Below are 40913 nucleotides of genomic sequence, written 5' to 3'. Positions count from 1 at the left end.
TGCGCACGACAATCTGCGCGGCAATCATTACTTCGCCGCGACACTGACTCGCCATCCAGATTGCCGCGCCTTCCCATCCAGATCGACGCGCTACACTATGGTATTGCGATGCCTTCCAGGCTGGTCGATTTGAGTGGGCCGAGACCGCCTTCATGGTCTCGCCTTTGCTGGGCAGAAACACGACGATGCGGCCTTTCATGGCCGATCCGGGTATTGAGGCTGCAAAGGCGCTCTGGAACGGAATGTCTGAATTTCAGTTGGCTTGGCCAATCGAGGAAATAGATCCCGAGTCGCTCATAGATCGCTGGGCCAATTGGCTCGCCGATGCCGCAGAAGGGCGGTTGCACGCTCCCTCCACCATGCCTGAGAAGCCGACACCTCGGAATTGGCGTCAGAAATAAGCTGGGCCGCACTTGTGGGTGGAGGGTGGAGGCAGCGAGAACCCGCGTTCAGGTCAAAGAAAAGCCCCGCTATGAGCGAGGCCTCTTTTGCATTCTGCCCTACGTTGGGTTCAGGCGCAGTAGTCATCTTGGATTTGGTCAAAGACGGCCGCGGCGGAGTGCTGATCCTACCCCCATAGGGGGAGGCGAGATCATAACCTTCACCAGGCATTCCTGAAGCAGCAAGCTTCTCTAGGGCTCTCAGGGCAGCAACGATAGTCTTAGATCATCGAGGGGCGGTCCGATACCGTGGATGCAGGTAATCACGTCGCAGTCGAGGGGTTCTCTCGATATGCTGGAGCCGGCGGCTTAGCTCGGCCTCCACATACTTGCGCGTGGCTGTTGTCAGATCGCCGCCATCCGCTTTGGCCATTCAGATGCCCCATTCCCCTGGACACGCTGTAGCTGAATCGGCACTTATCCGCAACGCCTCACAACAAGTCGTGCGCCCAATGTTGCCCCCGGCCGGTCGTCCCTCTTGGCGAGGTGCCGGAAGCGCCTTCCCAGATTGCTGGTTCAGTCGCCGTCCATCTGAAGCGTAGTGCTCTCGCCGGTTGAGGTGTCGGTAGCCTCGATCTCGACCGTTCGGCCAAATCGCCGGATGCTGTCTACGTCATATTCCTTGTAGCCATGATCGCTGTCATACACCTCAATCGTTCGTTCAGATCGAACAAGTTGGCCTCGCTTAATCTCGACGCTCGAGCCGGTTACTGCATTGGTGCCGTCCCATGCGAATGCTTCAGTGAGATTGGTGGACGCGGTCAGGACCGCGAGCAAGAAGCTTAGGCGTATCACGAGGGCAATTCTCCTGCTTACCGGTGCTTACCCAGTGGGCGGCGCACGGATCGAAGAATTCAATAAGTAATTGATTTAACTGGCACACCCGGGAGGATGAAACTGGGCACTCCTATGTCATTGTTTGTGCGATATAATTTTACCGTCGATGGCTGCTAAGCGGCTTTCATTGCCGCTCGCTTTCAAGAGAATGGGACATGCCCGATCGCATCGCTTCGCGCGGCGGATCATGTCGGACTTGCGGCCTAGAGGCGGCTCCAGGCGGATCGCTTGCGTCCAGCGCCGGACCGGCAGAGCCGCGCGCACTGGAGTTGCGCGACGCTTCGCTTGAAATGGGTTAGATTTGTTGGATGAGCTTGACAGACTTAGTAGTGGATTGGGGCGGCTTCGAGCGGTTGGTCGCTTCGCTCCATGAGACCGGAGAAGTGCGTGTTGAACGAGACGTCGTCGTGACGGGACGTTCGGGTGCCCCGCGTCAAATCGACGTTTTACTCCGACACAAGCAAGGCCTTTATGAGCATTTGGTCATTGCTGAATGTAAATTCTGGAACTCCAAAGTTGAGCGGCAGCAGGTTGATTCGCTTGCAACTGCCGTGCACGATCTCGGGGCGTCTCGCGGCGTGATATTCTCAACCAGAGGATTTCAATCGGGTGCAATTACCCAAGCTCAGCACGAGAATATAGACCTGTTCGTCGTTCGCGACCTGACCAGCGAGGAATGGGGGCTTCCCGGCCGTGTCGTCGATGTCTTTCTCCACGTGACACAGATGTCCATCGGCAACGTCAGATCCGACGATGTTACAGCCGTCGGCTACCCTGCCGATGCAACACCCCTTGCGATGAATTTGGAGTTTGGCCTTGAAGGTCCGATAAGCTCAACGCCCACAATTGCGCGCGACGGCGTTTCGATTGGCAAGCCGCTTGAGGAATATATTTTTGACGCAGCGCGACAGAGCTTCTCAACAGCCTTTGAGAAGAGCTTCATCATAAATGGAGGAGCGACATGTACGCGATATTTTCGACGCCCGGTTAACTTGCTGCCGGACCGTCCATTTGTAATACCGAAAGCCTTGGCGCGCATCTTCGTCCCAAAGCTTTCTTTCGACCTCGGAATAAAGATCGATCAGAGTCGGATTACGGTCGACCGCGCGGAACAATATCTTTTTGCTCTTGCCGTCGAGAATTGCGTCAACGGAACAGTGTCATCTGCAGCCCGGCCCCGTGATGCGAAATATACTGTTCTGGCCAAGCTCCGTGCTGAGGACGGCAAACCCAGCGGGCAAGAGCCAGTTAAGAACGGGTCAGTCATAACGGTGGCTGTGAACGGGTTCTTTCCCTTTGAGGAAACCGCAGGCCTGCAGCCGGTTGACTTTAACGCTATACCTCGAAAGCAGCTTCCTACCGGCGAATAGACTGCCTCTTCAGGAAGTCGCGCGGCGACTTGCGAATGGTCCGGTAGCTTTGAAATCTAGTCGAAGCGAAAGCCGAACAAACCGCCTGTCTCGGTCTCATCTGACAGTCTGGTTGGAAGGACAAAATCCTCGCGCTTCACTGTTTCGGGGAGCGGCAGACGGTCAAGTATGTCGGAGTTCATAGTTACAATATTGTCCGCGCTGAGCCGCTACTCCTCCTAGCACTAAGGCGCGCACGGCGGAGCGCATTCGCGTCAACGCTTCCCCGGCAACTGACGGCCGGCGTCAGTTAGCGCGACCATGGCAATGTTTGAACTTCTTACCTGATCCACAGGAACAGTGTTCGTTTCGTCCGATCTTGCGCTTAGATTCCCGCGCCGGTGTCTGCCGAATCCGATCTGGCTTTGCAAAGTGATCCGCCAGTCTTTCAAGTAAGCCCGGAGGCGGCACCCATTTTGGCGGCGGTCCGAACGCCCGAAGACTTGCGATCAGCTCCCGTTGGTTCTCAAGTTCTCCCTGCGCTAGAGGGGGAAGGCCGCTCCTATAGGGCTCAAGACGCTCCATCTCGGCTTCAGCATCGGAATATCGTTCGCAATAAGCGAGAACGACGGCATATTGGGAGCGGACCGAGATCAGATAATCGGCGAGCTTCCACTGGCGAAGCTGAGGCAGAACGATGGTCTCCATCATGTTCAGCGCACCATCGAAGTCACGCTTGCGTACGAACTGATCCACGAGGTCCTGCCCCACACGGAACAGAGAGTCTGGGGCACGTGCTAGATCGTAAAATTTTAAGGCGTGGGTACGAGCGAGCGGAGAAAACTGATCCTGAGCGTCAAGCGCCTTGGCGAGTACGTCAAGGGAATCCGCGAGATGCTTGATATCGTCGACGTTCGCCCCTTTCTTTAGCATCCGCGCCAACTGGGGCGCATTGTTTCCCATCACCTTGTCTGGCGTTAGGCCAATCAGCTCATAATAGTCCCGGATTAGAGGCTGAACGCGCTTCTCTGCAGCTTCCGCGTCTCCCAATGCGAGCTCTGCGCATGCGACGTTATACCAAAATACACGTTGATGACCGGGAGGGAGAGTTTTCACGACCGGCGTAAGGTCCGTCACCAGACGCATAGCGCCGCGCCGATCGCCTACGCCGGCAAGGAAGTTCATTCGTTTCATGCCGACGCGCAGTTGTTCCTCGGCCCCCAGATTGTGGGCTATGATCAGAGCGTCCATTTGGTCGAGCCACAGACCGGCGCGTTCAGAACCAGATTTTAGGGCAGCAAACGCCAGTCCATCTAGCGCCTTTATTCGTTGATCAGGGGGAACAGCCTCATCCTGTGCGCCGTGTTCGAGGTAAGCTTCAACCTCGGGCCATACACCCATTTCGTGGAAGAGCTCGTCGGTAGCCATTTCGACCAGAACATCGAGGCGACCGACCTCCCCACTCAGCCGGAGGAAGAGCGATAGCTTCGTCGGGTGCCAGTTCTCTACAAGGCTCTTCTGTACGACAGCTCGCAGTGCTTCCCGTCGCGCTTTTACGCTCTCAGTGCCGTGGAGGAGTAGCCGTCCCATGCCTACTGCGCGTGCTGCATCGTGAAGCTTGATTCGGTCGTCGGCAAAAACCTGCAGCAGCCCCTGACTGACCAAGTGGCGAAGGGCCCTGTCGAAGACGGCCTGATCAGACCCGTTCGCTGCCGCAACATACGACTGTACCTCCGTGCGACTCAGTGGTGCATCGCAAAGGCTTAGCAGTTCGGCAACGTCAGCTACTGCCTTTGGCAACCGGTCGAAAACCCGCCCGAGGATGAGGTCTTGTGCGATTTCCCTGGTATGCGCCGATCGTGCAAGATCGGCGCACAGCTGCTTCAGCGAACCATCGTAGTCGGATTCTGCAACGGAGATGGCATTTAGAACGAAAAGCGGAAGGCCGCCAGTGAGTTCGATCAATCGCTGGCAATCGGCAGCACCACTCTGGCATCCTTGATCATGGGCTGCCGCCGCTACTGTGTCTGGTCCCCATCCCAGCAGGGCCTCACGGGTTACGCCAAGAATCGCCTCCAGCGTGGAGACTTCGCCTTCGGGGCGTCCCAAAAGCACAAAGCGCATATCTCTCCCAGACTGGATCACCCCCATCAAATCATCGGCAGGTAACTGGTGAACATTGTCGAGGGCAACAGTGACAATCTCTCCGCGCTCAGCCAGACGGCGGGATAGAAGCTGAAGGATCTCTCGCCCAGACGCGCCAGGCAAAAGAATCTCGCGAAGACCGCCCCCCGTCTGAAACAGCCGACCAGCAACCTCTCGGGCAACGGCGTTGGCGAGGGCGGCACCGGGTGTATCCGCGACGTCCAGGTAAATCATAGCGCCAGAAGCATGTTGCGCAGACTGTGCCAGCCACGAGGTCTTGCCGGCACCTGAATAGCCGACGATCAGCCTGACCCTTTCTCCGGTTAACAGGTCGGGTTCGTGCTCCTGCACGCGGTAGGGAGACGGCGGCAGTGGCAGATCCTGCAACTGCATTACGAGCTGCTCAAAAAGGTTGGGGAGCTCTCCAGCCTGGAAGGTGTGGTCCAGATTCTCGTCTTCCCCGGTGGCTGCAAGAGATACAAGGCCAGCCAGCTTCCAAACGAGAGTTTGTGGCGCGAGTGTTGAGAACGGGAGGTCCCCCGCCAGTTTGCAGGCCGCCTCGGCCGTTTCGATAAGCGACGATTGTGGGGCCGGCAGAATTCGCTGTTCTGGATCGGCCGACGGCCAATCGATCCGCACATCGTCTGGCCAATCCGCCGCGGCAAGCCTAGCGGCGAGAGGACCGTTGGGAGCTGCGTTGCTGACGATGAGGAATGCCGGTTCTCCGTGGCGCTGACCGCTCTTATGAACGGCGCGCAATTCTCCGAAGCGTGCGAGAGCTTCCTCAATGTCGTTCCAGGCGAGCGATTCTTTCCGGTGCTTCACCTGGACGTAGATGCGCCGCCCTTCAAACTGCACCTCGACGTCTTCGTCGCCCTCGACCTCCACGCTCTTCATCGACAACGTGACCGCCGACAGGAGGCACTGTACGGTGTACAAATGCTGGAAAAGGTAGCCGCGATGCACGGCTTCAATCCGAACAAGCTGTGCCGGATCTAGGACATTGACTCCGCGCTGCTCCGCTTGGGTCAAGAACAAATCCTCCGTCCACCAAGACGGTGTGCCACTCGGATTAGATTCCCGATCACTTTTGAGACCCCGATAGAAAAGGCATCAATACGTCGCCCATGCCACGCCGAATCTCGATGCAGTCATCGCAGAGACGCAAGGATGGCACTCCGGGCATGGTCTCCGCCCCGTTGACCAAACGGTATGGGTAGGCCGGGTGATCCCCGCATGAGGAGCAGACATCGGTACTATCCTCGGAGGAGACGGCATGACGGGATAACGCCGCAAGTCTTGGTTCGACGCGGTCGATTACCGACCACCAGTATGGAGTATGAGGCTCGATCTCCTCCATGTGCTGTTTCAGCAGATCAGGGTGATGCCTTTGCAGCCAATCATAAGCCGCCTCCCTGCGGTTCTGATCGTTACTTATCAGCGTTTTATACAATGCAATCACAAGGCGGAACGACTCGCGCGAATGCTGTTGCTGAAGCACCCGAAGCTGCACGAGATTGATCGCAAAACGTATGCCGCCGCTGTAGGCCGCTTTGACGGTATCTATGCAATAGTCGCGTACGGCCTCGGGCGACGCGGAAAGTAGATCCATCAGGCCAGTGGAGTAACGCCATGGATGCCCCTCGACCTCTATCTTCCAAATGTCTAGATAGCCACTGCTCTCAAGTGCGGCAGCAATCACCTGATCAGCTTCTGGGCGCTTTACGAGCAAGCCATACATATCATTGAAATTCTCTACCTCCGGATCAACAGAACGCGCGGCATCCAGTACAGCGTTCTGTGCATCATGCATGGCCTGGATCGGATTCGGTTGGTCGGATCTCCATGCAAGCTCTTCGGCAGATACCGGCTCGAACTCTACCGGCAGCTCTTTCAACAGCGGGGTGAGCCGCAGGTCTTCGGGTGAGCAGTAATCCGCGTCCGAAACAAGCTCTATGCCGGCCATCTTGTATACGCGCGCAACCAGACGCGAGCAGAATTGTCTTCTTGATCTTGGCCTGCGGATTGCAGCGACTGATCGTGCCGCTTCGATTTTGGAATAGCGTGCACCGATTTCAGATCGAGCATAGTCGACAATCTGCTCAAGCACCTTGCGATCAGGTGGAATCTTCAGACGGAAGTGAAACGCCTTTTCATCGTCTTCAAATAGCTCACGCTGCAGATTACGTGCCTGCACCCCGCTCGAAGTCGAGTCGATAAAGGAACCGTGCTGCACGCAGATCATCGCATGAGATACTGCACCATCGGTCGTGAAACGAATGGCCTTACTGATCTTTCCAGGGCGTGCTGTAAAGAGAATGTCTCCTGGTTTTACGCTGTCGATCTTGATGCGTTTCATCCCCACTCCAATTGCGGACCGTACCCTTCAAGGGGCGTGCCGCCGCTGGAAAGAGAGGTTTTTCCTGTCTCCGAACGAGATGCGCTGTCAGTCACTTGCGGTTCTGCTTTGGCCGAATGAGTCCGCGTAAAATTGCTCGATTTTCGTAACTTCATCTTGAGTGAGTTCGGCGAACTCGTTCTCTCGGGCCCGCTTCGACAGCCGCCCATCATTCTGTCGCAGAAAGCCGAACAGGTTGTTGAGCGTTCGTTCCGGCATATCGATCATGTTCTCGATGCCCGCACGGAACGTGTCGAAGTTACGAAGGAAATTGGTTTCGTTCGGAAGATCCTGCTCTATCGTCTGGCGTACGCATTCATACAAAAACTCAGCATGAGGCGTCGCATCGAAGAAACGGTAGAAGTCGGCCGTATCGTTGAGGACCGTTACGTTGCCCTTTTGCGTAGCTTCCCATTGGACACATGGAAGCAATCTGCTGGAGTAGCTTTCCAGCACGCCCTTGTACTCGGTGATCCTGTCAAGGATTGCCGAAGAGACGGGGAAATGCAGTCCCGCAGGATTAAAACCTCGACGCGCTAGAACGTGATGCATCAGGTAACGATGGATGCGTCCGTTGCCGTCCTCGAACGGATGGATGTAGACGAACCCGAATGCCAGTACCGCTGCAGCGATGATGGGATCAAGATCGTTCTCGGCGCTATGGTCGAACGCAATCAAACCCGCCATGAGCGAAGCAATGTCTTCATGCCGGGCGTCAATGTGGTCTGGGATAGGCCGCTGCGTGTCCCGGTCGTGTTCACCAACAAAGCCGCCTTCCTGGCGGAAACCCATCTTCACAAAGCGCTCATCGCCGATGACGATGTTCTGCAAGCGCAGAAATTCCTGCTCGTCGAGCGGCGCACGTCCGGCCTCGCCAATGGCGCGACCCCATCGCTGAATGCGATCCTGTGGCGGTCTTTCTCCCTCGATCACGTAGCTGGACTTCGAATCCTTCAACAGAAGGAACGCAGCCGTCCGCGCAAGCAGGTCCTTCGGAACTGCATTGACGACCGCGCGCGCGCGCTCCTTCCAGTCCTGCGCAATAAACTCATTCAGCGCAGGAGACCTAAACACGAGCGGACAGAATTCCGGCGTTCCGGGAAGGTTGTTGCGAACACGATGCCGAGCCGAATTCTCTCCCGTCCCTGCGAACTGAAGATCGGTATCGACCGCATCCACGTATGAGACCTTGTCGGCGGGCGGCAGCTTCAGCTCACGGCCAAGCAGCCACTCGTACAGGAACCAGATGCGGCGGGTGTAGAGGCCGGTCGGCTTCTGCTTTACGAGTTCTGCGATCTCCCCTTCCTTCACGGCGAGAAAAAGCCGCTTCAGAACGGCAAGGTCCAATCCCTCGTTCTTGAGAGCAAAAGTCAGGTGTCCCTCAAGAGAGTCCTCCGGGGCGTGGCGGGGTGTATAGATGCGCCAGCCACCCTGCTCGATAATCCGGTGCTTGGTACCAATCGCCGAAAGGGTCCGGGGGACAGGAACGGGCAGCTTGTAAGCGTCGATCAGGGCAGCGTAACCCGCCGGGGCGGCCGTCTCCGGCAACCTGCGGTCATGAAAAACACTCACTGGTCCTGAAAATTGTACGCTCAATATAAATCTCCTGAAAAACGCTCTCCGACCCCGATTTTCCTTCTCGCAAACCCCTTCCGGTCGAATTTCTATTGTACCTCATGAAAAACGATTTCTCAAAGTCGATTTCGTGAAAAACATTCTTTTCATTGGAATCCGATCAGTACGCCCCCGCCAACCGTATCGATCCCGGCCGATGACGGGAAATAGCGCAGTCGGGCGGAAGCTTGAGAACTTCAGGTCGCAGGCTCAAATATTGCTGCCCAACCACTCCCTAAAACCTCAGGTCTACAACCTGAGGACGATAGTTATGAAAATACAACAACGACTCGTCCTTTAATATCCGATTGTAGTCTACTTCCACGGCTTATGAGTCGGCCTGTTTGGACGACCGTTTCATAAAACCACAAGCATGCGGGATGAAATGTCAGACGGAGCGGCCGACTATCAACATAAGGACTAGTTTTCCGATACGACGGGGCGTCGATGACGACAACAGCCGCTCCACGCACCGTTCTCGAAACTATTCTCGACTGGTCTGTAGATCGGCCAATGTGGCAACGCGACGCTTTGCGCCGCATCATCGCGGTAGGAACACCAAACGATGCGGCTATCGCCGAACTTCTTGCGCTGTGCAAAAAAGAGCATGGTGCAACGGGCTTCGATCCAGAACCTGTAGCATTGGAAGCCGCACATCTACCGGCCAGTCCCGCAAACGGCGCGTCTGTTACCATCACCAGCCTGTCCGACATTGTCGGCGTGAATCAACTTGCGCCTGGACAAACTCTACCATTTGAAACAGCCGGCCTAACGATAGTTTACGGTCCTAATGGCGCAGGCAAATCCGGTTACGGACGCGTACTAAAACGTGCCTGCCGTGCGCGAAAAGCAGGCGAAATCATGCCTGATGCGTATCAACCGGCCCCGACGGGAAAAGCCACTGCCAGCTTTAGCATTCTCAAGGACGGCGTCGCAGCCTATCCCGTTGCTTGGTCGGATACTGCAGGCCCGCATAACGTGCTGTCTGCGATCAGCGTGTTTGACCGAGACTGTGGCTCGGTCCATGTGCAGGAAAAGAACGAAGTTGCCTTTCGGCCATTTGGTCTGGATATTCCGGACGATCTCGCCGGTGTCTGCCAGAAACTGAAACAGCTTCTCGTCGCCGAGGAAGCCCAGCTTAGCGCAGCGCGCCACCCGGTGTTCGCGACGCCAACTTGGAACCCGACAACCGATGTCGGTAAAATTCTGTCGACGCTCGCGTACAATACGGACCTGGCTACGCTCGAAACCTTGGGCGAAATGACGGCGCAAGAGGGCTTGCGACTGGCAAGACTGCGCGAGGATTTGCAAAAGAATCCAGTGGAAGCTGCCGCCGCCCAAAGACTTGTCGCCGACGACGTACGTAGACTCATTCTTGCCCTCGGCGGATACGCCGTCACATACTCTGATGAAGCACTGCTTAAACTTAAGTCGCTGGCCGACATTGCACGTGAGACACGAGCGGCGGCGACTGCAGCAGCAGATAAAGCGTTCGTAGGACTTTCCGTTTCCGGTGTCGGCGGCACCACATGGCGGGCGCTTTGGGAGGCCGCGCGCCGTTATGCGGAGCATACCGCTTATCCGAGAAAAGCTTTCCCGCATAGCGAACACGAAGTCTGCGTGCTTTGCCATCAACCGCTGACAGCCGAAGCCAAAGGCCGCCTTCAAGATTTTCATCAAGGCTGACGCGGAAGCTCAAGCCACCGCTGCTGAAGCTGCATTCACTTCGGCGTTAAGTTCGTTAAAAAAGTCGAAACTCGACATTCGCGTCATTGGGTCGATGCGCCGCCGTCTCGCCGCTCAAACGCCAGATGTCGCGCGGGCTGTATTGCGCTTTCTCGCTAGCGCCGATTTGCGCCGACGCCAGTGCCTCGCGAGGCTCTCGACGGAAATGCAATTGACTCTCGCTTCGTTCGCCAGCTCCCCGAAAGAGCAATTGCAAGCTATCGAAACGGCTGCCCAGGACTATGCGTCTCAACTCGATGACGCGGCCCAGGAAGTAGGCCGAGCCAAATTGATCAAAGAGCGCGATGGGCTCGCTGACCGAGACGCCGTGTCGGCACTTATGGACAATGTCCGCAAGGAGGTCGCACGGCTTGGCACACTCCGTATTGTAAGACGGTGTGCAGACGACATGACGACAAACGCCATCACGAAGCTAGGGAATGACATCGCGGACAACGTGATTACGCCGAAGATGCGCGATCAGTTCCAATCCGAAATCGTCAGCCTTGCGGCAGAAAAAGTGCGCGTAGAGATAGTCCGGTCAGGCGGCCAATACGGCTCACCTAACTATCAAGTGCGCCTGTTTGCAAACCCGAAAGCCAAAGTCCATAGTGTTCTCAGCGAGGGCGAACAAACCTGTGTAGCTCTCGCAGCGTTCCTGGCAGAGCTTGCCACGGCATCTCATAAGTCGACTCTAGTATTCGATGACCCGGTCACATCCCTCGATCATCGTTGGCGAGACAAGGTGGCCGAACGGCTAGTGAAAGAATGCAAACAGCGACAAATTATCGTGTTTACTCACGACATGGTGTTCGTAAACGACTTGCACGATAAAGCCGCGAGGCACGGCGCTCGGGCAAAGCTCGTCAGCCTCTCACGCGGGCCATCAGGCACGGGCATAGTGACGGACGGTCTCCCATGGCAACATGCTTCGCTGAAGGATCGTATCGATAAACTGGAGAAGGACGGGCGCGCTGCGCGGGCGCTCTACGACGCTAATGACGAAGAGCAATACCGGAATTTATAATCGCTTGCGTGCCTCCTGGGAGCGCGGGCTCGAAGATATTCTCTTCGCCGGAGTGATCTTACGCCATCGGGATTATATCGACGCCAAAGAGCCTTAAACGGGTAACCGCAGTCGAAGCCGCCGACGTCGACGTCTACCGAAACAATTTCAAAAAATGCAGCGATCTTGTCGAGGCCCATGATCCCTCACGCGGCAGGGATGCAGCGGTTCCACCTCCCTATGAGATCATGGCGGACATAAAGACGCTTGCTGATTGGGCCGCCGCCCTGCGCCCGAAACAGAACGCAATCGCTTAGGACGGTAGTCCGGGTCTGCGTGCGCTGCAACGGCTCGGGACAGATGCAGATCGACGCACTGCGTCCCTGAAGGGTTCAAACGGCGGCATCTGCACATGATCCGTGCCCATGCTGTAATACGCCATATTGCCGCCGCTGCGGATATCGGCTGCAGTCGCCGCAAAGAACGCATCCGCACGGGCAATGCGCTCCAAAGTTTCAAGGCGCGGCTGCGCGGGGGCGTGGAATTGCGCCGGCAGGCCTTCGACCTGCTCGACGTTAAAGACCGTGTAGCCCTTCATAAACGGAATATCGCGCGCCGTTTCCTCGCCGGTCGCCTCGTCCGTTTCGCTGCGGGTGATGCTGGACGCATAAACGACCAGGCTGCCTTTCTCGCCTTTGCGGACATGCCCGCCAAGCTCAAGCGCCTGCCTGAACGTCATCCAGATCGGCGCAGCAAATCCCTTTTCCACCGCCTCCGCCCACAGCATCAGAACATTGATGCCCTGGTACGGAATGAGGTTGCTGCGAAGCGGCTTTGTGATCCTGCCTGCCGCATGCTCCGCGTTCCAGGGTTTGAGCCACGGCCTGACGCCGCGCTCCAGTTCCGCAACGATGCTGTCCGTCACGCGCTGATAAACGTCACTCCTCATCACTTCCCTCCTCAATAAAAAATACGGGTGCGCCTGCACCCGGTTGGCCATCGCCGAGAGCGGGAGGGTTTGGGTCGGTGTGCGTTCGCGGCTGGCCGGGGTGCGGACGGGGCGTCCTTCGCAGCTCTTGCGTAGAAGGATGCGCCGGACGCGGCCCTGCCGGTCCGGTAGAAGGCGCGCCAAGGGAGGGAGGGCAGCGCCCGCCCTGACCCCTTATGAGAAAGAGGATGTCAGCCGCAGGCTGCCGTCAAAATCCTGCGCGAGGGATCGTCACCCGCATGGGCCGACTGCTTTTTCCGCGGGTTCGGTGAGCGCAGCGAATAGAGCGCGGTGCGGCGTTCGCCGCACGCGCCCGCCTGATCCCTTGGCGGACGCGGCCAGGCCCTTTGTCTTCGACCTGTGGTTGCGGTTGGATAGCCTGGATAGGCTTGAACCAGGCAGATGCTGCAGGGATCTGAAACATGTCCAATGGCCAGTTGGAGCCGGATCTGAAGTGGGCCCTTGATCTCGCGTATTCTGAGATGAACTATCGCCGCAAGAAGCAATGGGACATCTTTGCCTGGTGGTGACGATCCTCGTGTCGGTCATGGGCGGGGTTATCGTCCTGTCTTCGAAGGGCGAGTTCAAACCCGGCATGGGATCGCGCGCCGCGATGGCCGGAGCTCTAGGTGCCCTCACGGGCTACGCTTACTTCTGGATAGATCAGAACATCACCGCGGAAACGCAGGCGTATAAGGCAATAGTAAAATTGGTTGGTAACGACAAACGGAAAGTGATGCCATCGAACAGCCGAGTGAATTCCGTTTCGGCTACGTTGCAGTCGTCCTACTGATCGGTATCGCAGCCGTAGGTGCGGTCAGTTTTGTCAACTTGTGCCCGGGATTGGGTAGTTTAAGAAGGCACTGAGAGTTTATCCGCAGGTCGCCGGTCTTGGGCGAAAGCGCCATCCCAAAAAGGAAGAGGCTGCCAGCTCAGGCGAACTCAATTCAGCTTACGGAGCAGCTTTTTGATGATTTCCCGCAGGCCGGCCGCGTACTCTTCGATCAGCAAGCGCATCTCCTCCAGGCGCGAAGGCCTGATTGGCTGATCATCTTTACGCGGACGTAGTTCCTCGGGCGGCTTCATGGCGCGAAGCTCGGTCCGGAGCCAAAGGGGGCTGTTGATTTGAATCAATACAAAACCATTCGCCTGCGCGGGCGGATGGAAGGGGAGCAGCGGGCCGCTTCGCGTGCACGGCTCGGTCAACCTCACTTCTCAAAATGAGACCGGCTCAAGGATGCCGCATCGAACGTATTATCCTCCTTTGCCGAACATTGCCTTGGGCATATACCTCCCTTGATATCGACAAAAGGTGCCATTCTTCACCATAGTCTCAATCCACGCATATGCACTGTCTAGTCTCGGCCATGAGGCTTTCTCGCGCAGCCCCGTTTTGGGGTCGACGTACTCGATGGTTGCAATCCCCGGGGGATACGTCCCCCACACCGCGTGCGACAAGTTAATGGGACTATTGTCTTTGCACATCCAAGCGACTGCCCTTGGCCGGAAGCTCTCTGGCGCATCGAACTGCGGATCGGCCGGCGGCTGCCAAACCGGGGGAGGACGAGCTGCTACGTCGCCTATACGCGGGGGCTCGCGAGGAGGGACTGGGCTGGAGCGCCCGAATGGGTCGGGCATCAGCCACGCCAGCAAAGCAACAATCACACTGCTCACCGCGACGACCACACCGATCATCGTAAAAGCTGCGACCCTTTTCTGGAGCGGAGTGTCGAACATGTAGAGGGGCTCCTGCGCGTCGCCGGCCGCCGGAGCGGAACGGTCTATCTTGCGGCCTGCTCCGCTGCGCAGGATAGCGAACTGGCGGGATTAGTCAGCAGGATTCACGACCGTGCGCGACCGCTGAAGAGGCGGTCCGAGGTCCGGTTGGGAGCAAAGTGAAACCTCAACGGCTGATCCTCAGAGCCCGGTGCGGCGTTCGCCGCACGCACCTAATCGCCTCCGAATATTCTGCAACGTGATCCGTGCTCGCTCCTTCACCCGATACGCCGGGCAGTTCGCACGCCCCCGCCGAAGCTCCGTAAAGCGCGGTTTGTCAAACGCCATCCGGAACTGCCCCCTTTGCGTCATGTAGAACTGCCCCCACCATCGGGATTATGATCTCGGTTGAAGGTTGTTTCCGCCGGTGACGGGCCGGAGGGAGGCGGAGCCGACTGGAGGGTCGTCACCGGCGGTCGGCGTTTTGATGAGGCCGCTCCTGCGCTTGGCGCGGAGCCGGTAGCTGTCGCCGCGGATCGTCAGCACATGGCTGTGGTGCAGGAGCCGGTCGAGGATCGCGGTGGCGACCACGGGATCGGCGAACACGGTACCCCATTCGGCAACGCTGCGGTTGGACGTGATCAGCACGGCGCCGGTTTCGTAGCGCCGGCTGACCAGTTGGAAGAACAGATGCGCCGCGTCAGGTTCAAGTGGCAAGTAGCCGAGCTCGTCGACGATGAGCAGCTTTGGCTTCGCCAGCGCGAGCAGTTTCTCGTCCAGGCGTCGCTCGCCGTGGGCCTTGGCAAGACCTGTGACCAGCGTCGTCGCCGTGGTGAACTGCACCGTGTACCCGGCCAGGATCGCCTCTCGCCCCAGCGAGATCGACAAGTGCGTCTTGCCGACTCCGGGTGGCCCGAGCAACAGCACGTTCTCTCCGTTGGCGATCCAACGTGACGCGGCAAGGTCACGGATCTGTTTGGGATCGATCGACGGCTGCGCCTCGAAGTCGAAGCCCGCCAGTTCCTTGACGGCTGGGAAGTGTGCGAGCTTCAGCGCCATCTCGATGCGGCGATGATCCTTGCGTGCGATCTCGCGCTCGCACAGCAGGATCAGCGTCTCACGCGCCGACAGGTTCGCGCGCGCCGCCTCGTCGAGCAGGCTGTCGAGCTGATCGCGGATGCAGGAGAGCTGCAATCGCGCCAGCATGGCATCGAGCGGATCGATCGTTTCTTCCATTATCTTCTTTCCCCACGCCATCAGAAGCCTCTTCCGACCACAGCTTCGTATTCGGCAAGAGAGCGTAACAACGACGGCGGTGGAGACGGATCCAGCACTGCCGCGATCTCCTGGCGGACCGCGCCATTGCGCCCAGCGACACCATCGAGATGGGCGGCGTCGACGATCCGCAGCCGGCGTCCCTCGGACTGCTTGTGCACTGCTACCTGGTGCAATCCATGGCGGATCCGGACTTCGCCGGCCGCGATCGTTACCGCCACGCGCTCGCCAATAAGGCGCCAGGGCACCGAGTAGCTGTTCGTGTCGATTTCGACGGCGCAATCATTGCCGACGACGCGGGTCAGTTCACGCAACGATCCGAACGACGGCTGCCCCCCGAGCGGCTTCAACCGATGTATCTCCTCACGCGCGAAGCGGATGATCGGCGCCTCGCCGGTCGTGCCGTGGATACGAACGTTCGCAACCTCACGCTCCCATCTGTCGAGATGCGCCTCGAATGCTTCCCAACTTGAGAAGGAATGACCGGCGATCGCATTCTTCCTCACGTAGCCGACGCCGTTCTCCGTCTTGCCCTTCGTGCGCGCCCGATATGGCGCGCAGGCGCGAGGACGGAAGCCCCAATGCTTTGCGAAGGCTATAAGCTTGTCGTTGAACTGAACCGACCGGCTCACCGCGTCGTGGCGCACGACAAGCGCGCGTGGATTGTCCATCAGCACTTCCTCCGGCACACCGCTGAAGGTCGTGAATGTGCTCTCGAGCCCGGCGAACCAATGCTCCTGCCTCTCGGCCCGGAACGCACGCACATGGAGCCGTTGCGAGTGCCCGAGCGTCGCCACGAACACGAATGCCTTGACTTTCGCCCCTCCGATCTCGACCAGGCGCTCCCCGAAGTCGATCTGCAGCTGCCGACCCGGTGGCGTCTCAAACCGCGTCGTCGCCAGCGCCTCCGCCTTCAGCGCCTGGCGATAGGGCTGCACGGCGCGTTGCAGCGTCCGCCGGCTGACTGCCACGCCTTTCTCGGCCAACAGGTCTTGGCGCACCACATCGGCATTGCCGCGATGCCGAATGAGCCTCTCGCGCAGCCAACCCTCAAGGCCGTCGAGACGCTTCGGCCGCTTAGGCGACTTGAATGGCTTCACCCCGCCCGCCGCCACGTAGTCCTTTACTGTGTGATGGCTGCAGCCCAGCTGCCGCGCAATCCGCTTCACACCCCACCCGCACGCCCTCAGGCGCATCATCTCCGCCACGTCATCCGGCGTCTTCATCACCTGCCCCCGTGGATCATTCCACGCCGAGCTTTCAGTGATTCGTTCCCGCTTCATTCACTCTCTCCTCAGCTATCCGAGGAGGGGGCAGTTCCTCGTGACGCTGAGGGGGCAGTTTTCCATGGCGCGCGACACGGTTCGGTGATCGCTCCCATTTCACCTTGTCATTACCCGGACGGATTTTCTTCCTTTGCCGTCCGCGTCCGTCGTCCTTCATCCGGCCATTTCGCACCGATGGATCCCTTCGCTGCAAGTTCTGCTGCGCGAGAACTCCTCCTCTGCGTTGCGGTCGCAAGCGATGAAGCGGGTCTCCTTCGGCGCATGGCCTGCGCATGAAGGCCGCGATGGTCGCGGCCGGAAAGCAAAGGAGAAAACCATGCGTGTACTGACCCAAGGCGAACTGATGCGCGCCACCCGGACCGAGCTGTCGGCTCTGCTCCGCCGCATCGCGGGCGAACTGCCGAATCTGCCGGAAGGCTCGGCGGAGCTGCGCGCGGCCCGCGCGAACCTGCAGAATATTCGCAGGGCGCTGGCGCGGCCGGACTTCCGTCCGCCGCTCTAGGCCGCTCGCCTGCTGCCGATCCCTCCGTCCTTCCGGGAAGAATGGCTTTCTTCCCGGAAGGAATGTGAGGATGAACTATCGAGGCGCGGCAACCCCGTTCTTATCGTAGACACGTTTCTGTATCGACTGAGTACCTTCCCGCAATCTCTGCTCGATTCCGAGTTCCTCGGTGTACGATGCGACCCGCAGCTGTTGTTCGGTAATGTTTGATTGCTTGGTGATTTCGAAACTTTGATAAGCCAACCCTGCGAGAGTGAGGATTGTGGCGCCGGCCTGGATATTTTGGTAACACTTGCCTTTGGTCAGCTTTTTTCTTATCGCCTCTGCTGCACCTTTAGCGGTGGCCGCATCTTTTTGCGGCTTTCTCGGCATTATCCTTATAACCTTTTGCCTCGTCCGCAGCGGTACGCGCCGCCTTCGCGCACGCGACCGGGTCAGGGATGCCGTCGAGGTCCTGCTGCGACGTTTGATATCTGATGCTAAATGGCGTTCGCGCGAATATGGTAGCGGAAGCTTTGATCGCCCTCTACGTGTTTTCGTAACTTAGACGTGTTTGTCTGTAAACTTCAGACCGTTGCCGGCGGCATGAAGGGAGAGTGGTCTCGCTTGCCGCGCGATCGAACCTATCGAGCAGCCATATTGCAATCCCGGAGTGAGCAGCGAGCGCCGCGCTCACTCCAGCGCCGGCCATGCAGAAGAGGAAAGGCCCGGCTCCGAGGCTTTCGGATGCGAACGAAGAATGCGGCATGGCCAGTACTGACGTAACCACTGAGCCAAGTGTTGAAACGTGCATCGCAAGGAAACTGCCGTCGAACACTGCGTTTGCAATCTCGGATAATCTTTTTATGTTGCTATTTTCCGCTTTCATTCGGAATAATTACCATCGATGAGTTTGCTCGGCAGCAAAAAAATGCGGCATAGTTTTCGTAATACTGTACTATTCTTGCAAAATTAGCTTGCCGAAATTGGCGAGCATCCGGGCCCCATAGTGAAGTCATGATCAGAGACGCCGGCACGGCGTGCGAGGAGAGGAATGCGGATGGAAAAAGGAGAAATCCGTCCGGGTAATGACAAGGTGAAATGAGAGCAATCACCGAACCGCGCTTCATTGTGCTTCCAGGGTCTTCCGGGAAGAATGCTTCTTGCTGGAAGGCCTTTGAAGGCAAACTATCGAAGCACATCAGGCCCGCCGGCCGCCGGAATTCGCTTCTGTAACTGCGAGCTACTGGACCGTTTCAATCTTAAGCGGTCCGAAGCCGTTGGTCGCATCGGTGTCGTCCCAGCCGGCCGGCAGATTGTTTATTCCGGGGCAAACGAGGTCCGTGCGCAGCTTGGTATCGGGCGTGACTGAAAAAATACGAAGAGGCGGATCGAAAGCCTGACCTTGTGCGTCCAGCGGTCTCATGATGTGACGGTAAACATGGCTGGCGACCTTGTTACCCATCGCGATCCCGTCATCGGCATCGAAGACCCAGTGGACGCCCATAAAAAGGCGGCTATCGGCATTTTCACGTTCGGCGCAGTCCAATACGAAATCCCGGCTGTTGCAGAATCGTGGATCTTTCTGAGCGTCCTCCGGCGCGCAGCGAACGTAGTTGAACACATCCTTGTTCTTCCCGTTGAATTCGTCCGACATGAATTTGAAAGTCGTCGTCGGCTTGACGAATTGGCGAAGCTCGCCGAAGAGCGCGCCGCCGAACACCGCGTGCCCGGACGGGTAGGACGGAAATGGCGGTGTTATATTGTTGGTCTGATCCGAGTTCGTGACCTGGGCTCCGATCGGAAACCATTTCGTTGTCACCGGTTGATTGGCTGCCATCGCGGTCATTTCATCGAATGCACGGATGTAAGTGACCGGACGCGGGAACTGAAAATGGAATTTTGAATCCCAGGCGGCGATTGCCGCATCGGCCATCGCGAGATTTATAAGAGCGTAGAATCTCGCGATATCCGTCGTCGATGTCGGTTCGATGAGGCGATAACCGTCGTCGGGATGCATCTCGATCTGATTCAGCGCGGCCGACGCTATCTGATTGTAGAGGCGCGCGGGAGCGCAGAGATTGGCTGTACCGTCATACGCCCAGAACTGAGCGATGAGCAGCCCGTCCCGACCCGGCGGAGGCTGGGTGATCTTGCCGCTCGGATCAAGACGGGACTCGCGCGCGTCCCGTTTGATGGCCGTGTAGGAAGGAAGTTTGTCATAGGCATTAGGTGGAACGAGCTTCCTCACTGTTTCCGCAGGTGAGTCATTTTCAGCGATACGGAACTGAAAACCCGATGTGAGGGCGAAAGGTTTGACCTCACCCCAGTAAGTGCCAAGGGCCGTCATGAGCGACGAGACAGGGTCGACCTGCCATTGAAGGAAGGCGTAGTCGGCGCCGCCGGGGGGCCTGCGCGGGACAAAATCCTTGTTCCAGAGCGGTTCGGGCCGTTCGGCGCCGTCGTGGGAACGCTCAGCCATGATCTTGCCGGCAACCGAACGACCGATGTCAATGCCGGCTTTGCGTTTGGCGTCATCGGGGAGCGATGCCATGGAGCAAATGTAGTATTGCGAAAGACTGAACAGGCTCTTCACATTGGCGGGATCATTTGCGTCCGCAGGCTGATCGTTGAGCCCAGGGTAGAGCCATGCGCTGACCTGATAAGCGGCTTCGATGATCGCTGCATCCTGCGATGCGCTCGCAGTCGGGCCGGTTTCCCACCCGGTCAACGTAGACTGATACTTTCGCTCGAAGGCGTTAGAAGCTTCGAACATTGCCTGGTGAATGAGCGCGAGTGCGCGCGCCGTTCGCGCCGGGCCGAACTGGAGATGATAGGTATTCGGGCTGTTGCCGATGACCGCACGGTGATCGAGCGCCGAGAGATCAAGCGAGATCAGGTGCCATAAAATAAAATATTTGCGGCTGTCCGTGCTGTCGGTCACACCGCAAAGGCTTATTGAATCGATGGTCTGCGGCGTTGACAGAGTTTGCAGCGTGACCGAGCCGGACAACGCGTTCTGCCCGAAGACACGTCTGAATTCGTTGGCACTTTGCTGCTGCAAACTATTTCGGGTGGCAGCTGCGGCCGGGCCGGTCAGTGAAGGCGATGTCAAAGGCCTGGCCGTGAGTCCGTACACCCGCTGAAATTCCTGCTTGCTTTCAGGTTGCAGGCCCTGCGCGTGCGCTACACTTAGAATGAACCAGGGAAGAAGGGCCGCGACCGCCAATTGGATAACACGCATGCAAACCTCCCGAGTCGGAGTCCATGGGTTGCGCTGGTTCTTCAACCTAAGTGTTTATCGCAAAAATAATACACTATCTAATTGTCGCGACGAGTCAACTTGCGTCTTGCGCGATATGCATACAGCACTCGCCTCTCTGCACGCGCTTGCTTGCGTAGCGTCGCGGTGGTCAGGGTTACTGACCAATCTTTTTTCGCGGTGTTTTTGGAAATCGGGCGCCGGTCCTTTCACCGAGTGGCCTATCGCTTAGCATCATGCCGCCACCGGAAGCGGACCGCGTGAGCGCGATGAGCAAAAGGCGGTAAAGCACCGGCGCTTCGGCTGACCGGTGGCCGCAGTTTGGGGGCGTCATAGCAAGCGTAAAGATTTCGCGTCTGGCTCCTGCGGACATTGCGCCCGTGACATCAACGGTAGGGAATGTCCGTTCTGCGATAACATGCGATGTCTGGAAGGATGTTCGCGACTGCGGTCACGCGAGATAAGCACTACGGTGCGGGCTTTGACAGCAGAGCCCGCATCCTGCAATAGCGCCGGAAATCGTTGGTATGGTGCAGCAGGAACCGCGCGCCCCGGTTCGAATGCGGCGGGGTGAGATCGGCTTTGGCGTAACCGAAATACTCGCCGGTTTCTTTCGTCAGGCCGGGAGGGGCGTCATGTCCGTGCAGCCATATGGCCCTGTGCCCTTCGGCAAACAGGCGCATGTCGTCTTCATGCTCCGGCTGCGCGTAGAAATTGTTGAAGAGCGTGTGCTGGTCCGAGAAAAAATTCGGGGGCGGTATGACGACGACATATTTTCTGAGTTTTCCCGCTGCCACGGCCTCGTCGGCGATCAGGATCTGATCCAGTATTTCGCGTTCGAACGTTTCGTCACAATGGATCGGCGGCTCTCCCGGCGCGCCGGCTGTACAGAGCAGCCCACTGGGCTTGAGTCCTCGCGCCAGCAGGATGCCTTCATAACCGTCGTGCGGGCCACGCAGGGGCAGGCTGCCCACCAGTTCGAATATCCTTCGCAATAATTCCACAGATACATTTTATCATATCGGCAGTTGTTGCTGCAAAATCCGCGCGAAACCGCGGATTTTCTGGCCTCGTGCGCAAATGGAATTCACAGAATATCCGCAGGGCGCCGGCGGGGCCGTACTTCCGTATGCCGGGCTAGGCTGCGCTCCCGGTGCCGGACCCTCGTTCCGGGAAGAACGGCGTTCTTTCCCAGACAGGGCTTGCTGCAGACGGTTATCGGCTCGGCGCCGGACACCAATGGCAACCGGTCTACGATTGCGTTACGGCAATCTCCGGATAAAGGACGTACAGCTCGTCCTGCACCTTCCTTACATGAGCGTACCATTCCGGCTGAAGCAGGATCGCGGGATGTTCAGCCAGTTCACACTCAATAAGACCAAGGACAAGATTTGTGACATGCAGGGCTTCGTGGCAACCGAAGCTGTTTGGGCCGAACCGGGATTCCAGCGGGAGGGGATCATCGGAGTCGACGTTCGACGTGCGCCGCTCGGCAAGTCGCTCACGGCGTTCAGATTCGTATTTTCCAGCCATTACACTACCTCCCGCTGCTTTCTCTATTCATGTGCCAATTTCATTTTCCCATGAATTCAGAATACGCACACGGGCATGTGCGACATAGGTCATAGGCTGGTCAGCAGGCCACAATGGGCCAAACCAGTTTCCGTGGCCTTCAGAAGAATGGAATGCGGGGGAGTGATCACGCCGCTGCCTGGGACGCGCAGGCTGAGTGCGTAGCCGGTTATCCGGGCGCGGAATGTTCATCGCAAAAACGGGATTTCCACTCGTCCCCCTCTCGCGGCTTAATTTGCACGCGACGGCTCCCGGTCATCAACGTGCCGCGGCGTCCGGGGCCAAGCCGTGCTTAACGTGAGGGCCGCCGCGTCAGCACGACGGCGAGATAGACGAGACCCGAACCCAGCAGTAGAGCGAACAGGGCCAGAACACCGTCGGTCACATACAGGATGTACTCGTTGACTCCGAACACCGTAGTGCCAGTACCATCAATTCTGGGACCGACCGCATAACATGGCTGCGAACTGCATCCCACCTCGTGGGCCTTTATCCGACTGCTCCAGAATCCCTGCTGAACCGGAGTTCGTGAATTCCAGCCTTGAATAAAGCTCTCCGAATAGCGGGCTCCGAACGTGATGAGCGCAGCGAGCACCGCAAGCGCGAAAATGCAAGCGGTGCCATAGGAGATCACCGCACTGCGATCCTTGGCGTCTTCAAAGGCGGTATTGGGCGGAACAAGAAGCAGTGCGCGCCGTTTGCTGGCCAGCCCGATATATAGAGCGCACGTCCAGACAAGCGCGCTGCCCGCGAGCAGCGCAATGAGGAGTCCCCAGTATCCGCGCGATATCAGGACGCCGTCTGGAGGCAATTTCTCTCCGAAGCCATTGCGAATGTAGATGGCCCACCCGATGGCAAGCGGGATGAAAATCTGGCCTATCCAGGTCCACAGCCTTGCGAGCGGCATCATGCGGGTTCACTCCACTGGATTTCATAGATCTTTGGAACCGCAAGCTGCTAGCCCGTGGTTCACACCGCTGGCCCCTCGGCATGCGTAGGCGGCGGGCTGGCCGGTCTGGGGCACGCTGCATTTCCCGGATTTGGAGTAGTCGTCGGCGAGCCCGGCCTTCACGTGAGCGACAAAGACCATCCCATCGTACCAGCTTCGTCCCCCACCGATACCTCTGCGCGGCGTCCACGTATAGATTGCCACCGCGGCCGGAGCGGCGCTGAGGGAGAACAGCGATGCCCGGTCGCCGGTCGCGGGCACAACGGACGTCGTCCGGACCTGCACGCGGCAAATCTTGCGGCCATCCAGCGCGGGAATTGAGTAGTGCGTCTCCTCGCCCTCGGGCCTGGCCGTGAATGCGGCGCCGGCGCCGACCAGCCGGATTGCATTCGACGGGATTCCGACCTGCGCCCCGATTCCGTTGACCGCCGCCGCGCAGGCGGCGTCACGCATGCAATTCTGAATTTCGTTCCAGGGCGTCCGCGCGTCGCGGACCGCATTTATGTGATGGGTCGTTATGACGAGGTCGTCGGGTTGCTGCCCCCAGGCATTCTGGGCAAATAACCAGAACAAGCAGAACGCGACACTCGCCAATCCACTTAGAGTGCATTTGCCCATGGCTAACTCCGAACGTTTCTTACACTAACACCAAGGGACGCAAATGCGATGGCCTCCGACCGTGCCGAGCGTGACCGGCGGCGGCGCAAGTTGCGCGGGGTTGTTGAAGACCGAATTGTTGCCGCCCCAGAACTGGCCCGGGTTGCGCACAAAGGAATTCGACCCACCCCATATCTGACCCGGATTCCTGACGAACGAATTATCGCCGCCCCATATCTGGCCGGGGTTGCGAATGACAGAATTCGGGCCGCCCGCAATCTGCCCCATCGTTCGCGCGGTCCACCCATTACGTCCAATGAAATCATTGTTGTCGCCGAAACAACCTGAGCCGCCGATGCCGTCAGTAAAGCACTTCTCCAACTCACGTGCCGTCAGGCGCGTGGCCATGCAGCCGGCGGCTGCATAAGACTGGCCGCCGGTCTGGACGACGCATTGTACGGCTATCTGTTGTTCGGGGTTCAGGTTCAGATTGAACAGATTGGCGCCCGCGCAGGATGCGAAGGTGCCGTAGTCCCCCTGCGACTGCGCGGCGCATTGGACCGCGATCCTTTGTTCCCTGTTAAGAAGGGCCCCGATGATCCGCGAGGCGGCGCACGAGGCGAAGTCCGAGGCGTCACCGCCCGAGGTCGCGGCGCAATTCAGAACAGCCTGTTGCTCCGGTGTCAGGTGTTGATTTGCGAATCGTGTCCCGGCGCACCCGAGAAAGTCATCTCGGTCGCCTTGAGACTGCATCGCGCAGTCGGCGACAATGCGCTGATCGTCGCTGAGCTGTATGCCAAAATGAGGAGCCGCGCAGCTCGCAAATCCTTCCGTATCTGAATTCGACACTGCGCAATCCAGAACGGCCTGCTGTTTTTCGGGCAGGATAACATTCTGGCCGGCGCACGCAGCGAACAAGCCTACATAGCCGCCCGCTTGCTGCGCGCATTGGATCGCAATCTGCTGCGCGGTTCCGCTGTTTGGAGTGCCTGACCCGGGACCGGGAGCACCCGGCATCGGACGCACCCGCGGCGGGCCAGGCTGCTGCCCTTGTTGCTGGTTCAATATGTACTGCTGCACGGCGGCACAGGGGCCAGGGCCCAAAGGCCCGGCGCAGAGCGGCCCGGCAACAGGATCGTTGCCAATGACCTGAAGTTGCTGCGCGAAAGCGGAAGCAGCTGCGGAGATTACCCAGCTGACCGCGATAACTGCGACTAGAGGCGCTCGCATGCTCATATCGCCCCCACAGAAAAAATCGGGGCAAGCAGCTGAATCGCGGCCTGCATATGCTTCGCAAACCTGAAACGGCCCCACAGTGAGCGCCCGTTACGGCTCAGGCGCCGGGACACTGCAATTCCCGTGAAGGACCAGCTTCTTTACCATACACCTATTGAACGTAGATGCGAGGGAAAATGCAACCGGTCGAGAAGCGAGTTGCTCAGCCGCTTTAAGAGTGGCGCGACCGTACCCGCCTTCAGCACCTTCAATATAGGACGCATGATCCTCCCGGACCTCGGGCGTCAGATCGAGATCGGCTGACAGGAACGCCGCACCAAGCTCGGTGATCAGTTCTTCCATGGCGTAACCCTGATCGCCAGACGGTTGCGGCCAAAATCGCGGTAGTTCGAATTGAGGGTCGTCCTAGCGGACTTTCCGGCGTCCTATGCTCCCGGCGGCTCCGTGGCGGTCTCGTGAGAGCAACTGCTTTGAATTCGAGTGCCAGCCGTACGCACAAGGTTTCGATCTGAACAGGTTGAGACAATCAGTCACGGCACTCTAAACCTAGAAGCATTTTTCCAGGTGGTATTGTCCAATAGTAGGTGCCGGTGGTTGATGCCTGAGCAGGCTTCTACGAGGATACGACCGGCTGCATTGCGCGTCATTTTTGGTCGGTATCCGAACGAGCCTTTGTCATGAGCGTAAACAAGAAACGCGTTGCCATCACAAAAGCTTGGTAACCGACCGGTTGCTGTTTCGATTAGGGAAACGCCTCAAAGCTTCGTTGCTTTCGCGAAACTAGGGCCGGAGGTGGCGTCAGCCAAGTGAAGAAAAGGGGACATCCGCCAGCAGCTACATATCGAGACTTATTGAAGTACCCCCGCATTGGACGAGCCAACGCCAAAACTGGTACAATTGACATAATAACAATCGCAGGGGCGAATTTGAATGGCGACTACGACCAACATTTTCAACGCGTTAAGTAACCTTTCCCAAAGCATGCAGCTTCAGCTGACGGTGCTCGCCCTCAGCGGCAGCAACCTGGTATCGAACGAATTCACGGAAGAAGCGGACCGCCTTGGCCTTACTCCGAAAGGCCGCGAGAAAAAAGAGCAGCAAGACCGCAAGTGTGTAGCGCGGCGTATCGCCGGACAGAACATTTGCCCGCATCGTCTGGGTGAATGCGGCGATATTTTCCTCCGTGATCCGGGCACTGGGACGCATCTCCGCTACCGCGCGGTTGAAGGCGACCTGCGCGATATCGCGTTCAGTCTTCACCGTCGCGACCCGCTCTTTGAGGGTCGTATCAGCCGGATCGGCTATGCCGTTTTCGATAGCGGCATAGAGCCTTCCTAGGCGTCCGTCGGCGTCGGAGAGCTTTGCCCGCAGTGCTGTCAGGCGTGTTGAGTGGTCTTCAGCTCCTGGACACGCCTTTCAGGCGGGCTTACATCCGTTCCGTCATCGACCAGGTTGAAGTCGACGACGCGGAAATCCGCATCATTGGCCGCAGAACGGTCCTTGAACGCCTGGTGATGGGCGGCGGGGCTGCGCCGGCAGGAGTGCCCAGTTTTGTTCGCAAGTGGCGCACCCGACACGATTCGAACGTGTAGCCTTCCTTCGGAGGGCGACGTTCTATCCAGCTGAGCTAGCGGTGCATCTGCCACTTACGCAGTGCCTACGCGAATTTCTTGCGAGTGTGAAGCCATGAACACATGTCCCGCAAGCTGTTGAAGTTTTAGCCTCATTGAGTTGACACATGCCTTCGGAGGGCGGGGTCTATCAAGCTGAGCTATGGGCGCAATGCTTAGCCGTCCAGCGACCCAATGAAAGCAACTCGCCACGCGTCTGTTGCGACATCGTCAAACCAGTGTTTTCCGGCATCGTCTATCACGCCAACTATCTGCGCTTCATGGAGCGTGGACGGACCAATCATCTGCGACTGATGGGCGCCGAGCAGCAGGCATTGTTCGAGCAGGCCGAGGCGGAAGACGCAAGCTTCGCCTTCGTGGTGCGTTCGATGCATCTCGATTTCCTCAAGCCCGCGCGGATGGACGACGTGCTCGACGTCGTGACTTGGCCGGTCGCGGTGAAGGGCGCCTCCATCATGCTGGCGCAGGAGGTGCGGCGGGCCGAGAACGTGCTGGTGAAAGCCGAGGTGCGTGTCGCCTTCATCAGCGGTGGCCGCGCCCAGCCGATCCCGAAGTCGATCCGCGCCTTGATGAAGGCTGATCTGATTTCGTGATCGGGCGATAGCGGACGACCTCTCGACTCCCGCGCGCGCGGCGATAGATTGCACTTCCGCCAACAGATGAGGCCATCATGTCGCGCCCGCCGCTTCCGCCCTTCACCCGTGAGACCGCAGCGCAAAAGGCCCGCATGGCCGAGGATGCCTGGAATTCGCGCGACCCGGTGCGCGTCTCGCTGGCCTATACCGAGGACAGCCGCTGGCGCAATCGCTCCGAGGTTTTTCAGGGGCGCGAAGCCATCGTCGCGTTCCTCACCCGCAAATGGGAGAAGGAGCACGACTACCGCCTGATCAAGGACCTCTGGGCGTTCGACGAAAACCGCATCGCCGTGCGCTTCCAGTACGAATGGCACGATGCGAGCGGCCAGTGGTATCGCTCCTACGGCAACGAGCAGTGGGAGTTCGACGAGCACGGCCTGATGCGGCGGCGCGAGGCCTCGATCAACGACGTCGTGATTGCGGAGAAGGACCGGCGGTTTCACTGGCCCGCGCCCGGGCCGAGGCCTGCGGATGTGGTGGGGTTGGGGACGGATCCGTTCTGAGCCTTGCAAACAACTCTCTCCCCTCATGGTGAGGAGCCGCGAAGCGGCGTCTCGAACCATGCAGGCCCGGATTGCTGCAGCATCCGGGCCTCTATCCTTCGAGACGCGCGCGAGCGCGCGCTCCTCAGGATGAGGGGATAGATTTGTGCGCCAAAAATCTCGTAATCGCGCCACCAAGCTTGGCGTGATCCATCGGCTTCGCCAGTGACTCCCTCGCAGTGGCAACGACCGCGTCCGGCGCCTTGCCGACGCGCAGCTCGCAGCACACTTGCGCAAACTCAACGTCGAATTCCGGATGCGGCTGCAGGGTGAGCGTCGCGCCGTTGGCGTAGAGCAAGCCGGCATGCGGGGTGAAATCGGAGGAGAGGATCGTCAGCGCATCGTTCGGCGGCTCAATCACCTGGTCCTGATGCGAGCAGGCGATGGCGACCACTCCGCCGTCAACGACGCCGTTGTCCGGCAGCACCTGATAGACGTGCCGGCCGATGCCCCAGCCCTTCTCCGACTTGCGCACGGTGCCTCCGAGCGCCTGCGCGATCAATTGATGACCGAAGCAGACGCCGACCATCGGTGTCCGGTTGGCGTAGGCCGTGCGCACGAAATCTTCCAGCGGCGCGATCCAGTCGAGCCCGTCATAGACGCCGGCGGCCGCGCCGGTGATCAGCACCGCCTCCAAATTGCGCGGGTCAGGAAGCGCATCGCCATTCGGGATGCTGACGATGTCGATCGAGGTTGTCGGATCCTCAGCGCGGACCATGCGCCCGAACATGTCAGGGAACGAACCGTGGCGCTCGCGATATTTTTGTGGGACCTGCCCGGTCTCGATGATGGTGATGCGTGCCATGTGCCCTCGGGTAAAGGTCAATCCTAGTCGCTTCCTGCCCCATGCTGGTGTGGCGCTGTGCGCTCCAGCAGCGCACTCTCTTTCCGGACCTCGTCGAGAAACGCCTTGGCCAGGCGCGACAGCGGCTCGGCTTCCGACCATAGCATATAGGCCACCGCGTGCGTCGTCGGCGCGAACGGCCGCACGACGAGGCCGGTCCCGCCGTTCTGCCGCGGCGAGAAGGGATCGACCACCGCGGCGCCCACGCCGGCGGCGGCGAGCACGCAGGCCGTGTTGCAGTAGCGTACCTCGACGGTCGGCTGGAACGGCGCGCCGGCGCGGGCGAAACTGTCACGCACAGCTTCACCGAGTCGCGTGCCGCGCTCGAGCCCGATGAAGGGCAGGCCGGACAGATCCGCGGCCGAGATCACCGGCCGGTCGGCGAGCGGGTGCTGCGGCGGCAGCACGCACACCATCTCGCCGGTGTGCACCACCTCATGGGCGATGCCTGGATGATGTGTCAGCCCGAGCGCGAAGCCGAGCTCGGCGACGCGGTTGAGCACGCCTTCGATGATGCCCTCATAACGCCGCACGTCGAAGAACACCCGCGTCTCCGGGCGGCGGCGCAGGAAGCCTGACAGCGCCGAGGGGATGATGCTGTAGGCGAGCGGCGGCGTCGCGACCAGCGCGAGATGCCCGGAGCGGTTCTCGCGCAAATCGCGCACGCGGTTCTCGAGCTTTGCGTGCAGCGCGAAGATAGCTTCGCTCTCCTTGTAGAGCGCCATCGCTTCCGTGGTCGGAAACAGCCGGTTGTTGACGCGTTCGAACAGCGCAAAACCCGCCTGCGCCTCCATCGTCTTCAGCGCATTGCTGACTGCAGGCTGCGACAGCGCCAGTTCGTCGGCCGCCGCCACCGTGGTGCGGTGGCGGATGACGGCGCGGAGAATTTCGAGCTGGCGCAGGTTCATATCACTGCCGATTATACTCTGGGCCAAAACATCATAGCAGAACGAATTGATTTTGCAGCCCCGCTTCCGCGTAATGGCAGCGGATTTGCACGTCGCATCAAAGGGTTCATCCGCCCATTGAGGCGCCACTGCGCACAGATTGGAGGCAATCTTGGTTCGTGTCCTTCGCGCCGCCGCCGCACAGATGGGGCCGACGCAAAAAGCCGATACGCGCGAGCATACGCTGTCGCGGATGCTTGCGCTGCTGGAGGAGGCCGCCGGCCGCGGCGCCAGCCTTGTGGTGTTTCCCGAGCTTGCCTTCACCACATTCTTTCCGCGCTGGCTGCTCGAAGGCGAGGCGCTCGACCATTATTTCGAACGCGGCATGCCGAACCCGAACGTCGCCGCCCTGTTCGATCGTGCGCGTGCGCTGCGCGTCGGCTTCTATGTCGGCTATGCCGAACTGACGCCGGATGGACGCCGCTACAATTGCGCCATCCTGGTCGATCGCGACGGCGAGCTGCTCGGCCGGTATCGCAAGGTGCATCTGCCGGGCTCGGTCGAGCCGCGACAAGGTGCGCGCTACCAGCAGCTCGAGAAGCGCTATTTCGAGTATGGCGATCTCGGCTTTCCAGCCTTCCGCTCCGGATCGGCCTGGGCCCACGCCATCATGGGCATGATGATCTGCAACGATCGCCGCTGGCCGGAATCCTGGCGCGTGCTTGGCCTGCAGGGCGTCGAGCTTGTCTGCATCGGCTACAATTCGGCGGCCTATGATCCCAATGGCGGCGGCACGGAAGACGCCTCCTTGCGCACCTTCCATTCTACGCTGGTGACGCAGGCCAACGCCTACATGAACGCGACCTGGGCGATCTCGGTGGCGAAGGCAGGCGAGGAGGACGGCTCCGGGCTGATCGGCGGCTCCTGCATCGTCGATCCCAATGGCCGCATTGTCGCGCAGGCCGCAACGCTGACTGACGAGGTGATCGTCGCCGACATCGATCTCGATCTCTGCCGCCAGGGCAAGGACAAGATGTTCAACTTCGCTGCGCACCGGCGGCCGGAGCAATACAGGGTGATCACCGAACGCGCCGGCGTCATCGAGCCCGCGGTTCTCGACGCAGACTGACAGGACGTTCCAACAACGTTGGCAAAGGAGCCGATATGACGCGCCTCTCGTATTTCCTCGGCATCGCAGCGTTGGTGGCCGTGACGTCCGCGCAGGCGGCCGAGCTTCCGGCGGAGATCAAGCAGGCGGGCGCGTTGAAGCTCACGGTCAACTCGACCTACGCGCCGATGGAATACCGCGATCCCGCGACGAATGAGCTGGTCGGGGTCGACGTCGATCTGGCGAACGAACTCGCGAAGCGCCTCGGCGTGAAGATCGTCTGGAGCGAGACGCCGTTTGCCGAATTGATCCCGTCGCTTCAGACCAAGCGCGCCGACTTCATCATCTCCGGTATCTCCGATCGCGCCTCGCGGCGCGAGACCGCAGATTTCGTCGATTATCTGGGAACCGGCCCGCAGTTCTTCGTGATGGCCGAGAACGAAGCCAAGGCTGCGACCGATCTCTGCGGCAAGAAGGTCGGGACCACCCGCAGCACCAGTTTCCCGGTCGAGATCGAGAAGTGGAGCAAGCAGAATTGCGAGCCGGCCGGCAAGCCAGGGATCCAGTACGTGCCGGGCGAGAACTCGATCGACGTTCGCAACCAGCTCAAGCAGGGCCGCATCGACGCCGCCGTACAGGGCAGCGAGACGCTGCCTTATGCACAGACACAGGAACCCGGCAAATACCGCGTGATCGGCGAGCCCTTTGCCAAAGGCTATCAGGGCATCATGTTCCGCAAGGACGATACAGCGCTTCGTGAGGTCGTGACCGAGAAGCTCGCCGCGATGATCGCCGACGGCTCCTACAAGGCCGTTCTCGACAAATGGGGTCTCGGCGCCAACGCGGTCGCCCAGCCCATGCTGAACGCAGCGCCGCAATGAAGTCGGTACCGGCACTCGCGGAGGGTTTTCCCGATCTATCGGGGATGCGGATCGCGCGCAAGCCGCATTGGTTTCGCTGGATCAGCGCAGCGCTGATCGTTGCTGTGCTTGCATTGATCGTTCGCGCCTTTGCCCGCGGCCAGATCGAATGGTCCTATGTCAGCCGCTTCCTGACCGTAAAGGTGATCCTGGAAGGCATCGTCAACACCATGGTGATGGCGGTGCTGGCGATGGCGCTCGGCATCTTCCTCGGCGTGGTGGTCGCGATCATGCGGCTGTCGCCCAATCCGGTGCTGAAGACCGTCGCAGCTGGCTACACCTGGTTTTTCCGCGGCACACCGCTGATCCTGCAACTGCTGCTGTGGTTCAATCTCGCGCTGGTGTTTCCGACCATCGGCATTCCCGGCCTTTGGAGCGCGCGCGCCGTCGACGTCATGACGCCGTTCCTTGCCGCGCTGCTTGGGCTCGGCATCAACCAGGGCGCCTATACGTCGGAAGTGATGCGCGCCGGCATGCTGTCGGTCGATATCGGGCAATATGAGGCGGCGCAGGCGATCGGCATGGGACGCTTGCGAGCGCTGCGCCGCATCGTCTTGCCGCAGGCGATGCGGGTGGTGATCCCGCCGCTCGGCAACGAGTTCATCGGCATGGTGAAGGCGACCTCGCTCGCCAGCGTCATCCAGTATCCGGAACTGCTGCACAACGCCGAAAACATCTACTACGCCAATTCGCGCGTGATCGAACTCCTGATCGTGGCCGGGCTCTGGTACCTCCTCGTCGTCTCGGTCCTGACGCCGCTCCAGATGCTGCTCGAGCGCCGTTTTGCGCGTGGCACATTGCGGCTCGCACGATGACAAAACCCCTCGTCGCGATCCGCTCCGTCAGCAAGAGTTTTGGCGAGTTTCAGGCTCTCAAAAATGTCTCGCTCGACATCCGGCCCGGCGAGGTGATGTGTCTGATCGGAGCTTCCGGTTCCGGCAAGACCACACTGCTCCGCTGCATCAACCAGCTCGCCGCGATCGACAGTGGCGGCATCTGGCTCGATGGCGAGCTCTTGGGCGTGCGCGAGCAGGGCGGGCGGCTGCATCGCCTCACCGAGCGCGAAATCGGGCAGCAGCGGCTGAAAACCGGCATGGTGTTCCAGCGCTTCAACCTGTTTCCGCACAAGACCGCGCTCGAAAACATCACCGAAGGTCCGCTCCAGGTGCAGGGCCGAAAATCCGATGAGGTGCGTGCGGAGGCGATCGAGCTGCTGCGGCGCGTCGGATTGTCGGCCAAAGCGGACTCGTATCCCGCCCAGCTCTCCGGCGGCCAGCAGCAGCGGGTCGCGATTGCCCGCGCGCTTGCCATGAAGCCGATGCTGATGCTGTTCGACGAGCCGACCAGCGCGCTCGATCCCGAGCTCGTCGGCGAGGTCTTGGCGGTCATGAAGGAGCTGGCGCGGAGCGGCATGACCATGATGGTCGTGACGCACGAACTCGGCTTCGCGCGCGAGGTCGCCGACCGCGTCGTCTACATGGACCAGGGCGCGATCGTCGAGCAGGGGCGTGCATCCGATGTCTTGGGCGCGCCGCGCGAGGAGCGCACCAGGGCATTTCTTTCGGCAGTGATCTAGCATGGGGGCGTATTGATGAAGAGACTTCTGGTTACGGCAGCACTCGTTGGCGCCATGAGCGCTCCGGTCATGGCAGTCGAGCTGCCGGCGGAGATCGCCAAGCGCGGCAGCATCAAGGTCGCGCTGGTGCCGAACTATCCGCCGATGGAGTTCCGAGATCCCGCCACCAACGCGTTGTCCGGTTTCGACATCGATCTCGGCGAGGCCATCGGCCGCAAGCTCGGCGTCAAGATCGAATGGCAGGAGACCAGCTTTGCCGAGTTCATGCCGTCGATCTCGACCGGGCGGGTGGACGCCATCCTGTCCGGCTTCACGGACTATGCCAGCCGCCACGAGATCGCGTCTTTCGTCGATTATCTGCGCAGCGGTCCCCAGTTCTTCGTGCAGCAGTCGCGCAAGGCGGAGTTCAAGGACGCAGGCGCGCTCTGCGGCAAGAAGATCGGCGCCAGCCGCCGTACCATGTTCCCGGCGCAGATCGCTGCCTGGAGCGAGAAGAATTGCGGCACCAATCCGATCCAGTTCGTCGGCACCGACGGCTCGGCCGACGCCCGCACCCAGCTCAGGCAGGGCCGCATCGATGCCGCCGCCCAGGGCAACGAGACGCTGCCCTACATCATGGACCTCGAGCCCGGCACCTATGCGACTGTGGGCGAGCCCATCGCGCAGCAATTCACCGGCATCGCTCTGCCGGTCAAGGAAAAGGCGCTGCAGCAAGCCATGCTGGAGGCGGTCGATGCGCTGATCGCGGACGGCACCTATCGTACGCTGCTTGCCAAGTGGAAACTGACCGACAACGCACTCGAAAAGGCGACCATCAATGCTGGACAGTAAGGCGCTCCAGAGCATTCCGCTCGTTCCGGCCAACACCGCGGATCCTGCGCCGGAATACCCCTGGCCGAAGCCGTACAACTCGGCGATGTTCCTGTCGTTCGACGTCGACGCGGAGAGCGCCTGGACCAGCAAGGACGCGGTGCACGCGCAGCGGCTCATCACCATGAGCTATGGCGGCTATGAGGCGCGCGTCGGCACGCCGAAACTCCTGGAGCTGCTCGACCAGCTCGATCTCAAGGCGACCTTCTTCGTCACGGGATGGTCGGTCGACGCGCATCCGGCGATGGCCGAGTCCATTCTCAAGGCCGGTCACGAGATCGGCCACCACGGTTATCACCATCTCCTACCCGATCCCGGCGATCCCTGGATCGAGGAGGAGCTCGAGCGCGGTTTCGAGGCGCTCAAGCGCCGGCTTGGCGTCAGGCCGACCGGCTATCGCGCGCCTTACGGCGAGTTCACCGAGGAACTGCGGGTGGCGTTGGTGCGCCACGGCATCGTCTACACCTCCTCGTTTCGCGACGACGTGCGGCCTTATCGCCATCGTCTCGCCGACGGCAAGCCGGGCACGATCGAGCTGCCGGTGACCGCAAGCTATGACGACTGGATGCACGGCCTGTCCGCGCGCTTCAGCCCGCGCTCGATTTTTCCCAAGGAGCACGTGCTTTCGATCTGGAAGGACGAGCTTGACGAAACCAGAGACTGGGGCGCGATGGTGACGACGGTGCTGCATCCGCAATGCAGCGGCCGACCGATGCGGCTGCGCCTGCTGCGTGAGTTCCTGACCTACGCAAAGTCGTGCCCGGACGTCTGGATCACGACCGGTGAGAAGATCGCAGCCAACTTCCTGCGCCATGAGGCCGGCAAAAGTTGAGCCACGCCATGACCCGCATCCTTGTCATCAACCCCAACTCCTCCGCATCGGTGACGGCGGCGATCGACGACGCGGTCGCGCCGCTGCGCATCGCCGGCGGACCGGAGATCGAGGTCGTGGGCCTTGCCGAGGGGCCGCCCGGCATCAGCTCGCAACGTGACGCCGACAGCGTTGTGATGCCGCTGGTCAATCGTGTGTCGCGCGACGATGCGGATGCCTTCGTGCTGGCCTGCTTCAGCGATCCCGGCCTCCATGCGGTGCGCGAGGCGGCCGCCGGGCGCCCGGTGATGGGCATCGCCGAGTGCGGCATCTTTCGCGCGCTGATGCTGGGTGAACATTTTGGCGTCATCGCGCTGTCGCCGTCGAGCATCCGCCGTCAGCAGCGGATGGTGCGATTGATGGGCGTCGATAGTCGTTATGCCGGAAGCTGGTCGGTCGACGCGAGTGCGGCCGAGACGGCGGGCGCGGACATCCGGCGCCGGTTGATCGAAGCCGGCCGCGCGCTCGTCACGCAATGCCGTGCCGATGTCGTGGTGATGGGCTGCGCCGGCATGGCCTCGCATCGCGCGGCGATTGCCGATGCCATCGGCGTTCCCGTGGTCGAGCCGGCGCAGCAGGCGGTGGCCGCTGCGATCGGTGCCGTCTTGCTGAACACGTAAGATCCTTCAGGAGCCTCTTGCAATGCCCGTCTCTCGCCGTTCGCTCCTCAAGGCCGCAGCCGCTGTACCGGCGCTGTCATTCCCGGGCATCCTGCGCGCCGAATCCCAGACCACGCTGCGCTTCATTCCCGTTATCGACCTCGCCTTCGTCGACCCCATCTATTCCACGGCACAGGTGTCGCGAAACCATGGCTTCATGGTCTACGACACGCTCTATGGCATCAGCTCTTCGCTCCAGGTCTCGCCGCAGATGCTGTCGGGCCATGTCGTCTCCGGCGACGGGCTGCAATGGGACCTCAGCTTGCGCGACGGCCTGTTCTGGCACGACGGCGAGCGCGTGCTTGCCCGCGACTGCGTCGCGAGCATCCGCCGCTGGGCCGCGCGCGACGGCTTTGGCGGTGAGCTGATGGAGGCGACTCACGAACTGTCGGCCACTGACGACCGCACCATCCGCTTCCGCCTCAAGCGTCCGTTCCCGCTGCTGCCGCAGGCGCTTGGCAAGGCCGCGATCAACGCGTGCTTCATGATGCCGGAGCGGCTGGCGAGCCAGGATCCGTTCAAGCCACTGACCGAAGTGATCGGCAGCGGCCCGTTCCGCTATCTCGCCGACGAGCGCGTGCAGGGCGCGCGCAATGCCTACGCCAAGTTCGAGCGCTATCAGCCGCGCACCGACGGCAAGCCGGATTGGACCGCGGGTCCGAAGATCGTGCATTACGATCGGGTGGTCTGGACCACCACGCCCGATGCTGGCACCGGCGTCGCCGCGCTGCAGACCGGCGAGCAGGATTGGCAGGAGACCACGCCGCACGATCTGCTGCCGATCGTCAAGGCTGCCGGGGACATCGAGACGCGCGTCCTTGATCCTCGCGGCTATGCCTGCATGCTGCGCCTCAATCATCTTCAGCCGCCGTTCGACAACCCCGCCGTTCGCCGCGCGCTCCTGGGGGCGATCGATCAATCCGGCTTCATGACCGCGGTGGCCGGTACCGATCCGAACTTCCAGGTCTCCCCGATCGGCTATTTCGCGCCGAACACGCCGATGGCGAGCGAGGTCGGCCTCGATGTGTTCCGCGGCCCGCGTGACTACGCCAAGGTGAAGGCCGATCTCAAGGCCGCGGGCTACAATGGTGAGAAGATCGTGGTGCTCGTGCCCACCAACTCGCTGGCGCAGAAGCCGCTTGGCGAGATCGCCGTCGACTCCTTGCGCAAGGCGGGCATGAACGTCGAATATGCCGGGCTCGATTTCGCCGTGGTGTTGCAGCGCCAGCTCAAGAAGGATCCGATCGGACAGGGCGGCTGGAGCGCCGCAGTGGGCAACTGGCAGGGCATCGACTGGCTCAATCCGGCCGGCAACACCAACATCCGTGGCGAGGGCAAGGTCGCCGGCTGGTATGCGAGCGAGAAGATGGGAGCCTTGCGCAGCCAGTGGCTCGCGGCCTCCGAGCTCGCGGAGCAGCAGCGCATCTGCCGCGAGATCCAGGCGGTGGCTTTCCAGGAAATCCCCTATATTCCGATCGGCCTGTACAAGCAGCCGACCGCCTATCGCAAAGCCATCACCGGCATTCTCGACGGCACCGCCGTCTTCTGGAACGTACGCCCCGCATGAGCACCTCAGCAATTTTCGGCAGCTATGTGCTGTCGCGCAAGGACGGCGCGCAGGAGGTGTTGCGCGACCAGTGGGTCCTGGTTGAAGGCAAGACGATCGCCGCGGTCACGCGCGACAAGCCGCAGGCCGACGAGGTGCATGACCGTCCCGGCCGCTTCGTTCTGCCGGGCCTCCTCAACCTGCACAATCACTGCTTCTCTGAAGCGGTGGCGCGCAGCCACACCGAGGACGGCAATGGCCGCAAGAACAACCAGAGCATCGTCTACACGGTGCTTTTGCCGCTGACCAAGCGCGGCGCTAATATCTTGTCGGCGGAAGAGCGCATGGCGGTCGCGCGGCTCGGCATTCTTCAACTCCTGAAGGGCGGCGCCACCACGGTGATGGAGCCGTTCCGGAATTCGATCCCGGAGATGTTCGACGCTGCGGAGGAGATGGGCATTCGTTTCTACGGCGCGCCCTATCTGTTCTCGACGTCCGACGCCAAGGCCGGTCCCGACGGCGTGGTTCGCTACTCCGGCGATGACGGCACCGCCGACATGGCGACCTGGGATTCGCTCTACCAGCGCTGGAACAATCGCGGCGACGGCCGCATCGGCCTTGCGATGAGCCCACACGCCACCGACACCTGCGGCCCCGATTTGTTGAAGGCCTGTGCCGCGCGGGCGCGCGAGCTTGGCGTGCCCATCACGACGCATATGGCGCAGAGCCGCGCCGAGGTCGAAACCATCGGCAAGCGCTATGGCGGCCGCACGCCGGCGCAATATCTCGACTGGCTCGGCCTGCTGGCGCCCGATCTGATGGCGGCGCACTGCATGTTCAGCACCGACGACGATCTCAGGCTGATGGCCGCGCGCGGCATGACGGTTCTCAACTGCCCGCGCGTGTTCGCGCGCGCCGGCGTCACCGCCGCGTTCAGCCGGTTTGCGGAGCACGGCGTTCGCACCGTGGTCGGCACCGACGGCTACAACATGGACCTGCTCGGCGAGCTCAATGCCGCCTCGTTGATCTCCAAGATCACCTCAGCGCGCGCCGATGTCGCGAACTCGCCCGAGTTGATCGAGGCGAACACGGCGATCGCCGCCGATGTCATCAAGCGACCTGACCTCGGCCGCATCGAGCCCGGCGCGACCGCCGACCTCACCATCGTCGATCTCACCCATCCGCATCTTCAGCCGCTGTTCGACCCGCGCCGCGCGCTGATCGCGCTCGCCAATCGCGCCAATATCGATCAGGTCATGGTCGACGGCCGTATGCTGGTCGATGCCGGCCGCTATCTTGGCGCCGACGAAGCGGCGATCACGGCGGCGGGGACGGCTGCGATCGGCAAGATCTGGGACCTGCCGGAGGCGCAGGCGGCGTTCAACGGCTGAGAGCTGCCTCCTCGAATTCCGCGAGCGACTTGCGCATGGTCTCGACCAGATCCAGCGCCACCGGCGAGGGGCTGCGCTGCGCCGGAAAGACCGCCGAGAATTCGAAATCGATGCGCGGCAGAAAGCGGCGCACGACGACGCCGCGGGTGGAAAATTCCTGCGCGGTGAAGGGATCGCAGATCGCGACCCCGAGCCCCGACGACACCATGCCGCACATGATCTCGGACAGCGCGGTCTCCACCCGCAGCACGCGGCGGACATCGTGACGGTGGAATATCTGATCGACGAGATGACGGCTCGACGAGCCCGCTGATAACGAGATGAAGGTCTCGCCCTCGAAGTCGTGCGGCTCCAAAACTTCCTTTTCCGCGAGGCGATGACCTGTCGGCAGCACGGCAACGCGCGCCGGCGCCGGCAGCTTCTGGCTCGGAAGGCCGGAATGCGCGATCGGCACCTCGGCAAAGCCGATGTCGCATTGATTGTTCAGCACCCAGTCGACCACGATCGGCGAGATCACACCGAAGAAGGCGAGGTTGAGGTTGGGCCGCTCTTTCAGAAAATGCCCGGCCAGTCGGGGCAGATAGCCATTCGACAGCGCTGGAAGTGCTGCGATCCGCAGTGAGCCGGTGCGGCGGCCGCGGATTTCCTCGGCTGCCGCGGTGATGCGTTCGAGGCCGACGAAGGAGCGCTCGACTTCGGTGTAGAGTGCCATTGCCGCAGCGGTCGGCACCAGGCCGGTGCCGCGCCGTTCGAACAACTCCATCTTCAACAGCGCCTGGAGGTCGCGCAGCAACCGGCTGACGGCAGGCTGCGTCACGGTCATCAGCGCCGCCGCCTCAGTCACGGTGCCGGTCAGCATCGTCGCCCGGAAGGCTTCCACCTGCCGCGAATTGATCCGCGCCATCCCGATTTCCATTCATAACATTTCAGCATGCAGAGGCTGCCATTATTCATTGGACGATGGAAGCCAGAGTTTGCGATCTTTTTCATCAGAGCTGGAGACGGCCCGCTTTTTCGGCAGATTGGAGGGGTTCAAACCTCCGGATCGCGCCAAAACCCGTCCACCAGGGGCCGGAGCCCTGGTCGGAGAGGGATTTGCGCGGAAGGAAATGCGGAAGGTTCAGCCAACGAGACTCGTCGGCACGTCACCTCATCCCGGTATGGAGATCGGACCACATGAAGACTTTTCGCCTTCTGACAGCGGTCAGCATCGCGGCTCTCATCGCCGCCCCGTCGGTCGCCACGGCCCAGCAAAAGACGCTCTATGTCGCCGGCTATGGCGGCTCGTTCGAAAAGACCATCCGCGACGAGGTGATCCCGACCTTCGAGAAGGAGAACGGCGTCAAGGTCGAGTACGTCGCCGGCAACTCCACCGACACGCTGGCAAAGCTGCAGGCGCAAAAGGGCAACCAGCAGATCGACGTCGCCATCGTCGACGACGGCCCGATGTACCAGGCGATCCAGCTCGGCTTCTGCGGCAAGCTCGAGGGCTTACCGGCCGATCTCTACGACACCGCCCGCTTCAAGGACGATCACGCGGTCGCAATCGGCATCGTCGCGACCGGCCTGATGTACAACACCAAGGTTTTTGCAGAGAAGGGCTGGGCGCCGCCGACCTCCTGGAACGATTTGAAGGACACGAAATACGCCAAACAGCTCGTGATCCCGCCGATCAACAACACCTATGGCCTCGAAGCGCTGGTGATGCTGTCGAAGATGAACGGCGGCGGCGAGTCCAATGTCGATTCCGGCTTCAAGATCTTCAAGGAGCAGATCAATCCGAACGTGCTCGCCTATGAGCCGTCGCCGGGCAAGATGACCGAGCTGTTTCAGTCCGGTCAGGCCGTGATCGCGGTGTGGGGCACCGGCCGCGTGCAGAGCTTTGCCAACACCGGCTTCCCCGTCGACTTCGTCTATCCGAAGGAAGGCGCCGCGACATTGCTGACGACCGCCTGTCCCATCACCAAGCCGAATGTCTCGCCACTCGCGGCGAGCTTCATCAAGAAGCTGCTCGACCCGAAAACCCAGCTGGTTTTGCTGAAGGACTATGGCTATGGCCCAGTGCTGAAATCGCTGGTGATCCCGCCCGAGCTCGGCAAGATGGCGCCGATCGGCGAGCGTGCCGCAAAGCTGTACAATCCGGACTGGACCGTCATCAACGAGAAGCGCGAGGAATGGACCAAGCGCTGGAATCGCGAGGTCGAGCGCTGATCGGTCATACCGGAGACAGTGCGATGGCCTATCTCGAGCTCGAAGGGGTCGCCAAGCAATTCGGAGCGCAGACTGTCGTCGATGACTTCAGTCTCGCGGTCGGGAAGGGGGAGTTCATCTCCTTCCTCGGCCCCTCCGGCTGCGGCAAGACCACGACGCTGCAGATGATCGCGGGCTTCCTCGACCCCACCCGCGGCGCAATCCGGCTGGAAGGCAAGGACCTGACCGCGATCCATCCGGCCAAACGCGGGCTCGGGATCGTATTCCAGAGCTACGCGCTGTTTCCGCACATGACCGCGGCCGAGAATGTCGCCTTCGGCCTCGAGATACGCAATGTGCCGCGCGG

Annotated in this window: 39 protein-coding genes and 1 pseudogene (1 of these 40 only partly in view); 20 read left to right on the top strand and 20 right to left on the bottom strand. The window is 60.5% G+C overall.

Annotated elements, in window-relative coordinates; genetic code table 11:
- Both ABIB66_RS32005 and ABIB66_RS32000 read right to left on the bottom strand, forming a co-directional pair.
- A partial coding sequence (locus ABIB66_RS32005; RefSeq protein ID WP_354256972.1) for a hypothetical protein occupies positions 1 to 199 on the bottom strand: 199 nt, incomplete at its 3' end.
- Between the two features lie 757 nt (positions 200 to 956).
- Positions 957 to 1235 carry a DUF5334 family protein gene (locus ABIB66_RS32000; RefSeq protein WP_275169671.1) on the bottom strand — a complete coding sequence of 93 codons (279 nt, stop codon included), beginning with the start codon at positions 1233 to 1235 and terminating at the stop codon, positions 957 to 959.
- 350 nt (positions 1236 to 1585) lie between these two features.
- On the opposite strand from ABIB66_RS32000, the gene ABIB66_RS31995 reads away from it, so the two are divergent.
- On the top strand, positions 1586 to 2647 hold the full coding sequence (locus tag ABIB66_RS31995) for a restriction endonuclease (RefSeq protein WP_354256968.1): 1062 nt from the start codon (positions 1586 to 1588) through the stop codon (positions 2645 to 2647).
- Positions 2648 to 2932: 285 nt separating this feature from the next.
- Here the strand turns inward: ABIB66_RS31995 and ABIB66_RS31990 are convergent, their stop codons facing one another.
- The 3 genes from ABIB66_RS31990 to ABIB66_RS31980 all read right to left on the bottom strand — a co-directional run bounded on the left by ABIB66_RS31990 (position 2933) and on the right by ABIB66_RS31980 (position 8765).
- On the bottom strand, positions 2933 to 5803 hold the full coding sequence (locus tag ABIB66_RS31990; protein WP_354256965.1) for a YecA family protein: 2871 nt from the start codon (positions 5801 to 5803) through the stop codon (positions 2933 to 2935).
- 52 nt (positions 5804 to 5855) lie between these two features.
- On the bottom strand, positions 5856 to 7130 hold the full coding sequence (locus tag ABIB66_RS31985) for a YiiX/YebB-like N1pC/P60 family cysteine hydrolase (protein WP_275169668.1): 1275 nt from the start codon (positions 7128 to 7130) through the stop codon (positions 5856 to 5858).
- A gap of 87 nt (positions 7131 to 7217) precedes the next feature.
- Positions 7218 to 8765 carry a Fic family protein gene (locus tag ABIB66_RS31980; RefSeq protein ID WP_354212027.1) on the bottom strand — a complete coding sequence of 516 codons (1548 nt, stop codon included), beginning with the start codon at positions 8763 to 8765 and terminating at the stop codon, positions 7218 to 7220.
- 465 nt (positions 8766 to 9230) lie between these two features.
- Here ABIB66_RS31980 and ABIB66_RS31975 point away from each other — a divergent pair, with 465 nt between their 5' ends.
- Positions 9231 to 10469, top strand: coding sequence for an AAA family ATPase (locus tag ABIB66_RS31975; RefSeq protein WP_275169666.1), 1239 nt, complete (start codon positions 9231 to 9233; stop codon positions 10467 to 10469).
- A gap of 211 nt (positions 10470 to 10680) precedes the next feature.
- Entirely contained in the window at positions 10681 to 11535 is an 855-nt protein-coding gene (locus ABIB66_RS31970; RefSeq protein ID WP_354256960.1) for an AAA family ATPase, read from the top strand.
- Between the two features lie 292 nt (positions 11536 to 11827).
- Here the strand turns inward: ABIB66_RS31970 and ABIB66_RS31965 are convergent, their stop codons facing one another.
- Positions 11828 to 12463 carry an ArdC family protein gene (locus ABIB66_RS31965; protein WP_502917454.1) on the bottom strand — a complete coding sequence of 212 codons (636 nt, stop codon included), beginning with the start codon at positions 12461 to 12463 and terminating at the stop codon, positions 11828 to 11830.
- Positions 12464 to 13025: 562 nt separating this feature from the next.
- Between ABIB66_RS31965 and ABIB66_RS31960 the strand changes: the two genes are divergently transcribed.
- Positions 13026 to 13295 carry a hypothetical protein gene (locus ABIB66_RS31960; RefSeq protein ID WP_275169664.1) on the top strand — a complete coding sequence of 90 codons (270 nt, stop codon included), beginning with the start codon at positions 13026 to 13028 and terminating at the stop codon, positions 13293 to 13295.
- A gap of 149 nt (positions 13296 to 13444) precedes the next feature.
- Here the strand turns inward: ABIB66_RS31960 and ABIB66_RS31955 are convergent, their stop codons facing one another.
- The 3 genes from ABIB66_RS31955 to istA all read right to left on the bottom strand — a co-directional run bounded on the left by ABIB66_RS31955 (position 13445) and on the right by istA (position 16776).
- On the bottom strand, positions 13445 to 13708 hold the full coding sequence (locus ABIB66_RS31955) for a hypothetical protein (protein WP_275169663.1): 264 nt from the start codon (positions 13706 to 13708) through the stop codon (positions 13445 to 13447).
- 906 nt (positions 13709 to 14614) lie between these two features.
- Positions 14615 to 15454, bottom strand: coding sequence for an IS21-like element helper ATPase IstB (gene istB / locus ABIB66_RS31950; RefSeq protein WP_275169662.1), 840 nt, complete (start codon positions 15452 to 15454; stop codon positions 14615 to 14617).
- 20 nt (positions 15455 to 15474) lie between these two features.
- Positions 15475 to 16776, bottom strand: coding sequence for an IS21 family transposase (gene istA / locus ABIB66_RS31945; RefSeq protein ID WP_354256955.1), 1302 nt, complete (start codon positions 16774 to 16776; stop codon positions 15475 to 15477).
- A gap of 319 nt (positions 16777 to 17095) precedes the next feature.
- Between istA and ABIB66_RS31940 the strand changes: the two genes are divergently transcribed.
- Positions 17096 to 17281 (top strand): hypothetical protein, encoded by a 186-nt coding sequence (locus tag ABIB66_RS31940; protein ID WP_275169661.1) that lies wholly within the window; start codon positions 17096 to 17098, stop codon positions 17279 to 17281.
- A gap of 75 nt (positions 17282 to 17356) precedes the next feature.
- On the opposite strand, the gene ABIB66_RS31935 is transcribed toward ABIB66_RS31940, so the two are convergent.
- From ABIB66_RS31935 to ABIB66_RS31900, 8 genes and pseudogenes are all read right to left on the bottom strand, one after another.
- Positions 17357 to 17653 (bottom strand): hypothetical protein, encoded by a 297-nt coding sequence (locus ABIB66_RS31935; RefSeq protein ID WP_275169660.1) that lies wholly within the window; start codon positions 17651 to 17653, stop codon positions 17357 to 17359.
- Between the two features lie 850 nt (positions 17654 to 18503).
- Positions 18504 to 20504, bottom strand: coding sequence for a vanadium-dependent haloperoxidase (locus ABIB66_RS31930; protein WP_275169659.1), 2001 nt, complete (start codon positions 20502 to 20504; stop codon positions 18504 to 18506).
- Between the two features lie 485 nt (positions 20505 to 20989).
- Positions 20990 to 21496: a hypothetical protein gene (locus tag ABIB66_RS31925; RefSeq protein WP_275169658.1), complete on the bottom strand. Its 507-nt coding sequence runs from the start codon at positions 21494 to 21496 to the stop codon at positions 20990 to 20992.
- Positions 21497 to 21773: 277 nt separating this feature from the next.
- Entirely contained in the window at positions 21774 to 22055 is a 282-nt protein-coding gene (locus ABIB66_RS31920) for a hypothetical protein (RefSeq protein ID WP_275169657.1), read from the bottom strand.
- Between the two features lie 331 nt (positions 22056 to 22386).
- Complete coding sequence (locus ABIB66_RS31915; protein ID WP_354256949.1) at positions 22387 to 23004, bottom strand: hypothetical protein; 618 nt, start codon at positions 23002 to 23004, stop codon at positions 22387 to 22389.
- Between the two features lie 21 nt (positions 23005 to 23025).
- Positions 23026 to 23661: a hypothetical protein gene (locus ABIB66_RS31910; RefSeq protein ID WP_275169655.1), complete on the bottom strand. Its 636-nt coding sequence runs from the start codon at positions 23659 to 23661 to the stop codon at positions 23026 to 23028.
- A 24-nt stretch (positions 23662 to 23685) separates the two neighbouring features.
- Entirely contained in the window at positions 23686 to 24705 is a 1020-nt protein-coding gene (locus ABIB66_RS31905) for a hypothetical protein (RefSeq protein ID WP_354256946.1), read from the bottom strand.
- Between the two features lie 420 nt (positions 24706 to 25125).
- Positions 25126 to 25259: pseudogene (locus ABIB66_RS31900) on the bottom strand (zincin-like metallopeptidase domain-containing protein); the annotation flags it as partial.
- Positions 25260 to 25806: 547 nt separating this feature from the next.
- Here ABIB66_RS31900 and ABIB66_RS31895 point away from each other — a divergent pair.
- The 4 genes from ABIB66_RS31895 (at position 25807) to ABIB66_RS31880 (ending at position 27645) form a co-directional block, all read left to right on the top strand.
- Positions 25807 to 26214 (top strand): hypothetical protein, encoded by a 408-nt coding sequence (locus tag ABIB66_RS31895; RefSeq protein ID WP_275169653.1) that lies wholly within the window; start codon positions 25807 to 25809, stop codon positions 26212 to 26214.
- Between the two features lie 32 nt (positions 26215 to 26246).
- On the top strand, positions 26247 to 26468 hold the full coding sequence (locus ABIB66_RS31890) for a hypothetical protein (protein WP_275169704.1): 222 nt from the start codon (positions 26247 to 26249) through the stop codon (positions 26466 to 26468).
- Between the two features lie 146 nt (positions 26469 to 26614).
- A complete protein-coding gene (locus tag ABIB66_RS31885) occupies positions 26615 to 27100 on the top strand; it encodes a YbgC/FadM family acyl-CoA thioesterase (RefSeq protein WP_354256942.1) in 486 nt (161 codons plus the stop codon).
- 77 nt (positions 27101 to 27177) lie between these two features.
- Positions 27178 to 27645 carry a nuclear transport factor 2 family protein gene (locus tag ABIB66_RS31880; RefSeq protein WP_354065858.1) on the top strand — a complete coding sequence of 156 codons (468 nt, stop codon included), beginning with the start codon at positions 27178 to 27180 and terminating at the stop codon, positions 27643 to 27645.
- Positions 27646 to 27769: 124 nt separating this feature from the next.
- On the opposite strand, the gene ABIB66_RS31875 is transcribed toward ABIB66_RS31880, so the two are convergent.
- Complete coding sequence (locus ABIB66_RS31875; RefSeq protein ID WP_354204622.1) at positions 27770 to 28489, bottom strand: type 1 glutamine amidotransferase; 720 nt, start codon at positions 28487 to 28489, stop codon at positions 27770 to 27772.
- A gap of 23 nt (positions 28490 to 28512) precedes the next feature.
- A complete protein-coding gene (locus ABIB66_RS31870) occupies positions 28513 to 29436 on the bottom strand; it encodes a LysR family transcriptional regulator (protein WP_354204624.1) in 924 nt (307 codons plus the stop codon).
- Between the two features lie 151 nt (positions 29437 to 29587).
- Between ABIB66_RS31870 and ABIB66_RS31865 the strand changes: the two genes are divergently transcribed.
- The 9 genes from ABIB66_RS31865 to ABIB66_RS31825 are packed head-to-tail and all read left to right on the top strand — an operon-like array spanning position 29588 to position 38356.
- Positions 29588 to 30544, top strand: a complete 957-nt coding sequence (locus tag ABIB66_RS31865; RefSeq protein ID WP_354204626.1) for an N-carbamoyl-D-amino-acid hydrolase — start codon at positions 29588 to 29590, stop codon at positions 30542 to 30544.
- A 35-nt stretch (positions 30545 to 30579) separates the two neighbouring features.
- On the top strand, positions 30580 to 31404 hold the full coding sequence (locus ABIB66_RS31860) for an ABC transporter substrate-binding protein (RefSeq protein ID WP_354256939.1): 825 nt from the start codon (positions 30580 to 30582) through the stop codon (positions 31402 to 31404).
- Positions 31401 to 32258: an amino acid ABC transporter permease gene (locus ABIB66_RS31855; protein WP_354204628.1), complete on the top strand. Its 858-nt coding sequence runs from the start codon at positions 31401 to 31403 to the stop codon at positions 32256 to 32258. The genes ABIB66_RS31860 and ABIB66_RS31855 overlap by 4 nt, the downstream gene beginning before the upstream one ends.
- On the top strand, positions 32255 to 33019 hold the full coding sequence (locus tag ABIB66_RS31850; protein ID WP_354204630.1) for an amino acid ABC transporter ATP-binding protein: 765 nt from the start codon (positions 32255 to 32257) through the stop codon (positions 33017 to 33019). Before ABIB66_RS31855 ends, ABIB66_RS31850 begins: the two co-directional genes overlap by 4 nt.
- Before the next feature lie 15 nt (positions 33020 to 33034).
- Complete coding sequence (locus ABIB66_RS31845; RefSeq protein ID WP_354204632.1) at positions 33035 to 33850, top strand: ABC transporter substrate-binding protein; 816 nt, start codon at positions 33035 to 33037, stop codon at positions 33848 to 33850.
- Entirely contained in the window at positions 33837 to 34721 is an 885-nt protein-coding gene (locus ABIB66_RS31840) for a polysaccharide deacetylase family protein (protein WP_354204634.1), read from the top strand. Before ABIB66_RS31845 ends, ABIB66_RS31840 begins: the two co-directional genes overlap by 14 nt.
- Before the next feature lie 8 nt (positions 34722 to 34729).
- Entirely contained in the window at positions 34730 to 35380 is a 651-nt protein-coding gene (locus ABIB66_RS31835; protein WP_354204636.1) for an aspartate/glutamate racemase family protein, read from the top strand.
- A 22-nt stretch (positions 35381 to 35402) separates the two neighbouring features.
- Complete coding sequence (locus ABIB66_RS31830) at positions 35403 to 36986, top strand: ABC transporter substrate-binding protein (RefSeq protein ID WP_354204638.1); 1584 nt, start codon at positions 35403 to 35405, stop codon at positions 36984 to 36986.
- A complete protein-coding gene (locus tag ABIB66_RS31825) occupies positions 36983 to 38356 on the top strand; it encodes an amidohydrolase family protein (protein ID WP_354204640.1) in 1374 nt (457 codons plus the stop codon). The genes ABIB66_RS31830 and ABIB66_RS31825 overlap by 4 nt, the downstream gene beginning before the upstream one ends.
- On the opposite strand, the gene ABIB66_RS31820 is transcribed toward ABIB66_RS31825, so the two are convergent.
- Positions 38346 to 39260: a LysR substrate-binding domain-containing protein gene (locus ABIB66_RS31820; RefSeq protein ID WP_354204642.1), complete on the bottom strand. Its 915-nt coding sequence runs from the start codon at positions 39258 to 39260 to the stop codon at positions 38346 to 38348. The two genes, ABIB66_RS31825 and ABIB66_RS31820, sit on opposite strands and share 11 nt — an antisense overlap.
- A gap of 272 nt (positions 39261 to 39532) precedes the next feature.
- Between ABIB66_RS31820 and ABIB66_RS31815 the strand changes: the two genes are divergently transcribed.
- Together ABIB66_RS31815 and ABIB66_RS31810 are read left to right on the top strand one after the other, a co-directional pair.
- Positions 39533 to 40567 carry an ABC transporter substrate-binding protein gene (locus ABIB66_RS31815; protein WP_354204644.1) on the top strand — a complete coding sequence of 345 codons (1035 nt, stop codon included), beginning with the start codon at positions 39533 to 39535 and terminating at the stop codon, positions 40565 to 40567.
- Between the two features lie 23 nt (positions 40568 to 40590).
- Positions 40591 to 40913: the 5' end (the start) of an ABC transporter ATP-binding protein gene (locus tag ABIB66_RS31810; RefSeq protein ID WP_354204646.1), read on the top strand. 712 nt of this gene lie beyond the right edge of the window; only the first 323 of its 1035 coding nucleotides appear in the window; the start codon lies at positions 40591 to 40593; its stop codon lies off the right edge, out of view.

The sequence above is a fragment of the Bradyrhizobium sp. F1.13.3 genome, assembly GCF_040548265.1.
Classification (GTDB): Bacteria; Pseudomonadota; Alphaproteobacteria; order Rhizobiales; family Xanthobacteraceae; genus Bradyrhizobium.
Note: the sequence above shows the minus strand (reverse complement) of the source record. Positions and strands in the feature narration are given on the sequence as shown.

Bases quoted from the DNA above. Each gene is read 5' to 3' on its own strand.
- ABIB66_RS31860 (WP_354256939.1), top strand. From the start codon at position 30,580: ATGACGCGCCTCTCGTATTTCCTCGGCATCGCAGCGTTGGTGGCCGTG.
- ABIB66_RS31915 (WP_354256949.1), bottom strand. From the start codon at position 23,004: ATGATGCCGCTCGCAAGGCTGTGGACCTGGATAGGCCAGATTTTCATC.
- ABIB66_RS31820 (WP_354204642.1), bottom strand. From the start codon at position 39,260: ATGGCGCGGATCAATTCGCGGCAGGTGGAAGCCTTCCGGGCGACGATG.
- ABIB66_RS31870 (WP_354204624.1), bottom strand. From the start codon at position 29,436: ATGAACCTGCGCCAGCTCGAAATTCTCCGCGCCGTCATCCGCCACCGC.
- ABIB66_RS31850 (WP_354204630.1), top strand. From the start codon at position 32,255: ATGACAAAACCCCTCGTCGCGATCCGCTCCGTCAGCAAGAGTTTTGGC.
- ABIB66_RS31840 (WP_354204634.1), top strand. From the start codon at position 33,837: ATGCTGGACAGTAAGGCGCTCCAGAGCATTCCGCTCGTTCCGGCCAAC.
- ABIB66_RS31830 (WP_354204638.1), top strand. From the start codon at position 35,403: ATGCCCGTCTCTCGCCGTTCGCTCCTCAAGGCCGCAGCCGCTGTACCG.
- ABIB66_RS31815 (WP_354204644.1), top strand. From the start codon at position 39,533: ATGAAGACTTTTCGCCTTCTGACAGCGGTCAGCATCGCGGCTCTCATC.
- ABIB66_RS31920 (WP_275169657.1), bottom strand. From the start codon at position 22,055: ATGGCTGGAAAATACGAATCTGAACGCCGTGAGCGACTTGCCGAGCGG.
- ABIB66_RS31880 (WP_354065858.1), top strand. From the start codon at position 27,178: ATGTCGCGCCCGCCGCTTCCGCCCTTCACCCGTGAGACCGCAGCGCAA.
- ABIB66_RS31935 (WP_275169660.1), bottom strand. From the start codon at position 17,653: ATGCCGAGAAAGCCGCAAAAAGATGCGGCCACCGCTAAAGGTGCAGCA.
- ABIB66_RS31855 (WP_354204628.1), top strand. From the start codon at position 31,401: ATGAAGTCGGTACCGGCACTCGCGGAGGGTTTTCCCGATCTATCGGGG.
- ABIB66_RS31985 (WP_275169668.1), bottom strand. From the start codon at position 7,130: ATGAAACGCATCAAGATCGACAGCGTAAAACCAGGAGACATTCTCTTT.
- ABIB66_RS31910 (WP_275169655.1), bottom strand. From the start codon at position 23,661: ATGGGCAAATGCACTCTAAGTGGATTGGCGAGTGTCGCGTTCTGCTTG.
- ABIB66_RS31940 (WP_275169661.1), top strand. From the start codon at position 17,096: ATGCGTGTACTGACCCAAGGCGAACTGATGCGCGCCACCCGGACCGAG.
- ABIB66_RS31930 (WP_275169659.1), bottom strand. From the start codon at position 20,504: ATGCGTGTTATCCAATTGGCGGTCGCGGCCCTTCTTCCCTGGTTCATT.
- ABIB66_RS31825 (WP_354204640.1), top strand. From the start codon at position 36,983: ATGAGCACCTCAGCAATTTTCGGCAGCTATGTGCTGTCGCGCAAGGAC.
- ABIB66_RS31895 (WP_275169653.1), top strand. From the start codon at position 25,807: ATGGCGACTACGACCAACATTTTCAACGCGTTAAGTAACCTTTCCCAA.
- ABIB66_RS31975 (WP_275169666.1), top strand. From the start codon at position 9,231: ATGACGACAACAGCCGCTCCACGCACCGTTCTCGAAACTATTCTCGAC.
- istA (WP_354256955.1), bottom strand. From the start codon at position 16,776: ATGAAGCGGGAACGAATCACTGAAAGCTCGGCGTGGAATGATCCACGG.
- ABIB66_RS31835 (WP_354204636.1), top strand. From the start codon at position 34,730: ATGACCCGCATCCTTGTCATCAACCCCAACTCCTCCGCATCGGTGACG.
- ABIB66_RS31995 (WP_354256968.1), top strand. From the start codon at position 1,586: ATGAGCTTGACAGACTTAGTAGTGGATTGGGGCGGCTTCGAGCGGTTG.
- ABIB66_RS31885 (WP_354256942.1), top strand. From the start codon at position 26,615: ATGCCTTCGGAGGGCGGGGTCTATCAAGCTGAGCTATGGGCGCAATGC.
- ABIB66_RS31875 (WP_354204622.1), bottom strand. From the start codon at position 28,489: ATGGCACGCATCACCATCATCGAGACCGGGCAGGTCCCACAAAAATAT.
- ABIB66_RS31845 (WP_354204632.1), top strand. From the start codon at position 33,035: ATGAAGAGACTTCTGGTTACGGCAGCACTCGTTGGCGCCATGAGCGCT.
- istB (WP_275169662.1), bottom strand. From the start codon at position 15,454: ATGGAAGAAACGATCGATCCGCTCGATGCCATGCTGGCGCGATTGCAG.
- ABIB66_RS31965 (WP_502917454.1), bottom strand. From the start codon at position 12,463: ATGAGGAGTGACGTTTATCAGCGCGTGACGGACAGCATCGTTGCGGAA.